At 65.3% G+C, this 45,567-nt stretch carries 35 protein-coding genes and 2 tRNA genes (1 of these 37 running past the window's edge); 21 read left to right on the top strand and 16 right to left on the bottom strand.

Annotated features, from left to right (window positions below; translation table 11 throughout):
• The 18 genes from AC07NT_RS18105 to AC07NT_RS18020 all read left to right on the top strand — a co-directional run.
• On the top strand, nt 1–77 hold a 77-nt coding region (locus tag AC07NT_RS18105; protein ID WP_493035514.1), incomplete at its 5' end, for an EF-Tu C-terminal domain-related protein.
• A gap of 9 nt (nt 78–86) precedes the next feature.
• Nucleotides 87–162: transfer RNA gene (locus AC07NT_RS18100), tRNA-Trp, on the top strand.
• A 112-nt stretch (nt 163–274) separates the two neighbouring features.
• Nucleotides 275–658, top strand: coding sequence for a preprotein translocase subunit SecE (gene secE / locus AC07NT_RS18095; RefSeq protein WP_498600346.1), 384 nt, complete (start codon nt 275–277; stop codon nt 656–658).
• Nucleotides 658–1,242, top strand: coding sequence for a transcription termination/antitermination protein NusG (nusG, locus tag AC07NT_RS18090; protein ID WP_498600345.1), 585 nt, complete (start codon nt 658–660; stop codon nt 1,240–1,242). Before secE ends, nusG begins: the two co-directional genes overlap by 1 nt.
• Nucleotides 1,243–1,365: 123 nt before the next feature.
• Nucleotides 1,366–1,797, top strand: coding sequence for a 50S ribosomal protein L11 (rplK, locus tag AC07NT_RS18085; RefSeq protein ID WP_498600343.1), 432 nt, complete (start codon nt 1,366–1,368; stop codon nt 1,795–1,797).
• A complete protein-coding gene (gene rplA, locus AC07NT_RS18080; protein ID WP_498600342.1) occupies nt 1,798–2,487 on the top strand; it encodes a 50S ribosomal protein L1 in 690 nt (229 codons plus the stop codon).
• A 237-nt stretch (nt 2,488–2,724) separates the two neighbouring features.
• The gene (rplJ, locus tag AC07NT_RS18075) at nt 2,725–3,231 is read left to right on the top strand and encodes a 50S ribosomal protein L10 (RefSeq protein WP_498600340.1); all 507 of its coding nucleotides are present in this window, start codon (nt 2,725–2,727) and stop codon (nt 3,229–3,231) included.
• 42 nt (nt 3,232–3,273) lie between these two features.
• Nucleotides 3,274–3,651 (top strand): 50S ribosomal protein L7/L12, encoded by a 378-nt coding sequence (rplL, locus tag AC07NT_RS18070; protein ID WP_498600338.1) that lies wholly within the window; start codon nt 3,274–3,276, stop codon nt 3,649–3,651.
• A gap of 249 nt (nt 3,652–3,900) precedes the next feature.
• Nucleotides 3,901–8,013, top strand: a complete 4,113-nt coding sequence (gene rpoB, locus AC07NT_RS18065) for a DNA-directed RNA polymerase subunit beta (protein ID WP_498600336.1) — start codon at nt 3,901–3,903, stop codon at nt 8,011–8,013.
• A gap of 20 nt (nt 8,014–8,033) precedes the next feature.
• Entirely contained in the window at nt 8,034–12,236 is a 4,203-nt protein-coding gene (gene rpoC / locus AC07NT_RS18060) for a DNA-directed RNA polymerase subunit beta' (RefSeq protein ID WP_498600335.1), read from the top strand.
• Nucleotides 12,237–12,334: 98 nt separating this feature from the next.
• Nucleotides 12,335–13,660, top strand: a complete 1,326-nt coding sequence (gene rsmB, locus AC07NT_RS18055) for a 16S rRNA (cytosine(967)-C(5))-methyltransferase RsmB (protein ID WP_498600334.1) — start codon at nt 12,335–12,337, stop codon at nt 13,658–13,660.
• Between the two features lie 13 nt (nt 13,661–13,673).
• Nucleotides 13,674–14,255, top strand: coding sequence for a DUF4390 domain-containing protein (locus AC07NT_RS18050; protein WP_498600349.1), 582 nt, complete (start codon nt 13,674–13,676; stop codon nt 14,253–14,255).
• Entirely contained in the window at nt 14,252–16,540 is a 2,289-nt protein-coding gene (locus AC07NT_RS18045) for an ATP-binding protein (protein ID WP_498600332.1), read from the top strand. Before AC07NT_RS18050 ends, AC07NT_RS18045 begins: the two co-directional genes overlap by 4 nt.
• Before the next feature lie 37 nt (nt 16,541–16,577).
• The gene (locus AC07NT_RS18040) at nt 16,578–17,255 is read left to right on the top strand and encodes a response regulator (protein WP_498600331.1); all 678 of its coding nucleotides are present in this window, start codon (nt 16,578–16,580) and stop codon (nt 17,253–17,255) included.
• Between the two features lie 46 nt (nt 17,256–17,301).
• Nucleotides 17,302–17,377 (top strand) — tRNA-Phe (locus AC07NT_RS18035).
• 260 nt (nt 17,378–17,637) lie between these two features.
• Complete coding sequence (locus AC07NT_RS18030) at nt 17,638–18,039, top strand: hypothetical protein (RefSeq protein ID WP_498600330.1); 402 nt, start codon at nt 17,638–17,640, stop codon at nt 18,037–18,039.
• Nucleotides 18,040–18,162: 123 nt separating this feature from the next.
• Nucleotides 18,163–19,497: an MATE family efflux transporter gene (locus tag AC07NT_RS18025; RefSeq protein WP_498600329.1), complete on the top strand. Its 1,335-nt coding sequence runs from the start codon at nt 18,163–18,165 to the stop codon at nt 19,495–19,497.
• A gap of 59 nt (nt 19,498–19,556) precedes the next feature.
• Nucleotides 19,557–19,955: a carboxymuconolactone decarboxylase family protein gene (locus tag AC07NT_RS18020; protein ID WP_498600327.1), complete on the top strand. Its 399-nt coding sequence runs from the start codon at nt 19,557–19,559 to the stop codon at nt 19,953–19,955.
• 7 nt (nt 19,956–19,962) lie between these two features.
• Here the strand turns inward: AC07NT_RS18020 and AC07NT_RS18015 are convergent, their stop codons facing one another.
• From AC07NT_RS18015 to AC07NT_RS18005, 3 genes are all read right to left on the bottom strand, one after another.
• Complete coding sequence (locus AC07NT_RS18015) at nt 19,963–21,876, bottom strand: FTR1 family protein (protein ID WP_498600325.1); 1,914 nt, start codon at nt 21,874–21,876, stop codon at nt 19,963–19,965.
• A gap of 102 nt (nt 21,877–21,978) precedes the next feature.
• Entirely contained in the window at nt 21,979–23,088 is a 1,110-nt protein-coding gene (locus AC07NT_RS18010; RefSeq protein ID WP_498600324.1) for a phospholipase A, read from the bottom strand.
• The gene (locus tag AC07NT_RS18005) at nt 23,085–25,208 is read right to left on the bottom strand and encodes an ATP-dependent helicase (protein ID WP_498600323.1); all 2,124 of its coding nucleotides are present in this window, start codon (nt 25,206–25,208) and stop codon (nt 23,085–23,087) included. Before AC07NT_RS18005 ends, AC07NT_RS18010 begins: the two co-directional genes overlap by 4 nt.
• Before the next feature lie 70 nt (nt 25,209–25,278).
• On the opposite strand from AC07NT_RS18005, the gene AC07NT_RS18000 reads away from it, so the two are divergent.
• Complete coding sequence (locus AC07NT_RS18000) at nt 25,279–26,244, top strand: AEC family transporter (RefSeq protein WP_498600322.1); 966 nt, start codon at nt 25,279–25,281, stop codon at nt 26,242–26,244.
• Between the two features lie 11 nt (nt 26,245–26,255).
• On the opposite strand, the gene AC07NT_RS17995 is transcribed toward AC07NT_RS18000, so the two are convergent.
• From AC07NT_RS17995 to AC07NT_RS17970, 6 genes are all read right to left on the bottom strand, one after another.
• A complete protein-coding gene (locus tag AC07NT_RS17995; RefSeq protein ID WP_498600321.1) occupies nt 26,256–27,152 on the bottom strand; it encodes a LysR family transcriptional regulator in 897 nt (298 codons plus the stop codon).
• A gap of 44 nt (nt 27,153–27,196) precedes the next feature.
• The gene (locus AC07NT_RS17990) at nt 27,197–28,834 is read right to left on the bottom strand and encodes an AMP-binding protein (RefSeq protein ID WP_498600320.1); all 1,638 of its coding nucleotides are present in this window, start codon (nt 28,832–28,834) and stop codon (nt 27,197–27,199) included.
• Nucleotides 28,835–28,895: 61 nt separating this feature from the next.
• Nucleotides 28,896–30,032 (bottom strand): ABC transporter substrate-binding protein, encoded by a 1,137-nt coding sequence (locus tag AC07NT_RS17985; RefSeq protein WP_498600319.1) that lies wholly within the window; start codon nt 30,030–30,032, stop codon nt 28,896–28,898.
• A gap of 110 nt (nt 30,033–30,142) precedes the next feature.
• Entirely contained in the window at nt 30,143–32,110 is a 1,968-nt protein-coding gene (locus AC07NT_RS17980) for an alkyl/aryl-sulfatase (RefSeq protein ID WP_498600317.1), read from the bottom strand.
• Nucleotides 32,111–32,142: 32 nt separating this feature from the next.
• Nucleotides 32,143–33,747, bottom strand: a complete 1,605-nt coding sequence (locus AC07NT_RS17975) for a GMC family oxidoreductase (RefSeq protein ID WP_498600347.1) — start codon at nt 33,745–33,747, stop codon at nt 32,143–32,145.
• Entirely contained in the window at nt 33,734–35,206 is a 1,473-nt protein-coding gene (locus AC07NT_RS17970) for a coniferyl aldehyde dehydrogenase (protein ID WP_498600315.1), read from the bottom strand. The genes AC07NT_RS17975 and AC07NT_RS17970 overlap by 14 nt, the downstream gene beginning before the upstream one ends.
• A gap of 365 nt (nt 35,207–35,571) precedes the next feature.
• Between AC07NT_RS17970 and katG the strand changes: the two genes are divergently transcribed.
• Complete coding sequence (gene katG, locus AC07NT_RS17965; protein ID WP_498600314.1) at nt 35,572–37,731, top strand: catalase/peroxidase HPI; 2,160 nt, start codon at nt 35,572–35,574, stop codon at nt 37,729–37,731.
• Between the two features lie 126 nt (nt 37,732–37,857).
• The gene (locus AC07NT_RS17960) at nt 37,858–38,598 is read left to right on the top strand and encodes a hypothetical protein (protein ID WP_498600313.1); all 741 of its coding nucleotides are present in this window, start codon (nt 37,858–37,860) and stop codon (nt 38,596–38,598) included.
• A gap of 12 nt (nt 38,599–38,610) precedes the next feature.
• Here AC07NT_RS17960 and priA read toward each other — a convergent pair whose 3' ends face one another.
• The 7 genes from priA to AC07NT_RS17925 all read right to left on the bottom strand — a co-directional run.
• Nucleotides 38,611–40,683: a replication restart helicase PriA gene (gene priA, locus AC07NT_RS17955; RefSeq protein WP_498600312.1), complete on the bottom strand. Its 2,073-nt coding sequence runs from the start codon at nt 40,681–40,683 to the stop codon at nt 38,611–38,613.
• 387 nt (nt 40,684–41,070) lie between these two features.
• Nucleotides 41,071–42,171, bottom strand: a complete 1,101-nt coding sequence (gene hemE, locus AC07NT_RS17950) for a uroporphyrinogen decarboxylase (RefSeq protein ID WP_498600310.1) — start codon at nt 42,169–42,171, stop codon at nt 41,071–41,073.
• A gap of 43 nt (nt 42,172–42,214) precedes the next feature.
• Nucleotides 42,215–42,583: a hypothetical protein gene (locus tag AC07NT_RS17945; protein WP_498600308.1), complete on the bottom strand. Its 369-nt coding sequence runs from the start codon at nt 42,581–42,583 to the stop codon at nt 42,215–42,217.
• Nucleotides 42,576–42,995 (bottom strand): CoA-binding protein, encoded by a 420-nt coding sequence (locus AC07NT_RS17940; protein ID WP_498600307.1) that lies wholly within the window; start codon nt 42,993–42,995, stop codon nt 42,576–42,578. Before AC07NT_RS17940 ends, AC07NT_RS17945 begins: the two co-directional genes overlap by 8 nt.
• A complete protein-coding gene (locus AC07NT_RS17935; protein WP_498600305.1) occupies nt 42,995–43,609 on the bottom strand; it encodes a redoxin domain-containing protein in 615 nt (204 codons plus the stop codon). The genes AC07NT_RS17940 and AC07NT_RS17935 overlap by 1 nt, the downstream gene beginning before the upstream one ends.
• Nucleotides 43,610–43,619: 10 nt before the next feature.
• Nucleotides 43,620–44,225, bottom strand: a complete 606-nt coding sequence (locus AC07NT_RS17930) for a thioredoxin family protein (RefSeq protein ID WP_498600303.1) — start codon at nt 44,223–44,225, stop codon at nt 43,620–43,622.
• A 22-nt stretch (nt 44,226–44,247) separates the two neighbouring features.
• Nucleotides 44,248–45,567, bottom strand: the 3' portion of a protein-coding gene (locus AC07NT_RS17925; protein ID WP_498600302.1) for a protein-disulfide reductase DsbD family protein. Its footprint extends 828 nt past the window's final position; the window shows 1,320 of its 2,148 coding nt (coding positions 829–2,148); its start codon lies beyond the right edge, outside the window — the gene reads right to left on this strand; it ends in the stop codon at nt 44,248–44,250.

The following is a 45,567-nucleotide window of genomic DNA, read 5'->3' as shown; positions in this document are numbered from 1 at the left end:
AAGAAGGCCTGCGCTTCGCCATCCGCGAAGGCGGCAAGACCGTGGGCGCCGGCGTGGTGGCCAAGATCCTTGCGTAAAGGTTTAGTAGGGGTATAGCTCAATTGGCAGAGCGTCGGTCTCCAAAACCGAAGGTTGTAGGTTCGATTCCTACTGCCCCTGCCACCTGATCTGCCGAGGCAGGTTGGTGCACAAAAAGCCCGCCACCCCCGTGGCGGGCTTCAGCGTCTCAAGAGATGCAGTGGTTTTGATACAGGCGCTAAGCGGAATTTAGAAAATGGCAACGTCACAAGTGGAAACGGTCGGTAGCGGGGCGAACAAGCTCAAGCTGGTTGCGGCAGTGCTGCTGCTGCTGGCTGGCCTGGTGGCCTTCTACTGGTTCGGCAAGCAGGGTGCCCTGGTGCAATGGGCTGCCTTGCTGGCTGGCGTGGCTGCGGCTGTCATTGTTTTCTTCACGGCCCAGACTGGGCGTGACCTGCTGGCTTTCGGTCGCGATGCCTGGCGCGAAGTCGGCAAGGTGGTCTGGCCGGAGCGCAAGGAAGCGATCCAGATGACGGCCTACGTCTTCGCCTTCGTGGTGGTGATGGCCCTGTTTTTGTGGCTGACCGACAAGACCCTCGAGTGGGCGATTTTTGACCTGATTCTGGGCTGGAGGAAGTAATGACTGACGTGGTAGATGCTTCGTCCGCACCGGCGGCCAAGCCGGCCAATCCGGATCTGCGCTGGTATGTCGTGCACGCCTACTCCGGCATGGAGAAGGCGGTCGAGCGCAACATCATCGAGCGCATCAACCGCGCCGGCATGCAAGACAAGTTCGGCCGCATCATGGTGCCGATGGAAGAGGTGGTCGAGGTCAAGAACGGCCAGAAGCGCACCACCGAACGCAAGTTCTTCCCCGGCTACGTGTTGGTGGAAATGGTGATGGGTGACGACACCTGGCACTTGGTGAAGCACACCAACAAGGTGACCGGTTTCGTGGGTGGTGCCAAGAACCGCCCGGCCCCGATCTCCGAAGAAGAGGTCATGAAAATCGTCAACCAGATGCAGGAAGGCTCCGACAAGCCGCGGCACAAGGTTGAGTTCGAGGTGGGTGAATACGTGCGCGTCAAGGACGGCCCCTTCACCGACTTCAACGGCACGGTCGAGGAAGTCAACTACGAGAAGAACAAGGTGCGCGTGGCGGTGACCATTTTCGGCCGCTCGACGCCGGTGGAGCTGGAGTTCTCCCAGGTCGAGAAGACCTGAGAGGTCCGGCAAGAATTTTCAGTTCGCGCTTTTCGACTCGGCGCGGATGTTGTCTCGATGAGTCGTTAACCCCGGGGAGCCCAGGCAGATTGCCCAGGCGCTATCACCCGTAAGGAGAAAAGCATGGCGAAAAAAATCGTCGGTTTTATCAAGCTGCAAGTGCCGGCTGGTAAGGCCAATCCCTCGCCGCCGATTGGTCCCGCTCTGGGCCAGCGCGGTCTGAACATCATGGAGTTCTGCAAGGCGTTCAACGCCCAGACCCAGGGCGTCGAGCCCGGTCTGCCGCTGCCGGTGGTGATCACCGCTTTCGCGGACAAGAGCTTCACCTTCATCATCAAGACGCCCCCGGCGACCGTGATGATCAAGAAGGCCATCAAGCTGGACAAGGGTTCGGCCCGTCCGCACACGGACAAGGTCGGCAAGATCACCCGTGCCCAGCTCGAGGAAATCGCCAAGACCAAGATGAAGGACATGACGGCCGCCGACCTGGACGCCGCCGTTCGCACCATCGCTGGTTCTGCCCGTTCCATGGGCGTGAATGTGGAGGGCGTGTAAATGACCACCAAGAAACAAAAAGCCCTGCAAGGCAAGGTCGACAGCAACAAGCTTTACCCGCTGGCCGATGCGCTGAAGATCGTGCAAGAGTGCGCCACCGCCAAGTTCGATGAGTCCATCGACGTGGCCGTGCAGCTCGGCATCGATGCCAAGAAGTCGGACCAGGTGGTGCGTGGCGCCGTCGTGCTGCCCAACGGCACCGGCAAGACCAAGCGCGTGGCCGTGTTCGCCCAAGGCGCCAAGGCTGAAGAAGCCAAGGCCGCCGGCGCCGACGTGGTCGGCATGGACGACCTGGCTGCTCGCGTGAAGGCTGGCGACATGCCCTTCGACGTGGTGATCGCTGCTCCTGACGCGATGCGCGTCGTGGGTACCCTGGGTCAGATCCTGGGTCCCCGTGGCCTGATGCCCAACCCCAAGGTCGGCACCGTCACCCCCGACGTGGCCACGGCCGTGAAGAACGCCAAGGCCGGTCAGGTGCAGTTCCGTGTGGACAAGGCCGGTATCGTGCACACCACGATCGGTCGCCGTTCCTTCGACGCCGCCAAGCTCCAGGGCAACCTGGCTGCGCTGATCGAAGCGCTGAACAAGGCCAAGCCGGCTTCGAGCAAGGGTGTGTTTTTGCGTAAGGTTGCAGTTTCGTCGACCATGGGTGTGGGTGTCCGCGTGGACACGCAAACCATCTCGGCGTAATCGCAAGAAATTTGGGCGGCTGGAAACGGCTGCCTAGAGTGGTGGGTCGTTTTGCTCACAAGCAAGACGAGCCATCCAAGACCGTTGGCGCACAGTTCTGCTGTGCTTAATCAGTGAAAGCCAGCGTAGATGGCGATCCCGCTGCAGATGGATTGAGTTCCGTAAACAGTTGGTCGCTGCAAGCAAGGCGTGTCTGCAGGCGCAAGTCGTCAGACACATTTTTGAAGGAGTTAGACCTTGAGTCTGAATCGCAGTGAGAAAGAAGCGGTCATCAATGACGTGACCGGCCTCGCCGCTAAAGCTCAAACGCTCGTGATGGCGGAATACCGCGGCATCACGGTCGCTGACATGACCAAACTGCGCGCCACCGCCCGCAGCCAGGGTGTGAGCCTGAGTGTTCTGAAGAACACCCTGGCCCGCCGTGCTGTGGCTGGTAGCCAGTTTGAAGTCGCGGCCGAGAAGATGACCGGTCCGCTGATCTATGGCTTCTCCGTCGATGCCGTGGCCGCCGCTCGCGTGGTGGCCGATTTCGCGAAAACCAACGACAAGCTGGTGATTCGCGGCGGCGCATACGGCGGCAAGGCCCTGGACGTCAACGGCGTTAAGCAGCTGGCAAGCATTCCCTCCAAGGAAGTGCTGCTGGCACAGCTGTGTGGCTTGCTGATGTCGCCGATCTCCCGCACCGCCGTGGTGCTGGGTGCCCTGGCGGCGAAAAAAGGCGAAGGCGAAGTTGCCGCTGCTTGAAGCACGGCAACCCTGTTAAACCCAATTGTTAGGAAATTAAAAATGGCATTCGATAAAGACGCATTTCTGACCGCGCTGGACAGCATGACGGTCATGGACCTCAACGACCTGGTGAAAGCCATCGAAGAGAAGTTTGGTGTGAGCGCTGCCGCCATGGCCGCTCCCGCTGCTGCTGGCGGTGGCGCTGGCGCCGCTGCTGCCGAAGAGAAGACCGAATTCAACGTGATGCTGCTGGAAGCTGGCGCCAACAAGGTGTCGGTCATCAAGGCCGTGCGCGAAATCACCGGTCTGGGCCTCAAGGAAGCCAAGGACCTGGTCGACGGCGCCCCCAAGGCCGTCAAGGAAGCCATGCCCAAGGCCGACGCCGAAGCTGCTGTGAAGAAGCTGGTGGAAGCCGGCGCCAAGGCCGAGCTGAAGTAATTCAGTCCTGCTCGAAGGCTGGAGTGTCTGAAAAGGCCTCCAGCCTTTGGCGCTTACAGAGCGCACTCAAAAGCCCCCTCGCCAAGGATGTTTTTGAGTGACTTCTGACCCGACTGCAGAAGACGCCTTGGTTCGGGCCGCGTGCAATGCGCGGCCGTCCGCCATTGGTTGGTAGCGGCCAACCACCAAGCCTGCTGGGTGTGATGCCCGGCGCGCCAGTCGCCAAAGACCTCATAGCCCGGAGATCTCATGGCCTATACCTATACCGAACGCAAGCGGATCCGCAAGAGTTTCGGCAGCCGCGACAGCGTGCTTGAAATCCCCTACCTGTTGCAGATGCAAAAGGACGCCTACACGGCCTTCCTGCAAGCAGAAAACCTGCCCACCAAACGCACCCCCGAGGGCTTGCAGGCCGCTTTCGAAGCCGCCTTCCCCATCGTCTCGCACAACGGTTTTGTGGAGATGAAGTTTCTCGAATACAACCTGGCCAAGCCCGCCTTCGATGTGCGCGAATGCCAGACCCGCGGCCTGACCTTTGCGTCCGCCGTGCGCGCGCGCGTGCAGCTGATCATCTATGACCGCGAGTCCTCGACTCCGCAGAACAAGGTGGTCAAGGAAGTGAAGGAACAAGAGGTCTACATGGGTGAAGTGCCGCTCATGACGACCAAGGGTTCGTTCATCATCAACGGTACCGAGCGCGTCATCGTGTCGCAGCTGCACCGTTCGCCTGGTGTGTTCTTCGAGCACGACAAGGGCAAGACCCACAGCTCGGGCAAGCTGTTGTTCTCGGCTCGCATCATCCCCTACCGTGGTTCCTGGCTGGACTTCGAGTTCGACCCCAAGGACGTGCTGTATTTCCGTGTCGACCGCCGTCGCAAGATGCCTGTCACCATCCTGCTCAAGGCCATCGGCCTGAATCCCGAGTCCATCCTGGCGAACTTCTTCGTCAATGACAACTTCCGCCTGATGGACAGCGGTGCGCAGATGGAATTCGTGGCCGAGCGCCTGCGTGGTGAAGTCGCCCGATTCGACATCACCGACAAGAGCGGCAAGGTCGTTGTTGCCAAGGACAAGCGCATCACCGCGCGTCACACGCGCGATCTGGAGCAGTCCGCCACCACGCACATCAGCGTGCCGGAAGACTTCCTGGTCGGCCGTGTCGTGGCCCGCAACATCGTGGATCCGGACACCGGCGAGATCATCGCCAAGGCCAACGACGAATTGACCGACGCCCTGCTCAAGAAGCTGCGCACCGCCGGTGTGCAGGACCTGCAGTGCATCTACACCAATGAACTCGACCAGGGTGCGTACATCTCGCAGACCCTGCGCATCGACGAAACGACCGACGAGTTCGCCGCCCGCGTGGCCATCTACCGCATGATGCGCCCCGGCGAGCCGCCGACCGAAGACGCCGTGCAGGCCCTGTTCCAGCGTCTGTTCTACAACCCGGACACCTACGACCTGTCGCGAGTGGGCCGCATGAAGTTCAACGCCAAGATGGGCCGTAACGACCCGAATGGCCCCATGGTCCTGACCAACGAGGACATCCTCGCCGTGGTCAAGATCCTGGTGGACCTGCGCAATGGTCGCGGTGAAGTGGACGACATCGACCACCTGGGCAACCGCCGCGTGCGTTGCGTCGGCGAGCTGGCTGAGAACCAGTACCGCGCCGGCCTGGCACGTATCGAGAAGGCCGTGAAGGAGCGTCTGGGCCAGGCTGAGCAAGAGCCCCTGATGCCGCACGACCTGATCAACTCCAAGCCAATTTCCGCGGCCCTCAAGGAGTTCTTCGGTGCCTCCCAGCTCTCGCAGTTCATGGACCAGACCAACCCCCTGTCCGAGATCACGCACAAGCGTCGCGTCTCGGCCCTGGGCCCGGGCGGCCTGACCCGCGAGCGCGCCGGCTTCGAAGTGCGTGACGTGCACGTCACCCACTACGGCCGTGTCTGCCCGATCGAGACCCCCGAAGGTCCGAACATCGGCCTGATCAACTCCCTGGCCCTGTACGCCCGCCTCAACGAGTACGGTTTCATCGAAACCCCCTACCGTCGTGTGGTGGATGGTAAGGTGACCAACCAGATCGATTACCTGTCCGCCATCGAGGAAGGCAAGTACGTCATCGCCCAGGCCAATGCCACCCTGGACAAGGACGGCAAGCTGACCGGCGAGCTGGTCTCGGCCCGGGAAAAGGGTGAATCCATCCTCTGCGGTGCCGAACGCATCCAGTACATGGATGTGTCGCCCGCACAGATCGTGTCGGTGGCCGCTTCGCTGGTGCCCTTCCTGGAGCACGACGACGCCAACCGCGCGCTGATGGGCGCCAACATGCAGCGCCAGGCCGTGCCTGTGCTGCGTCCCGAGAAGGCCTTTGTCGGTACCGGTATCGAGCGCGTTTCCGCGGTCGACTCCGGCACCGTGGTCACCGCCAACCGCGGCGGCGTGGTCGACTACGTCGACGCCACCCGCATCGTGATCCGCGTGAACGACAACGAAGCCCTGGCCGGTGAAGTGGGTGTGGACATCTACAACCTCATCAAGTACCAGCGTTCCAACCAGAACACCAACATCCACCAGCGTCCCATCGTCAAGAAGGGCGACAAGCTGGCCAAGGGTGACGTGATCGCCGACGGCGCATCGACCGACCTGGGTGAACTGGCCCTGGGCCAGAACATGCTGGTGGCCTTCATGCCCTGGAACGGCTACAACTTCGAAGACTCGATCCTGATCTCCGAACGCGTGGTAGCCGAAGACCGCTACACCTCGATCCACATCGAGGAGCTGGTGGTCATGGCGCGCGACACCAAGCTTGGCGCCGAGGAAATCACCCGCGACATTCCCAACCTGTCCGAGCAGCAGCTCAACCGTCTGGACGAGTCCGGCATCATCTACGTGGGCGCCGAAGTCATGCCGGGCGACACGCTGGTGGGCAAGGTCACCCCGAAGGGCGAGACCACGCTGACGCCGGAAGAGAAGCTGCTGCGTGCCATCTTTGGCGAGAAGGCCTCCGACGTGAAGGACACCTCGCTGCGTGTGGACCAGGGTTCGCAGGGTACCGTGATCGATGTACAGGTCTTCACCCGTGAAGGCATCACGCGCGACAAGCGCGCCCAGCAGATCATCGACGACGAGCTCAAGCGCTACCGCCTGGACCTGAACGACCAGCTGCGCATCGTGGAAGCCGACGCCTTCGACCGAATCGAGAAGCTGCTCAACGGCAAGGTCGCCAATGGCGGCCCGCAGAAGCTCGCCAAGGGCACGAAGATCGACAAGGCCTACCTGGCCGGCGTCGAGAAGTTCCACTGGTTCGACATCCGCCCGGCCGACGACGAAGTCGCCAGCCAGCTGGAAAGCATCAAGAACTCGCTGGAGCAGACCCGCCACAGCTTCGACCTGGCTTTCGAAGAGAAGCGCAAGAAGCTCACCCAGGGCGACGAGCTGCCCGCGGGCGTGCTCAAGATGGTCAAGGTCTACCTGGCCGTCAAGCGCCGCCTGCAGCCGGGTGACAAGATGGCCGGCCGCCACGGCAACAAGGGCGTGGTGTCCAAGATCGTTCCGGTCGAAGACATGCCCTACATGGCTGACGGCACCCCGTGCGACATCGTGCTCAACCCCCTGGGCGTGCCTTCGCGGATGAACGTGGGCCAGGTGCTGGAAGTGCACCTGGGCTGGGCCGGCAAGGGTATCGGCCAGCGCATCGGCGACATGCTGCAGGCCGAAGCCAAGGCGGCCGAGCTGCGCAAGTTCCTCGAGACGCTGTACAACACGTCCGGCCGCAAGGAAGACCTGAGCAAGCTGAGCGACGCGCAAGTGGTGGAGATGGCCGGCAACCTGTCGACCGGTGTCACCTTTGCCACGCCGGTGTTTGACGGCGCCTCGGAAGAGGAAATCCGCAACATGCTCAAGCTGGCCTATCCGGAAGAGGTTACCAAGGCCAAGGGCCTGACCGACGCCCGTACGCAGGCCCGCCTGTTCGACGGCCGTACCGGCGAGCAGTTCGAGCGTCCGACGACCATCGGCTACATGCACGTGCTCAAGCTGCACCACCTGGTGGACGACAAGATGCACGCCCGTTCGACCGGCCCCTACAGCCTGGTTACCCAGCAGCCGCTGGGCGGCAAGGCCCAGTTCGGCGGCCAGCGTTTCGGCGAAATGGAAGTGTGGGCACTGGAAGCCTACGGCGCGGCCTACACGCTGCAGGAAATGCTCACCGTCAAGTCGGACGACGTGCAGGGCCGTACCAAGGTCTACGAGAACATCGTCAAGGGCGAGCATGCCATCGAAGCTGGCATGCCCGAGTCGTTCAACGTGCTGGTCAAGGAAATCCGTTCCCTGGGCCTGGACATCGAGCTCGAGCGCTCCTAATTCGCAAAGGATAGAGTCATATGAAATCCCTACTCGACCTGTTCAAGCAGTTCACGCCGGATGAGCATTTCGATGCCATCAAGATCGGCCTGGCCTCGCCCGAGAAGATCCGTTCCTGGTCTTTCGGTGAGGTGAAGAAGCCCGAGACCATCAACTACCGTACCTTCAAGCCCGAGCGTGACGGCCTGTTCTGCGCCAAGATCTTCGGCCCCATCAAGGACTACGAGTGCCTGTGCGGCAAGTACAAGCGCCTCAAGCACCGCGGTGTGATCTGCGAGAAGTGCGGCGTTGAAGTCACGCAGACCAAGGTGCGCCGTGAGCGCATGGGTCACATCGACCTGGCCGCGCCCTGCGCCCACATCTGGTTCCTGAAGTCCCTGCCTTCGCGCCTGGGCCTGGTGCTGGACATGACGCTGCGCGACATCGAACGCGTTCTGTACTTCGAAGCCTATGTGGTGACCGACCCCGGCATGACCCCGCTGAAGAAATTCGGCATCATGTCCGAGGACGACTACGACGCCAAGATCAAGGAATACGGTGACGAGTTCACCGCCAAGATGGGCGCAGAAGGTATCAAGGACCTGCTGCAAGGCATCGAGATCGACACCGAGATCGAGCGCCTGCGCGGTGACCTGACCGGTTCCGAGATGAAGGTCAAGAAGAACGCCAAGCGCCTCAAGGTGCTGGAAGCGTTCAAGAAGTCCGGCATCAAGCCCGAGTGGATGGTGCTGGAAGTGCTGCCCGTGCTGCCGCCGGACCTGCGTCCGCTGGTGCCGCTGGACGGCGGCCGCTTCGCGACCTCCGACCTGAACGACCTCTACCGTCGCGTCATCAACCGCAACAGCCGTCTGCGCCGCCTGCTGGAGCTCAAGGCCCCGGAAATCATCGCACGCAACGAAAAGCGCATGCTGCAGGAAGCTGTGGACTCGCTGCTGGACAACGGCCGTCGCGGCAAGGCCATGACGGGCGCCAACAAACGCGCCCTCAAATCCCTGGCCGACATGATCAAGGGCAAGAGCGGCCGTTTCCGCCAGAATCTGCTGGGCAAACGCGTCGACTACTCGGGCCGTTCCGTCATCACCGTGGGCCCGACCCTCAAGCTGCACCAGTGCGGCCTGCCCAAGCTGATGGCCCTGGAACTGTTCAAGCCTTTCATCTTCTCGCGCCTGGAAGCCATGGGCATCGCCACCACCATCAAGGCGGCGAAGAAGGAAGTCGAAACCGGCACGCCGGTGGTCTGGGACATCCTGGAAGAGGTGATCAAGGAGCACCCGGTTCTGCTGAACCGCGCCCCGACGCTGCACCGCCTGGGCATCCAGGCCTTTGAGCCCATCCTGATCGAAGGCAAGGCCATCCAGCTGCACCCGCTGGTCTGCGCCGCCTTCAACGCCGACTTCGACGGCGACCAGATGGCCGTGCACATCCCGCTGTCGGTGGAAGCCCAGATGGAAGCCCGCACCCTGATGCTGGCCTCCAACAACGTGCTCTTCCCCGCCAACGGCGAACCCTCCATCGTTCCTTCGCAGGACGTGGTGCTGGGCCTGTATTACACGACCCGTGAGCGTACCAACGGCAAGGGCGAGGGCATGATCTTCGCCGACACGACCGAAGTCCAGCGTGCGCTGGACAACAACCAGGTCGAGCTGACCGCCCGCGTCAATGTGCGCCTGACCGAATGGACCAAGGACAAGGACACCGGTGAGTTCGTGCCGGAGACCAAGCTCGTGGAAACCACGGTCGGTCGCGCCTTGCTGTCGGAAATCCTGCCCAAGGGCCTGCCTTTCTCCAACATCAACAAGGCGTTGAAGAAGAAGGAAATTTCCAAGCTGATCAACGTGTCCTTCCGCAAGTGCGGCCTGAAGGAAACCGTGGTGTTCGCAGACAAGCTGCTGCAAAACGGTTTCCGTCTGGCGACCAAGGCCGGCATCTCGATCTGCATCGACGACATGCTGGTGCCCAAGGAAAAGCACGAGATCATCGAGTCCGCCGAGAAGGAAGTGAAGGACATCGAGCAGCAGTACACCTCGGGTCTGGTCACCTCCGGTGAGCGCTACAACAAGGTGGTGGACATCTGGGGCAAGGCCGGCGACAAGGTCTCCAAGGTCATGATGGACCAGCTGCGTACCGAGAAGACCATCGACCGCCACGGCAAGACGGTGGACCAGGAGTCCTTCAACTCCATCTACATGATGGCCGACTCCGGCGCGCGCGGTTCCGCCGCGCAGATCCGTCAGCTGGCCGGCATGCGCGGCCTGATGGCCAAACCCGACGGCTCCATCATCGAGACGCCCATCACGGCCAACTTCCGTGAAGGCCTGAACGTGTTGCAGTACTTCATCTCTACGCACGGCGCCCGTAAGGGTCTGGCCGACACGGCGCTGAAGACCGCCAACTCGGGTTACCTGACCCGTCGTCTGGTGGACGTGACGCAGGACCTGGTGGTGACGCAGGACGACTGCGGCACCAGCGAAGGTTCGCTGATGCGCGCCATCGTCGAGGGCGGCGAGGTGATTGAGTCGCTGCGCGACCGTGTGCTGGGCCGTACCGCAGCCGAGGACGTGCTGCACCCGGAATCCCGTGCCGTGCTCGTGCCCTCCGGCAGCATGCTGGACGAGGACGTCATCGAGGAGCTGGAAGCCGCCGGTGTCGACGAGGTCAAGGTCCGCACTGCGCTGACCTGTGCCACGCGCTTCGGCCTGTGCGCCAAGTGCTACGGCCGCGATCTGGGCCGTGGTGGTCTGGTCAACATGGGCGAGGCGGTCGGTGTGATCGCTGCCCAGTCGATCGGCGAGCCGGGTACCCAGCTGACCATGCGCACCTTCCACATCGGTGGTGCCGCTTCGCGCGCTGCCATCGCCTCCAGCGTGGAAGCCAAGTCCAACGGCATCATCGGCTTCAATGCCACGATGCGCTATGTGACCAACAGCAAGAAGGAACTGGTGGTGATCGCCCGTTCCGGCGAGATCGTCATCCATGACGAGCATGGCCGCGAGCGCGAACGCCACAAGGTGCCTTACGGCGCCACGCTGACGGTCAAGGCCGACCAGACGATCAAGGCTGGCACCATCCTGGCCAACTGGGATCCGCTGACCCGCCCGATCATCACCGAGTTCGCCGGCAAGGCGCATTTCGAGAACGTCGAAGAGGGTCTGACCGTGGCCAAGCAGGTGGACGAAGTCACCGGCCTGTCCACCCTGGTCGTGATCGATCCCAAGCGCCGTGGTTCCGCCAAGGTCGTACGTCCGCAGGTGAAGCTGATCGACGCCTCGGGCAACGAGGTCAAGATCCCCGGTACCGATCACTCGGTGACCATCGGCTTCCAGGTCGGCGCCCTGATCCAGGTGCGTGACGGCCAGGATGTGGGCCCCGGCGAAGTGCTGGCCCGTATCCCGATCGAAGGCCAGAAGACCCGCGATATCACCGGCGGTCTGCCGCGTGTGGCCGAGCTGTTCGAAGCCCGCTCCCCCAAGGACAAGGGCATCCTGGCCGAGGTCACGGGTACCGTGTCCTTCGGCAAGGAGACCAAGGGCAAGGTTCGCCTGCAGATCACCGATCCGGAAGGCAAGGTCTGGGAAGAACTCGTGCCCAAGGAAAAGAACATCGTGGTGCACGAAGGCCAGGTGGTCAACAAGGGCGAGAGCATCGTCGACGGTCCGGCCGACCCGCAGGACATCCTGCGCCTGCTGGGCATGGAAGAGCTGGCACGCTACATCGTGGATGAGGTGCAGGACGTCTATCGCCTGCAGGGTGTGAAGATCAACGACAAGCACATCGAGGTGATCGTGCGCCAGATGCTGCGTCGTGTCGTGGTCGAGGCCCCCGGCGATTCCGGCTACATCGGCGGCGAGCAGGTGGAGCGTTCCGAGATGCTCAATACCAACGACGCGCTGCGCAAGGATGGCAAGGTGCCCTCGACCTACACCAACCTGCTGCTGGGTATCACCAAGGCCTCGCTGTCCACGGACTCGTTCATCTCCGCGGCTTCCTTCCAGGAAACCACCCGCGTGTTGACCGAAGCCGCCATCATGGGCAAACGCGACGAGCTGCGCGGGCTGAAGGAAAACGTCATCGTCGGCCGCCTGATCCCCGCAGGTACCGGCATGGCCTACCACGACGCGCGCAAGATCCGCGAGGGTATGGACGAGGCCGAGCGCCGCGCCATCGCCGAAGCGGAGTCGGCTGAACTGGCTGCCCAGACCAGCGAAGGCGCCGCTACCGAGTAAAACCGGTAACGCTCGCGCAAAATGCCCCAGGTGCTGCTGCACTTGGGGCATTTTTTTGAGCGCGATGAAACCCGAACCACCGCACGAGGACGCCATGCATGAGTGAGACCGGACTAGCCCCCGCCCTGTGGCGCCAGCTGCAGGCCGGTGCGGTCGCGCTGGCGGCCATCCGTGCCGGCACCTCCGGCACGCAGGCCATCGAGGCTGTGCCCACCCTGCTGCGCCCCGGCGTGCAGGCCCTGGTCTACGCCGCGCTGCGCCAGCTCGGCCGCGCCGAGGCCCTGCGCAGGTTGCTGGCCCCACGCAAGCCGCCGCCTGCGGCCGATGCCCTGCTGTGTCTGGCCCTGGCCCTGGCCTGGCGTGACGAGGGTGCGCCCTACGAGGTCCATACCCTGGTCAATCAGGCGGTGGAGGCGGCCAAACGGACCGAAGCCACCCACGCCCAGGCCAACTTCATCAACGCCTGTCTGCGCCGTTTCCTGCGCGAGCGCGAGGCCCTGGTCACCCAGACCGACGCCGACCCGGTGGCGCGCTGGAACCACCCCGCCTGGTGGATCACCCGCCTGCAGCGCGAGGTGCCACAGCACTGGCAGACCATCCTGCAGGCCAACAACAGCCAGGCGCCCATGACGCTGCGCGTGAACCTGCGCCAGGGCAGTGTGGACGACTACCTGGCCACGTTGTCGGCCGCCGGCATCGGCGCCCGGCGCAACGGGGCCCAGGGGTTGACGCTGGCCGCGCCCCTGCCGGTGCAGCAGATCCCGGGTTTTGCCCAGGGTCGGGTGTCGGTGCAGGACGCGGCCGCCCAGCAGGCAGCACCCCTGCTGCTGCAGGGCCTGGAGGGGCGATCCGGCCTGCGCGTGCTGGACGCCTGTGCCGCGCCCGGCGGCAAGACGGCGCATCTGCTGGAACTGGCGGACGCCCAGGTCATCGCGCTGGACATTGCTCCCGAGCGCTGCCAGCGCATCGCAGACACCCTGCAACGTCTGGGCCTGCAGGCGAAGGTACTGGCCGCCGATGCCGGGGTGCCCGAGCGCTGGTGGGACGGACAGGCTTTTGACGCCATCCTGCTCGATGCCCCCTGTACCGCCTCGGGCATCGTACGCCGCCATCCGGATGTGCGCTGGCTGCGCCGGGAAAACGATGTGGCCCAGCTGGCGCAGCAGCAGGCGCGCCTGCTCAAGACCCTCTGGCCCCTGTTGAAGCCGGGCGGGCGATTGGTGTACTGCACCTGCTCGGTGTTCCGGGCCGAGGGCGAGGATCAGGTGCAGGCGTTTCTTGCGCACAACAAAGAGGCCCGTTTGCTGCCTTCCCCCGGCCATTTATGGCCCTCCACGTCGCTGGAAGGCGACGGGGTCACGGACAATCAGAACAGTGACCACGATGGCTTTTATTACGCACTGCTGGAGAAGGGCGCGGGCTGACCTGTCCGTGCTGATGGTGGCCTGCGCCCTCTTTGCGCTGTGCCTGCCGGTGGCCCTGCATGCCCAGCCGGCCGTGGCTGAAATCACCCAGATGGACCTGAGCCGCAGCGGCGACGGCGTCGAACTGGCGGCCAACGTCAAGTTCCAGCTGCCGCCCGCCGTGCAGGATGCGCTCTACAAAGGCCTGCCGGTGATCTTCGTCGAAGAGGCCGAGATCTACCGGGAACGCTGGTACTGGCTGGACAAGCGCGTGGGCGGCGCCCAGCGCCACATGCGCCTGGTTTTCCAGCCTCTGAGCCGGCGTTGGCGGTTATCCGTGGGCACGGGCCCGTCCAGCGGCAGCGATGCCGGCGTGGCCTTGGCACAGACCTTCGACACGCTGGACGAGGCCCTGGGCGTGATCCGGCGTGTCTCAAGCTGGCGCATCGCCGATTTTGCCGAACTCGAGACCGGCTCGCGCCACCGCCTCGACTTGCGTTTCCGTCTCGACATCGGGCAGCTGCCGCGTCCTCTGCAGATCGGTGCCCTCGGTGAAAGCGACTGGGTACTGGCCGTCAGTGCCAGCAAGCGCCTGCAGCCGGAGAGTCTGAAGTGAGCACCCAGGCTACGGGCAGCGACAAGCGCCTGTATCCGAAGCAATCCAAGGCCCTGCGCTGGACCCTCGGTGTGGTCGTGGCCATCGTGGTGGCCATCGGCCTGGTGCTGCTCTTCCTCCTGACCCAGGCTACCGACAACCGGCAGATGTACGAGCGCAATTACGCGCGCCTTTTCACGCTCAACGTGGTGGTCGCCGTCGCCCTGCTGGGGATCATCGGCTGGGTCGCCTGGCGCCTTCTCAAACGCCTGCGCCAGGGTCGTTTCGGCAGTCGCCTGCTGGTCAAGCTGGCGGCGGTGTTCGCCCTGGCCGGTTTTGTGCCCGGCCTGCTGATCTATGTCGTCTCCTACCAGTTCGTCTCGCGCTCCATCGAAAGCTGGTTCGACGTGCAGGTCGAAGGCGCGCTGGAAGCCGGCCTGGGTCTGGGGCGTGCCACCCTGGAAACCCTGTCCAACGACCTTGCGGGCAAAACGCGCGCAGCTTCCACGCAGCTGCAGGACACACCCGATGTAGTGGCCGGCCTGATGCTGGAGCGCCTGCGCGAGCAGCTTGAGGTGCGTGACGCCATCCTTTGGGGCGCCAATGGCCAGCTGCTGGCCAGTGCGGGGGATTCACGCTTCCAGCTCAACCCCGAAAAACCGGTGCCCTCGCAGTTGCGCAAGGCACGCAGCCAGCGCGCCGTGACCTGGATCGAAGGCCTGGAAGAGGGCAGCGCCATGGCGCCGGCCCAGGCCCGCATCAAGGCCTTGGTGCTGGTGCCGCGCACCGGGCTGGACATGCTGGACGAGCCGAGGTTTCTCATGGTGACCCAGGCCCTGCCCGAGACCCTGGTGGCGAATGCCCTGGCCGTGACCGAGGCGCACCGCGAATACCAGGAGCGCGCGCTGGCGCGCCAGGGCCTGCGGCGCATGTACATCGGCACGCTCACGCTCAGCCTGTTCCTGGCCGTCTTTGGCGCCGTGCTGCTGGCCGTGGTACTGGGCAATCAGATCACGCGGCCTCTGCTGCTGCTGGCCGACGGTGTGCGCCAGGTGGCCGCCGGTGACCTGACACCCAAGGCCGCGCTGCAGGGGCGCGACGAACTCGGCGGCCTGACCCGGTCCTTTGCCGACATGACCCAGCAGTTGGCCGATGCGCGCCGCGCCGTGGAAAACAGCATGGAGCAGGTCAATGCTGCGCGCGAGAACCTGCAGACCATCCTGGACAACCTGACCGGTGGTGTCATGGTGCTGGACGGGCAAGGGGTGATCCAGTCCGTCAACCCTGGTGCCACGCGCATCCTGCGTGTGCCCATGGCCGCTTGGGAGGGCCGGCGCCTGGCCGACATCGAGGGGCTGGAGGATTTCGCCAAGAATGTGCAGCAGCAGTTCGACCGCTTTGTCGAGGAGCGTGCCGAGCATGCGCTGGACCACTGGCAGCAGTCCTTCGAGCTTGGCCCTCCATCGGGCTCGCCGGCGGCCAGCGCGAGCGGGGAAGGCACCCTGACCCTGGTGGCGCGCGGCGCCGAGTTGCCAGGCAAGGCCTGGCTGCTGGTGTTCGACGACATCTCCGAAATCGTCTCGGCCCAGCGTTCCCAGGCCTGGGGCGAGGTGGCGCGCCGATTGGCCCACGAGATCAAGAACCCGCTCACGCCCATCCAGCTCTCGGCCGAGCGGTTGGAGAAAAAACTGGCCGGCAAGGTGGAGCCCGCGGAGCAGGCCGTGGTGACCAAATCGGTCAAGACCATCGTCGACCAGGTCGATGCCATGAAGCGTCTGGTCAATGAATTCCGCGACTACGCGCGTCTGCCCGCAGCCGAGCTCAAGCCCCTGGACATCAATGCCCTGGTGGGCGAAGTGCTGCACCTCTACGGCGGTGACGGTGCGCGCGTGCCCGTGCGCACCGATCTGGACGAGCGTTGCCCCCGAGTCATGGGCGACGCCCAGCAGTTGCGCCAGGTGCTGCACAACCTGCTGCAGAACGCCCAGGACGCCACCGAGACCGCCGGGCGCAGCGGGCCGGAATTCCCGGTCACCGTGCGCACCCAGTGGGTCGAGGCCAGCGGTCGTGTGCGTCTGAGCGTGCAAGACTGGGGGGTGGGCTTCCCCGAGGCCATCCTCAAGCGGGCCTTCGAGCCCTATGTCACCACCAAGGCCAAGGGCACCGGCCTGGGCCTGGCCGTGGTGAAGAAAATCGCCGACGAACACGGGGCCCGGATCGACCTGGCCAACCGTCTGGCCGAGGAGCAGGTGGTGGGGGCTCAAGTATCGTTATCATTCGCAGTGGAGAAACCGGCACAGGCCTGAATCCCGCCCGTACTACGAGAGACCCAGCGTTCACATCATGGCAAACATACTGGTAGTCGATGACGAACTCGGCATACGCGATCTGCTGTGGGAAATCCTGAACGACGAGGGGCACAGTGTCGAGGTGGCCGAGAACGCCGCGCAGGCGCGTGCCGCCCGCCAGCGTGAACGCCCCGACCTGGTCCTGCTCGACATCTGGATGCCCGACACCGATGGCGTCACCCTGCTCAAGGAATGGTCCACCGGCGGCCTGCTGACCATGCCCGTCATCATGATGAGCGGCCACGCCACCATCGACACCGCCGTAGCGGCCACCAAGATCGGGGCGCAGGCCTTTCTGGAAAAACCTATCACCCTGCAGAAACTGCTCAAGGCGGTGGAGCAGGGCCTGACGCGCAATACCCCGCAGCCGGCGGCGCCGGCGCACGTAGGTCTGCAGCCTGCCTCTGGTGGCGATGTGCATGTGGGCCTGGCCCAGCCCCTGATGGCGAGCGTAGACGCGGGCCCGCAGGCGCAACAGAACTTTCAGCTCGACAAGCCGCTGCGCGAGGCGCGCGACGAGTTCGAAAAGGCCTATTTCGAATACCACCTGGCGCGCGAGAGCGGCTCCATGACCCGCGTGGCTGAGAAGACCGGCCTGGAGCGCACCCACCTCTACCGCAAGCTCAAGCAGCTCGGCGTGGACCTCAGCCGAGGCAAGCGCAACGGCAGCTGAGCCCGGCCGGAAGGCCGCCCGAGTGCTGCTATAATTCCATCTCTCTGGCCCGGTAGCTCAGTTGGTAGAGCAGCGGATTGAAAATCCGCGTGTCGGTGGTTCGATTCCGCCCCAGGCCACCAGATTTCTCCGAAAGCCATCCTCTCAGGGGTGGCTTTTTATTTTCCTGCATCGACCCCCGCCGGCACCGTGAGGACAGTCCGGCCGCGTTGCAGCCCAGCCCCGAGCTTCTCCTGGCGCCGATTCCTCCGTGGAGGCGGCGCCGAACCACCGTGGTGGCCAGTCGGCCGGCCATGTTTCCAGCGTCTGCCCGTCGACCTGCAAGGCGACGGCCCTCAGGCGCACTTCGGGCCCACGCTCGTCACCTCACCAGGAGTCTTCCATGACCACTGAAAATTCTGTGCACGAGCACTCCGCCCAGCTTGCCCAAGTGATGAACGCCATTTGCACCCGCACGCTGAACCACTTCGCCGAAGAAGCCAAGCTCAACGGTGAGAGCCTGAAAGACGCCTTCGAACGCTACGAGATCGACTACGCCTGGCACGTCCTGGGCTCGGACCGCCTGCGTGACGCCACCCTGGCCTGTCTGGCCCAGCGGCACAGCCATATCGCGACCGACGCGCAGAAGGCCAGCCTGGTTGGCATCCTGAAGTCGGCAGCCGAAGCCCAGGCGCCCGAGCTGCTGATGAGCTTTGACAACGAGGTGCCCGAACAACTGGCGGACTCGCTGTGCGCTGCATGGACGGGCCGGCCGCTGAGCCCAAGCGGCGCGCAAGTCGCTTGAACAAAAGGCCCCGCAAGGGGCCTTTTGTTTTCTGCTGCCCGTGTCGCCGAAGCGCACAGCAGAAAACCGGGAACCCTGCCATCATGGGTTCAGCGGGCCGCTGGTGGCCCTTCTCAGGATTTCATGGCTGCATCACCCTCTCTGACCACGGCCCCCATCCTCCCAACCATCTGGCGGATGAGCCTGCCCAATATGTTCGCCATGGTGGCCACGGCCCTGGTCAGCGTGGCCGAGACGGTCTATGTAGGGCAGCTGGGCACGGCACCACTAGCGGGCATGGCCCTGGTGTTTCCGCTCATCATGCTGCAGCAGATGCTCTCGGCAGGCTCCATGGGCGGGGGCATTGCCTCGGCCATCAGCCGCGCGCTGGGTGCGGGGCAGCCCGCGCGGGCCGATGCGCTGGTGCTGCACGCCGTGATCATCAGCGCGGTGCTGGGCCTGTTCTTCAGCGCACTGGTGCTGATCTGGGGGCGGCCCCTGATCGCCTTGATCGGCGGGCGCGAGGCTGCGCTGGAAGAAGCCCTGGCTTATGCCGGTGTGGCTTTTGCCGGCGCGATGGCGATCTGGTTGCTCAACGCCTTTGCCTCGTCACTGCGTGGCGCGGGCGATATGAAGACACCGTCGGTCACGCTGCTGCTGGTGGCGGTGGGACAGATTGCGCTGGGCGGTTTGCTGGGGCTGGGCTGGGGGCCCGTGCCGCGCCTGGGCATGACGGGTATTGCCCTGGGGCAGGTGCTCGCCTTCACCCTGGGCGCACTCTATCTGTTCCGTCATCTGCGTTCAGGCCGCGCCCGTGTGCGGCTGCTGTTCACGGCGCGTCTGCAGCGCGAGAACTTCAAGGACATCCTCAAGGTCGGCGCAGTATCGAGCCTGTCGGCCCTGCAGACCGTGCTGACCATCCTCATCGTCACGCGCATCGTGGCCGGTTTCGGTACCGAGGCACTGGCGGGCTACGGCATCGGCGCGCGACTCGAATTTCTGCTCATCCCCATCACCTTCGCCATCGGTGTCGCCTGCCTGCCCCTGGTGGGCATGGCGCTGGGCGCGGGCCTGGTGCCGCGTGCGCGGCGCGTGGCCTGGACGGGCGCCGGACTGGCGGCCGCCATCGTTGGCGGCGTCGGCCTGCTGGTGGCGGTTTTCCCCGATGCGTGGTCGGGTCTGTTCACGGACCAGCCGCAGGTGATGGCGTACGCGCGCAGCTACTTCCGCTGGGTTGCGCCGGCCTATGCCTTCTTCGCATTCGGCCTGTGCCTGTACTTTGCGGCCCAGGGTGCGGGCAAGCTGCTGGGGCCGGTGCTGGCCGGCACGCTGCGCCTGCTGCTGGTGGCCGTGGGTGGGTGGCTGCTGGTGCGGTATGGCGCACCGGTGGGGAGCATGTTCGCGCTCATCAGCGCGGCCATGCTGCTCTACGGGGTGGCCACGGCGCTTACGGTGTACTACGTACGCTGGGGGGACTGAGCGGGCGGGCTGCCCGGGCCCTGTACAGTGGCTGGCACATCAGCACCTACGGAGACACCATGGACGAGAACCCTAGATTCAAGGCCGGCCTGGCCGTGCGCAAGGCTGTGCTGGGCGACGAGTATGTCAACCAGTCGCTGGCCAACGCCAGCACCGACGAGTTCATGGCAACGATCCAGCAGTTCATCACCGAGAACGCCTGGGGCGCGGTCTGGACCCGTGAGGGCCTGGACCGCAAGACGCGCAGCATGCTCAACCTGGCCATGCTCACGGCGCTGAACCGTCCCAACGAACTCAAGCTGCACATCAAGGGCGCGCTCAACAACGGCGTGAGCAAGGAAGAGATGCGCGAGATCTTCCTGCAGGCGGCTGTCTACTGCGGCGCGCCTGCAGGGCTGGACTCCTTCAAGATCGCGCAGCAGGTTTTCAAGGACGAGGCCTCCAAGGCCAAGTCCTGAGCCCTGTTCAGACCTTCTGCGTGCGCGCGGCGCGGCGCAGCGCGACCACGCTGAGCCCAACCATCACGGCCTGGGCCAGCAGGGTCTGCACGGTGGGGTAGATGCCCAGCAGCGGCACACGGACGAAGTCCACCGCGGTCGCGGTGATGGCACCGGCTTCCTGCAGGGCCACCACACCCTGGCCTGTGAAGACCACGGCCAGCACTACGAGCAGCAGGCCTGAGACCGAAAAGAACAGACCCAGAGGCAGCTTCACGCTGGCACGCAGGATGAGCCAGGCTGCGCCCAGCAGAAGCACCGCACCTACCGCCAGCCCGCCCAGCAGGGCGCCGTGCCCTTCGGGGCCGGCCTGGGTGGACAGGGCCTGCAGGAACAGCACGGTCTCGAAGGCCTCACGGTAGACCGCCAGGAAGGACACCACGGCCAGCGACTTCAGGGTGCCGCCCTCGGCCAGCGAGCCGCTGACCTGGCCGCCTATGAACTTCTGCCAGGCCTTGCTGTTGGCCTTGCTGTGCATCCAGTAGCCGATGTACAGCAGCATGGCTGCGGCGATCAGGGCGGTGATGCCTTCGGTCATCTCGCGGTCGGCGCCCGATATCGCGACGAGGTAGTTCGAGACCATCCAGGTCACGCCGCCCAGCAACAGGGCCAGCACCCAGCCGCCGTGCACCCAGCGCCCGGCGTCGGCACGCCCGGCGCGGCGCGTGAAGGCCAGGATGGCGGCCACCACCAGCAGGGCTTCCACGCCCTCGCGCAGCAGGATCAGCAGCGCGCTCACGAAGGTGCTGGTGTGCGAGATCTGCGTGTCTTCTAGCTTGCCGCGGGCCTGTTCCAGCAGGGCGATCACGGCGGCGGTCTGTGCCTCCACCTGTGTGAGGGGCGCGCCGCTTTGCACGGACTGGCGCAGCGCCATCATCTCGCGCTCGGTGCGCAGCATGAGTTCGGGGTCGACGTTGTGCAGCTGGGCTTCGGTCAGCTCGAAGCCTTCCAGGTAGGCCTGGACGGCCAGTTGCGATGCCTGGGTGCGTTGGCCCCGGCGGTACAGGTCCAGGCTTTGCTGCAGGGTCAACACGGCGAAGACCAGAGGAGAGGGCTTGCCAGCGGCCAGCGCCTGCGGGGCGCTGCGCAGATAGGTCTGCAGGGCCACGCCTTCGGCGCCATGGCGTGCCTGTGTTTCCGTCTCGGACAGCGAGACCACATTGACCAGATCGGGGAATTGCGCGCGGCCCTGGCCAGCCTGCCAGAGCGCACGGCCCTGTTCGATCCGGGCCTGGTCGTTGGCGAAGTTGGACACGAACAGGGCCAGGGCCCAGCGCTCCTGCTCGTTGAGCTGGGTGTGGGAGCTCATGGCCGTGCCCTTCACGCCCAGCGTGATGGTGTTGTACAGGCCGTAGACGCTGCGCTGTGCCATGCGCTCGCGGTCGTGAAAATCCGAGGGCGCGGGCTCCAGGCCGCGGGCGGCGGGCCCGTCACCGTGGCCGAGCGGGCCATGGCAGCTGGCGCACTGCGTGGCATACAGGGGTGCGGCGCGCTGCAGATCGGGCGCGGTCTTGGGGGCGACCGCTACCTGGTAGCCCGCGATCAGTGACCAGCGCAGCGCCTGGGCCTGTTCCCGTACGGTGTCGGCCGAGGCCCGCCCGGCGACGCTGCGCACCAGGGTATGCGCCTGCGCCAGCAGGCCGGGCTGCGCGGGGTTGGCCGGCAGGGCCTGGATCAGGGCCTGGGCCTGTTGCGCGAACTCGCGCATTTCGGCGTACTCATCGGCGCTCTTGATCTGTCCGTTTTGCACGGCATTGCCGTAGTCCACGGCAACGTAATCCAGCAGATGCAAGGCCGTGCGCGCCGTGTCGCCGGACTGTGCCTGGACGGGATGGCCCAGCAGGACCAGGGGGAGGATCAGGAAGGCAAAGAGGCGGTGCATGCGCGTGTCGGCAAGGCTGCTGCGGGCAGGGCTTGTGAGGTGACTATGACAGGCGCAATTATAGTTTTAAATGAGAATCAATTTCATCTGCGAGGATGAGCTTTACCAATCCACCAGGCTCAGGCCGATGCTGAGCACGGTGCGCCCGCGGTTGTAATCCACCAGCGAATCACCGTAGCCGTTGAACAACTGCACATGCAGGCGCAGGCCGCTGGGGGTGCCGTTGCGATTGGATTCACCCAGGGTCTGCAGCCATTCCAGCCGGTAAGAGCCGTTGGCGGGGCTGCTCATGGAGTGGCGCAGCGTCATCATCAGGGTGTTGTCCTTGTTGACCTGCCAGCTGCCGGTGACTTCGCCCCGGCCGACAAGGTTGTCGATGTCCGGGTTGTCGTCGGTCTCGTCGCCGTCGGGGATGCGGTTCCACAGGCGGCCGGTGAGGGTGAAACGATCCCCCTTCTCCATGCCGGCCATCAGGATGGCGCGGTTCCAGCTGCGCGACAGCGGCAGGCTCTGGCCGTTGGACTGATGGTTGAAGCTCAGCCCGCTGTAACGCAGGCGCCAGCCCCCCGGCAGATCGGCCGGCGTGGGCACGATGTACATGACCTCGGGCTCGTGGTCCGTGTTGCGGAAGGGGCGCGAGATGCTGGACGTGAACAGCTGCCAGTAGGACTGCTGGGTGTAGCCGAACCAGAGCGAATCGCGTCCGCCGAAGTTGCTCACTGGCAGGAAACCCTGGCCGATCTTGGTGCGCACCGAGAGCTGCAGGCGCCCCTCGTTGATCAGGTAGGGCGTTTCGCTGGTGGCGGTGTGTCCTGCGGTCGGTGAGCTCGGCGCGCGGTTGACGGTATCCGACTGAATGTAGGACAGGCTGATGGGGCGGTAGCCACGGATGTTGAAGCGCCCGCAGTCCGTGCCGTCTTCCAGTTCCCAGTAGCGCGACAGCGCCGAATACCGGGGGCTGCGGCAATCGGACACCGGTTCCGGTGGCGCCGTAGGGGGCTGGGCCGCCTGGGTGGGGGCCGGGCTGTTGATGGCGCCTTCTTGCACCCAGCGGTCATAACAGGCCAGGCGCGCGGTGGCGTCCTGCGTCTGCTGCGCACAGAGCTGCCAGCCGCTTGCGGCCGGCGCATCCGCGTTCACTGCCGGGGTCTGGGCCCAGATCCCGCTGCAGGCCAGCGCGCCCAGCAGCCCGAGGCGTTGGCGTAGTTTCATGCAGCACCTCCTGCCAGGGCCTGCGCTGCCGCCGTGTCCTGTGCCTTCTTGGCGAACTCGGCACGCAGGGCGCGCAGTTTCTCGCGCGGGTCTTCCTTGGTGGTCGCCTGGTTCAGCGCCATCTCGGCAATGAAACGGCTGGGCTGCACGCTGACCATGTCGCGGCCCTTTTTGCGCCGTTTGGGCCAGCTCACCGCCAGCGAGCGCTGTGCGCGCGTGATACCCACGTACATCAGCCGTCGCTCTTCCTGCAGGCGCTGGGCAATGTTCTCGTTCACGGCCTCGTGCTCGCGTGTGGAGCCGCCCAGGGAATCCGCGCCGTCGTCCAGCTTGAAAGGCAGCATGCCCTCGCTCACGCCCACCATCATCACGTGGGGCCACTCCAGGCCCTTGGCGGCGTGCAGGGTGGACAGCGTCACCACGTTCTGGTCCTTCTCGCGTTCGCTGATGGTGGAGAGCAGGGAGACGGTCTGCGCCACTTCGAGCAGCGACTTCTTCTCGCTGGCCAGGGTTACGCCGGCCGTGTCGTCGATCTCGCCGCCGCAACGCTTGGCCATCCAGTCGCAAAACTCCATGACGTTGATCCAGCGCGAAGCCGCCAGCCGCTCGTTGTCTTCGCTGTCGTAGAGGTGTTTTTCGTAGCCTATGTCCTTGAGCCACTCGGCCATGAAGGCGCGCGAGTCCTCGGCGCCGGTCGTGTGGCGGGCGCGGTATTCGAGGTCGTTCACATACCGGCCGAACTCGTGCAGGCTGCCCACGGCGCGCGCGTTGAGCACCGAACCCAGGGAGCTGGAGAACAGGCCCTCGAACAGGCTCACCCGGTACTTGCTGGCGAAGGTGCCCAGGGCCTGCAGGGTCTGGTGGCCGATGCCGCGCTTCGGGGTGGTGACGGCGCGCAGGAAAGCCGGGTCGTCGTCGTTGTTGACCCACAGGCGGAACCAGGCGCAGAGGTCGCGGATCTCGGCGCGGTCGAAGAAGCTGGTGCCACCCGAGACCTTGTAGGGGATCTGCGCCTTGCGCAGGGCCTGCTCGAAAACCTTGGCCTGGTGATTGGCGCGGTAGAGCACAGCGAAGTCCTTGAACTCCTTGTGCTGAGATTCTGCGCGCAGGCTCTGGATGCGCGCGACCATGCGTTCGGCCTCGTGCTCCTCGTTGTCGGCGTCCACCACGCGCACCGGTTCACCCGGCCCCAGATCGCTCCAGAGCGTCTTGGGGAACAGCTTGGGGTTGGGGCCGATCACATTGTTGGCGGCTTGCAGGATGGCGCCGGTGGAGCGGTAGTTCTGCTCGAGCTTGATGACCTTGAGCGTGGGGAAATCGAGCGGCAGCTTCTTCAGGTTGTCCAGCGTGGCACCGCGCCAGCCGTAGATGGACTGGTCGTCGTCGCCCACGGCGGTGAAGCGCGCGTCCCTCGGGTCTGGCGGCACCAGCAGCTTGAGCAGGTCGTACTGCGTGGCGTTGGTGTCCTGGTACTCGTCCACCAGGATGTGGCCCATGATCTTCTGCCACTTGGTGCGCACCTCGGCGTGGTCACGCAGCAGCTTGAGCGGCAGGCCGATAAGGTCGTCGAAGTCCACGCTCTGGTAGGCGGCCAGGCGCTCCTCGTAGCGCGCCATGATGCGCGCCGTGATGCGTTCGTTATCGTCCTTGGCCTGGGCCTCGGCCTGCGCTGCGTTCAGGCCCATGTTCTTCCACAGGCTGATGGTCCATTGCCACTGGCGTGCGGTGGCGGCGTCCGTGCTGCCGCCCGCATCCTTGAGGATGCCGGTGACGTCGTCGCTGTCGAGGATGGAGAACTTCGGCTTGAGCCCGACGGCCTCGCCGTCTTCACGCAGCAGATGCACGCCCAGGGCGTGGAAGGTGCAGATGCGCACCTCTTTGGCGGCCTTGCCGATCAGGCCTTTGGCACGCTCGCGCATCTCGGCCGCGGCCTTGTTGGTGAAGGTGATGGCGGCAATGCGCTTGGGTTCCAGCCCGGCCTGTATCAGGCGGCCGATCTTGTGCGTGATGACCCGCGTCTTGCCGGAGCCGGCGCCGGCCAGCACCAGGCAGGGGCCTTGCAGGAAATTGACGGCGTCCTGCTGCGCGAGATTGAGACCGTGGGAAAAGGAAGTCGACATGCGTGATGGATAGCTCTTGCGGACTGATCATACCGAGAGACCATTTCACACTGCGGCGACAATACACACCGTGTTGCAAATCTTCTCGGTCACTTTCCCCTTCTTTGCACTGGTTCTGTGCGGCTACCTGGCCGCGCGGCGGCGCATGCTGCCGCTGGAGGCCATCCCGGGTCTGAACGGCTTCGTACTCTTCTTCGCCCTGCCCTGCATGCTCTACCGTTTCGGCGCCAGCACGCCGATCGCCCAGCTGCTGGATTTCGCGGTGTTCGGCGTCTGGTTGCTGTGCGCGCTGGTCATGGTGGGTTTCACCCTGGCGGTGTCCTTGAACCAGCGCATCCGCTGGAATGACGCCTCTTTCGGCGCCCTCGTCGCCGCCTTCCCCAACACCGGTTTCATGGGCGTGCCCCTGCTCGTGGCCCTGCTGGGGCCGCTGGCGGCTGCGCCCATCATCGTGGGCATGCTGGTGGACATGGTAGTCACCACCTCGCTGTGCATCGCGCTCTCGCGCCTGGATGGGGCCGACAAACACGGCACTACCGTGGCGCTGAAAAATGCGCTCAAGGGCATGCTGACCAACCCCATGCCCTGGGCCATCCTGCTCGGTGGCGTGGCCTCCTATATTCAGCTGGAGCTGCCGGGCCCGGTGGGCAAGACCGTGGGCCTGCTGGCCGATGCGGCCAGCCCCGTGGCCTTGTTCACCATCGGCGCCGTGCTGGCGCGTTCGCAGATCCTCACCATCGAAAGCAAACACCCGCCCATCCCGCTGCGCGACTACGTGCCTGTGGCCGTCTTCAAGCTGCTGCTGCACCCCTTGCTGGTGCTGCTGGTAGGCGTGGGTGCCGTGCAGATGGGGGTGCCGCTCACGCGTTTCGCGCTCACCGTCATGGTGCTGGCCGCGGCCCTGCCTAGCGCCAGCAATGTCTCGCTGCTGGCCGAGCGTTTCGGCGCCGACAACGGGCGCATCGCCCGCATCATCCTGGTCTCCACGGCCGTGGCCTTCCTGAGTTTTTCGGGCGCTGTCGGTTTGATGACCTGAGGCGCGCTTGCTCAGGTCGGCTTGGTGGCCAGCCGGGTGAGCTGCTCGATGGCAAACAGCGCCATAGGGGAATGGCTGCGCCCCTTGAGCGACACCACACCCATGTCGGCGAACAGGGGCGGCAGGTCGGCGATGTCCAGGCGCACCAGGATTTGCGCGGCTTCGCTACCGGGTTCCGAGCAGGGGTAGCCGATGACCGTGTCGGTGGTTTCGGCCAGGGACCGGATCACTGCCAGGCTGTCGCACTCCACGGCCAGGGAGAAGGTGGTGTCGGGCCCCAGCAGCTGCGCCAGGACGGCTTGCACGGCCTGCGGGATGCGCACGCTGGCCAGGCCGTAGGGCAGCAGGTCGGCCAGCTTCAGCGCAGAGCGTGCCAGCAGCGGATGCCCCGCACGCACATAGAAGGCCGCGTGCTGACGGCCGATGGCCTGCAGAGTGAAATCCGGCGCGGCCACCACCTGGCGCAGGTCCGCCACGTAGAAATCCAGTTCCTCGGCCCGCAGATGGGCCGACAGTGTTTCCGTGTTGTTGACCGTGACGCGCGAGCGCACGCCCGGGAACTGCTGGCGCAGCTGCGTCAGCAGGGGTGGCAACAGGGTGCCTGCCACATAGGGGCCGACGCCGAAAGCGAGATCGCCGATCAGGCGTTCGCGGTACAGATCGACGTCTCTTTCGAGACAGCGGCTGTCGAACAGCAGCTTGCGGGCGCGTTCGACGATGAAGGCGCCGGCGTCGGTGCAGGTCACTTCGAGATGGCCGCGGTCGAAGAGCTGCAGGCCGTATTCTTCCTCGGCAGCCTGGATGCTGCGACTGAAGGCGGGCTGGCTCAGATGGCAGAGCTCAGCCGCGCGCCCGAAGTTGCGGGCGTCGGCCAGGGTCACCAGGTGTTTGAGGCGTCGCAGGTCCATGGCTTGTCTTGCCTTGTGATTATCTGCTGCCGCCCCGAGCGGCCTCAGGCTGGCGTGCGCAGTTCGCGCCGCAGGATCTTGCCCACGGTGGACTTGGGCAGGGCGTCGATGAAACGCACGGTCCTGGGCACCTTGTAGGAGGTCAAGTCCTTGCGGCAGTGCGCGATCAGCGCCTCTTCCGTGAGGGTGGCGTCCTTGGCCTTCACCGCGTACAGCACCACGGCCTCGCCGGTCTTGTCGTCGGGTGCGGATACACAGGCGCATTCGGCCACACCGACGCAGGCGCTGGCCACGGCTTCGATCTCGTTGGGGTAGACGTTGAAACCCGAGACCAGGATCATGTCCTTCTTGCGGTCCACGATCTTGAGGAAACCCTGGGTGTCGAACACGCCCACATCGCCGGTGCGGAAATAGCCGTCAGCGGTGAAGGCCTGGGCATTGGCTTCGGGCTTCTCCCAGTAGCCGCTCATGACCTGCGGTCCTTTCACGCAGATCTCGCCGGACTCGCCGATGCCCACCTCACGGTCCTGCTCGTCCAGCAGCTTGATGTCGGTGGAGGGGAAGGGCAGGCCCGTCGTGCCCGTGAACGCCTGCACCGACGCCGGGTTGAAAGAGACGATGGGGCTGGTCTCCGACAGACCGTAGCCTTCGCGGATGAAGGTGCCGGTGATGGCTTTCCAGCGCTGCGAAACGGCGCCGATGATGGCCGCGCCACCGCCAGCGGCCAAGCGCAGGCGCGACCAGTCCACCTCGCCGATGCGCGGGTGCAGGGTCAGACCCGCGAAGAGCGTGTTCACGCCGGGCAGCACGGTGGGGCGGGATTGCTTGAGCGTTTCGACAAAACTGTCCATGTCACGCGGATTGGCCACCAGCCAGTTCTCGGCGCCGACCGCGAAGTAGGCGATGAAGTTCACCATCAGCGCGAAGATGTGGTACAGCGGAATGGCCGTGACCACCACCTCCTGGCCCGGGCGCATGATCTCGGGCATGAAAGCGCCGAACTGCGCGCAGTTGGCCAGCAGGTTGCGATGCGTGAGGGCCGCGCCCTTGGATAGGCCGGTGGTGCCGCCGGTGTACTGGAGGAAGATCAGGTCATCGTGCCCCAGGGGCACGGGCGTGTAAGGCAGGCCGGCGCCGGTGGCCAGTGCGTAGATGAAGGCGACCGTGTCCGTCAGTCGCGCATCCACCGGGGGCGCCGGCAGTTTGCCTTCGGCGCCGACGGTGAGGCCGGCCGTGATGACGTGTTGCACACCGGTCTTGCCAATGATCTCGGCCAGCACCGGGGTGGAGCCGCTGAAGATCACCAGGGTGCGCACGCCGGCATCGTTGAGCTGGTGCTCCAGTTCACGCGGCGTGTACAGCGGGTTGACGTTGACCTGCACCGCGCCCGCGCGCAGGATGCCCAGCGTGGCCACCGGGAAGGCCAGCACATTGGGCAGCATCACGGCAACACGGTCGCCCTGACGCACGCCCTGGCCCTGCAGGTAGGCAGCAAAGTCGCGCGACAGGCGGTCCATGTCGGCATAAGTCAGTGTCTGGCCGACGGAGCGAAAGGCCGGAAGTGTGGCGTACTGCCGCATGGCTTCTTCCATCATCTGTGTGATGGATCCGTGTTTCAGCGGCGCAATCTCGGCGGGGATCTGGTTGGCCTCATAGGTCTTGAGCCAGGGTTGGATGGTCATGGAAGCTCCTCGTTCTAGAGTGGTTTCAGGTTGCAAAGGGGTGGCTGTATGCCGCGCCGGTCTAGCGCACGTAGCGGCCATCGTGGCCCACCATGGTCAGTTCCACAAAGTTGGAACCATGGTGGTTGGTCTTGCTGTAGTTCAGGCGGTAGCCGCCCAGATCCACGTCGTTCATGCTTTCCATGGCACTGACGATGCCGCCCGGTGTCACGGTTTTGCTGCTGCGGCGCAGGGCTTCGGCCAGGATCATCACGTTGAGATAACCCCACATGCGCTCATAACTCAGGGGCAGGCTGGCGGCTTTCATGGCCAGGGTGAACTGGCGGGTCAGCGCCGAGGTGGTCCGCCAGGGGTAGGGCAGCACCTGAGCCAGAGCCAGTCCGCGTGAGGCGGGGCCCAGGGCCTTGAGCATGGTTTCCGAGCCGCCGATGGACAGGCCGTAGATCGGGACCTTGATCACCTCCACCGCGGTTTTCATGAACGCCACCTGGGCCGCACCGGTGAAGGTGAACAGCACCGCCTGGTTGTCCTGCGCACCGATGTCCCTGGCTGCCGCAGCTGCATTGCTGCCGTCCACGGCCAGCGCGGCGGAGGCAATGACCTTGACACCCAGGGGGTGGGCGATGGCCTCCGTGGCCTTGAGCAGGCTGCGCCCGATGTCGTGGTCCGCATGCACCAGGCTGATCCGGGTGACGCTTTGCATGGCCAGGGTGCGGAGGAGTTGCGTCAGTTCGGCGGTCCAGCTGGCCGTTGTGGTGAACAGATAGGGGTGGGGCTTGGCGCGCAACTGGTCGGCACCGTTATAGATGCCGATCAGCGGGATCTTGCGCTGCAGCAGTTCGGGGAGCAGCGCGGCGATGCCGCCCCCTGTGACGTAGCCGAAGAGGCAGTGCACGTCGTTCCCGTCCATCAGCTCCCGGCTGCACTCCAGCGTGCGTTTCGGGTCGAAGCCATCGTCCAGCGTGGTGATCTCCATGCGCAAGCCACCGGCCAGGCCCTTGGCGTGGACCTCGGCCAGGGCCGCTTTCTGTCCTTCCACCAGGGGCGTCACGGTGGCGGCCAGGGGGCCGCTCAGCGGCAGTACCTGGCCGATGCGCGCGATGCCTTCCGAGGCCGCGGCTTGCGGCCAGACCGAGGCGCCCAGTGCGGCGGCGCCCAGCTGGGTGAGGACCTGGCGACGATGGGGCGAGTGGTTCATGGGAACTCCTGCGGACGGGGTGGAAGGGGTGTGACTGGCGGTCCGGCGCCAGCAAGACGCAGGACAAGGCGGCCCCCACCCTGTGGCGGGGCGCGGGGCTCGATGCGGGGTCAGCGCGTGACGATGGGGAAGGTGCCTGGTGCTTTGTCGATCAGGGACAGGAAACGCGCCAGATCAATCTTGCTGCCGCCGATCTTCACGTCGTCGCTGAGCAGCAGGTCCTTGGCACCGGCGGTGCCGGCCATCATCCTGACGAAGAAGTCCTTGGTCAGCGTCAGCGTGGCGTGGGCCTTGGCGTCAGGTGCATCCTTCTTGAAGTGCAGCACGGCGTTTTCGATCCACAGCACATAGGATTCCCGGGTGTCGGTCAGCACCAGGTTGATCCTGTAGTCCTTGCCCTCGGCGGAGGGGCCGTTCAGGCCGGCAGCCATGGCTTCGAGGAAACGCTCCACCGGCGTCTGCTTGAGCATCTCGACGAAGTAGGCGCGGTCGATGCCCTTCTTGGGCGGGCCGTTGCGCAGCTCGGCCGCGGCGGTCAGGTAGCTGTTGCGCCAGGTGCTGGCTTCGGCCACGTAACCCAGCTGGTCATAGGTGCGGGCCAGCAACTCCTTGGCGTTCTGGTTGCCAGGTGCGCCGAACACCACCTTGTTCAGCAGCTCGGCGGCCCAGCGGTACTCGCCCTTGTCGAAGGCGGTCTGGGCGGCGGTCACGGCCTTGTCGGCCCCGCCGATCAACTCCAGCATGCGGCGTGCCGATTCTTGCGGGGGCAGTGGGTCCAGGTTGGCCGGGTTGCCGTCGTAGGCGCCCAGGTAGAACTGGTAGACCGCCTTCACGTTGTGGCGCAGGTCACCGTAGTAGCCACGCACGCCGAAATGTTTCTGCAGCGAGGCTGGCAGCTTGACCTGTTCGGCAATCTCATAGGGCGTGAGGCCGGCGTTGATCAGGCGCACGGTCTGATCGTGGGTGTACTTGTGGACGTCGCGGTGCTTGGTGATGAACTCGGCGATGCGGGCGTTGCCCCAGATGGGCCAGTTGTGCTGGCCAAAATAGACCTCGGAGTTGCCCAGCTGTTCCAGCGCCAGCTGCATGTAGTTGGCCCAGCGCAGGGCGTCGCGCACCTTGGCGCCGCGCACCGGCAGCAGGTTGTGCATGGTCTGGGCCAGGTTCTCGGCGCCGCCGTAGGCCTTGCGATCGGGGATGGAGAAGGTCAGCTCGGCAGGGGCTTCGGCGCCCGGTACGTTGTGGAACACGAAGCGCACACCATCCAGCACCATCTCCTGCGTGGGCTGTGTGATCAGACGAGTGGGCTGCACGATGCCGAAGTTGCCGTAGGCTACGGCCTTGCCCAGACCGGTGTCCACCAAGCCCTTGGGCGAGCGTTCGAGGTCACGGCCGAACTGATAGATCGAGCGGCGGCCCATGGCTGTGCCCACCATCACGTTCTCGCTGGTGGACTCCTCCATGAAACCTTCGGAGGCGATCACGGGGATCTTGCGCTGGGCCAGCTCCGCGGCGCTGACCACCCCCAGCACGCCACCGAAGTGGTCGATGTGGCTGTGGGTGAAGACGATGGCCGTCACCGGCCTGTTGCCCAGGTGCTGGCGCGCAAAGGCCATGGCGATGGCGGCGCTCTCGCGTGCGGTGAGCGTGTCCACCACGATCCAGCCGGTCTTGCCTTCCACCAGGGTGATGTTGGCCATGTCGAAGCCGCGCAGCTGGTAGATGCCCTCGGTCACCTTGTACAGGCCGATCTCGGCATTGAGCCGCGCATGACGCCACAGGCTGGGGTTGACCGTGGGCGGCGCCTTGCCGTCCACGAACTTGAAGTCGTCGAAGTCGATCAGCACCTTGCCGTCGGCCGTCTTGATCTGGCCGCTGGGGCGTGCGATCAGTCCGCGGCGTGCGTCTTCGAAACCCTGCGGGTCGTCGAGCTGGAGTTCCTTGGCCACCTGTTCATTGGCGGCCAGGGTGGTGGGGCTGGCATCACTGGCGCTGCCGCCGATGCCGCTGTTCTTGCCGCAACCGGTCAGGACCAGCAGAAGGGCGACCAGGGTGGAGAGTCGTGCTTGTGTGTTCATGAGGTGTTCCTCGGTTCAGGTCGTGGAATGTTTCAGTGGTGCTGGTCCGCGCGGATCATGTCGACGACCTTCTCGCCGATCATGATGCTCGGAGCATTGGTGTTCCCGCCGATGAGGGTGGGCATGATGGAGGCGTCGGCCACGCGCAGGCCGCGCAGGCCGTGCACGCGCAGGCGTTCGTCCACCACGGCCATGGGGTCGCGGCCCGGGCCCATCTTGCAGGTGCCCACAGGGTGGTACTGGGTGTCGGCGCGCTCGCGGATGTCTCGGGCGATGCCGACCGGGTCGTCGACACGGGTGGGGTAGAGCATCTTGCCGCGCACCGCGTCGAAGGCGCTCGATTCCATGATGCGTTGCTGCATCTGCGCGCCCTTGACCAGGGTGTGCAGATCGCGCTCGTCGGAGAGGAAGCGCGGGTCGATCAGGGGCGCATCGCGCGGGTCGTTGCTCTGCAGGCCCACCCGGCCGCGGCTGTGGGGGCGCAGCACGTCGACGTGGCAGGAGATGCCGTGGCCCAGGTGCATCTTGCGCGCATGGTCGTCCACGATGGCGATCACGTAGACCAGCTGCAAATCGGGGGCCGGCAGATTTGGGTTGGAGCGCATGAAGGCGCCGGCCGTGGCGTAGGGGGTGGTGATGAGGCCTGTGCGCTTGCGCCTCCACTCCAGCATCGCGCTCGCCATCCTCACCATACCGCGCAGGGAGAGGCCTACGGATTCCGTGTGGCTGGGGACACGCCAGGTCTGCACATAGTCGATGTGGTCCTGCAGGTTCTCGCCCACACCCGGCAGGTTGTGCGCGACCTCGATGCCTTGTGCCTGCAGCTCGCGCGCTGAGCCTATGCCCGAGAGTTGCAGCAGCTGGGGCGAGCCAAAGGCGCCCGAGGACAGGATCACCTCGCGCTGCGCGCGCACCTGTTGCAGCGTGTTGCCCTGGTAATAGGCCACACCCTCGGCGCGGCCGTCCTTCACGAGGATCTTGGCCGTGACGGCGTGCGTGATGACCTTGAGGTTTGGGCGCGACAGGTTGGGCGTGAGGTAGCCCTTGGCGGCACTGCAGCGTTCGCCGTTCCTGTGCGTCACCTGGTAGAGGAAGGCCCCGTCCTGGCGCTCACCGTTGTAGTCCGGGTTGGTGGTCAGGCCCTGCTGCGCGGCGGCGTCCAGGAACATCTGGCTCAGTGGGCTGCTGTGGCGCGGGTAGGTCACGTTCAGGGGGCCGCCCTGGCCATGAAAGTCGTTGTGGATTTCCTCGTTGTGCTCGGAGCGGCGGAAGTAGGGCAGCACCTCCTGGTAGCCCCAGCCGCTGTTGCCCAGCGAGGCCCAGTGGTCGTAATCCCAGCGGTTACCGCGCACATAGAGCATGGCGTTGATGGAACTGGAGCCGCCCAGGGTCTTGCCGCGGGGCTGGTAACCGCGCCGGTTGTTGAGACCGGGCTGCGGCACCGTCTGGTAGCCGTAGTTGTTGATCCTGGTCGGCACCATGGCGACCACACCGGCCGGCGCGTGGATCAGCACACTCTTGTCCGGGCCACCCGCTTCGAGCAGACAGACCGTCACCTTGGGGTCTTCGCTCAGGCGCGCAGCGACGACGCAGCCGGCCGAGCCGGCACCGACGACCACATAGTCAAACTCTTGCATGTTCATGGCTGACCTTGATTTCGGGGATGAGAGAGGGGTCGGGACGACCGAGGAAGAAGCGCAGCGCGAGCCGCTGCACGAGATTGCCGTAAGGCGGGTAGAACAGGTCGATCGGGTAGAAGCGGTGCCGCTTGAACACGGTCTTGGCGTGCGAGAGCTCGCGGAAGCCTTCGACGCCGTGGTAGCCGCCCATGCCGGAATTGCCGACACCGCCAAAGGGCGCGTCGTGGTTCATCACATGCCAGCCCCAGTCGTTGACCGTGACGCCGCCCGAATGCGTGCGGCGCAGCAGCTCGTCGCGCCGGGCTGCGTCATGGCTGAAGCAGTACAGGGCCAGCGGGCGTTCACCAGCCTGGATGTGCCGGATCACCTCGTTCAGGCTTTCATAGGCCAGCACCGGCAGGATGGGCCCGAACAGTTCCTCCTGCATTACCCGCATGTCGGGGCGGCAGTCGAGCACGATGTACAGGGGCATCTGGCGCTGCGCCGTGTCCGACATGTCCTGGCCACAGCTGATTACGCGCGCACCCTTGGCACGTGCGTCCGCCAGCAGCGCCTGGAGGCGCTCGTGGTGACGCTCGTTCACGATGGCGGTGTAGTCGTGGTGTCCGGCGACTTGCGCGCCGTAGAACTCGCGGAGAGTGTCCTGTACCGCTTGCACGAAGTCTTCTATCCGATCCCGGGGCACCAGCGCGTAATCGGGCGATACGCAGATCTGCCCGGCGTTGACGGTCTTGCCGTGTGCGATCCGCCGTGCAGCGTCGGCCACGGGATAGTCGCGCAGCACCACGGCCGGTGATTTGCCGCCCAGTTCCAGCGTGACGGGCGTGAGGTTCTGCGCGGCCGTGCGCATCACGATCTTGCCCACAGCCGGCGAACCGGTGAACACGATGTGATTGAAGGGCAGCGAGGTGAAGGCGTTGGGGTCGACCAACTCCTCGCCCACCACGGCCACTTCGTTCTCGGGGAAGATTTCGCCCAGCAGGCGCGTCAGCACCGCGTTGGTGGCGGGCGTGATCTCGGACATCTTGATCATCACCCGGTTGCCGGCGGCCAGGGCTGCCACCAGCGGGCCCAGGGCCAGGTAGATGGGGAAGTTCCAGGGCACGATGACACCGACCACCCCCTTGGGCTGGTAACGGACCTGCAGGCTGTTGCTGAGGAAGAGCAGCTCGGCGGCGCGCCGGCTCGGTTTCATCCAGCGGCGCAGGTGGCTGATGGCGTGGTTGACTTCGAGCATGGAGCCCATCAGGTCCAGCATCTTGGATTCGGCCGGGGCGCGGAAGCCGAAATCGCGGCTCATGGCCGCGGCGAGCACATCCTGGTAACGGCTGATCTGCTGCCTGAGGGCCTTCAGCTTGGCCTGGCGTTCACTTGTGGTCGGGTAGGGCTGGGCCCGAAAGGCCGCCTGTTGCGCCGTGAACAGCCGCGCCATGCGTTCGCTGGCAGGGGTTGTCATGTGGGGTCTCCTTGTTGGGGCTGGGCGGACGGTCGCTCAACTTATGCAAGAAGGCATTGTTCGAGGGGGGCTGCGTTGCGTCCAATGCATTTACGCCGGGATATCGATGCGTCAAACGCATTGATTCGGGTAAACCAGAGCAAAAAATGCATAGCAATCCATAGCGCGAGGCTAATTAATAGATATGTGAAATCAAATTCAAAAATAAATAGTTAAAAACTAAACTGACCTGGCCTTCAAAACACAGGAAACCCAGATGACAACTCCCCGCACCCCGAGCCCGGCCTGGCTGGAATGCCTTGCCGCCCTGGCCCAGGCCAGCTAAGTTTCCCTTCCGCTCACCCACAAACACACAGGAGAACCCCATGTCCAGCGAAGCCAAATGCCCCTTCCACCACGCTGCCGGCGGCGGCACCACGAACTCCGACTGGTGGCCGAACCAGTTGCGCGTTGATCTGCTGAACCAGCACGGCAACAAGTCCGACCCATTGGGCGCCAAGTTCAGCTACGCTGAGGAATTCAAGAAGCTCGACTACAAGGCGCTCAAGGCCGACCTGGTGAAGCTCATGACCGACAGCCAGGACTGGTGGCCCGCCGACTTCGGCCACTACGGCCCGCAGATGGTCCGCATGGCCTGGCACGCGGCGGGCACCTACCGCACGCTCGACGGGCGCGGCGGTGGCGGCCGCGGGCAGCAGCGTTTCGCCCCGCTCAACTCCTGGCCCGACAACGTCAACATCGACAAGTCGCGCCGCCTGCTCTGGCCCATCAAGCAGAAGTACGGCCAGAAGATCTCCTGGGCCGACCTCTTCATCCTCGCGGGCAACGTGGCGCTGGAGTCCATGGGTTTCCGTACCTTCGGTTTCGCCGGTGGCCGTGAAGACGTGTGGGAACCCGATCAGGACATCAACTGGGGCGCCGAGACCCAATGGCTGGCCGCCGACAAGCGTTTCAGCGGCGGCGGTGACCGCAACAAGGGCGAAGGCGAACTGAACCAGAACCTGGCCGCCACCCACATGGGCCTGATCTATGTGAACCCCGAAGGCCCCAACGCCAGCGGCGACTACATGGCTGCGGCCAAAGACATCCGCACCACCTTCTATCGCATGGCCATGGACGACGAGGAGATCGTCGCCCTGATCGCCGGCGGCCACACCTTCGGCAAGGCCCACGGCGCGGCGCCTGAATCGCACAAGGGTCCCGAGCCCGAGGGCGCGGGCATCGAGGCGCAAGGTCTGGGCTGGATGAGCAGCCACGGCAGCGGCCACGGCAAGGACACCATCTCTTCCGGCCTGGAGGTGACCTGGACCAAGACCCCCGCGCTGTGGAGCAACAACTTCTTCGAGAACCTGTTCAAGTACGAGTGGGAACTCACCAAGTCGCCCGCCGGTGCCAAGCAGTGGGTCGCCAAGAACGCCGAGGACATCATTCCCGACGCGCATGTGAAGGGCAAGTTCCACAAGCCCACCATGCTGACCACCGACCTGACGCTGCGCTACGACCCGGCCTTCGGCAAGATCTCCAAGCGCTTCCTCGACGACCCGCAAGCCTTTGCCGAAGCCTTTGCCCGCGCTTGGTTCAAGCTGACCCACCGCGACATGGGCCCCAAGGCCCGTTACCTCGGCCCCGAAGTGCCGAAGGAAGACCTGATCTGGCAAGACCCACTGCCCGCGGCCACGCTCAAGCCCACGGCCGCCGATATCGCCGATGCCAAGGCCAAGATCGCCGCCTCCGGCCTCTCGGTGGGCGAGCTGGTGTCCGTGGCCTGGGCTTCGGCCTTCACCTTCCGCAGCGGCGACAAACGCGGTGGCGCCAACGGTGCGCGCCTGGCCCTGGCCCCCCAGAAGGACTGGGCGGTCAACAAGGGTGTGGCCAAGACGGTGGCCAAGCTGCAGGGCGTCACCGGCAAGCTCTCGCTGGCTGATGTGATCGTGCTGGCCGGCAGCGTAGGTGTGGAGCAGGCCGCCAAGGCCGCCGGTGTGGCGGTGGAGGTACCCTTTGCACCGGGCCGTGTGGACGCCACCCAGGCACAGACCGACGTCGAATCCTTCGCCGTGCTCGAACCCCAGGCCGACGGCTTCCGCAACTACCGCAAAGGCCCGATCGGCGCCGCCACCGAAGCCCTGCTGGTCGACAAGGCCCAGCTGCTGGGCCTGACCGCGCCCGAGATGACCGCGCTGGTCGGCGGCCTGCGTGTGCTGGGCACCAATGCCGACGGCAGCCAGCACGGTGTGTTCACCAACAAGGTGGGCGCTCTGAGCACCGACTTCTTCGTGAACCTGCTCGACATGGGCACGGAGTGGAAGGCGACCGACGCCACGGCGGAAGTGTTCGAAGGCCGGGACCGCAAGAGCGGCAAGGTCAAGTACACCGGCACCCGCAACGACCTGATCTTCGGCTCCAACTCGGTGCTGCGTGCTTATGCCGAGGTCTATGCCAGTGCGGACGGCAAGCAGAAGTTTGCGCAGGACTTCGTTGCGGCCTGGGTCAAGGTGATGAACGCGGACCGGTTCGATCTGGCTTGATCTGACGGTTTGAGGGGTGAGCGGTCGTCGGGGTGTGAGCCTCAGCGGCCGCTTTTTTATGCCGGTGGCAGCTGATGCGGAAGGTCTGGCATCATCTGCATCGCACCGAATTCAGGGAGAAAAATCATGCGTCGTGCTGTCCGATTTGCCGTTCTGTTGCTGTCGTCCTTGGCGATCAGCGTTTCCGCTGCGGAGGGTGAGCTCGCTGCTCCGCAGGCCACCTCGCCTCAGCCGCAGATCTCGTCTAGGGTGATTGCCCTCGCGCCGGTTCTGGAGCCCGCCAAGTTTTCCCTCGAAAACAGGGGCAGCGCCCTGACCCTGGTTCCGGGCGGTGCGTGGGGCCAAAAGGGCATCGACGCAGGCCGTAGGGCGGAATTCGTGGGGGTGCTCCAGGCGCAGAAGCTGGATTTCGCTGCCGAAATGACAGCGGCGCTCAAGGCCGCCTTGACGGAAAACGGTGTGCAGGTCGTGAGCTTGGACGAGATCAAGTACGTCAAGGATGACCCCCGCACGCTGGAATACAAGCAGCTCAAGAGCAGCACAAACCTGGTGCTGGCTATCAACATCGACGAGGTCGGCCTGTACTCGGGGCGCTTCACGAGCACGTATCTGCCGCGATTCAACGTCTCGTTCGCGCTGGTGGATTCGCGCACGGAAGACGCGCTTTACGAACCCACCATCTACTACGGTGTGGACGCGCGAAAGAACTCGGAAGATCAGATCCTGGCTGATCCGCAATTCACGTTTGCGTCCTACGAGCAAGCCATTGAGCGGCGTGAAGACCTGGCCACTGTGTTCCGAGAGGGCATTCGCAAAATTGCTGCGCTCGCGGCACGGCAGGTGCGCGACCTCAAGATCAAGCCCTGAGACGCAGCGGTTTCAAATCGTCAACGGATCCACATCCACCGCCCAGCGGATCAGCCCCTTGCCCTCGGGGCCCTGCCGCACCTGGTGCAGCACCTCATGCCAGCCCGCCAGAAAACGCTGCAGCGCGGCGCGTGAAGGGCTTTCGATCAGCATCTGCGCCCGCTCCACATTGGCCACGCGCTGCACGCTCATGGGCACGGCCGGGTAGAGCGTGACGTTGAGCGAGGCCGCCGCTTCGGTGCCCAAGGTGCTCGCCGCGTTCAGGAAAGCCTGCGCCGTTTCCTGTGTGCGTGCTTCAGCCCGCACCAGAGCCTGAAAGCTGTAAGGCGGCAGGCCGGCCTGTTCGCGGTCCTTGAGCTGCTGCGCGGCGAAACCCGGGTAGTCGTGTTTCTTGAGGTTCTCGTAGAGCGGGTGGGTGGGGTGGTGGGTCTGCACCCACATCTCGCTCTGCGCGCTGATGCCGGCGTCGCGCCCCGCGCGGCCCGCGGCCTGCATGAGCAGGCTGAAGAGGCGCTCGGGCGCGCGGAAGTCGCTGGAGAACAGCGCGCTGTCGGGGTTGGCCGCAGCCACCAGGGTGATGCGGCGGAAGTCGTGGCCCTTGGCGATCATCTGGGTGCCGACCAGCACGTCCACCTCGCCGCTGTGCACCTGGGCCAGTTGCGCTTCGAGTTCGCCCTTGAGTTTGGTGGTGTCGGCGTCGATGCGCACGATGCGTACCGGCGCGCCATCGGGCCGTTGCACATCGGCCAGCAGCTCGGCCAGATGCTCTTCGAGTTTCTCGGTGCCGCGGCCCATGGGGCGGATGTCGGGGCTGCCACAGCTGGGGCAGGCGCGCGGCACGCGCTCGGTGAAGCCGCAGTGGTGGCAGCGCAGGGTGCGGTCCAACTTGTGGAAGACGCGGTAGGCGCTGCAGTGCGGGCACTCGCTTTTCCAGTCGCAGTCATTGCAATGCAGCACCGGGGCGTAACCACGCCGGTTCAAAAAGACCATGCTCTGCTCACCCTTGGCGATGCGGCCCTTGAGCGCTTCCAGCAGGGGGGGCGAGAACACCGCGTTCTTGGGTTGGTGGTTCATGTCCACGCGGCGCACCAATGGGAGTGCACCACCGTCGCCGACGCGGCTGGGCATGAGCAGGCGCACGTAGCGCCCGCCCTCGGCGACCGGGCGGCTGTGATGCCAGCTTTCCAGCGAAGGCGTGGCCGAACCCAGCATGACCTTGGCGTTTTCCTGTCGGCCGCGGTAGATAGCCAGGTCACGCGCTGAATAACGCGCGCCTTCCTGCTGTTTGTAGCTGGGATCGTGCTCCTCGTCGACGACGATCAGCTTCAGCCTGGGCATGGAGGCGAAGACGGCCATGCGTGTGCCCAGCACGATGCGCGCCGCACCGCTGTGTGCGGCCAGCCAGCTCTTGAGGCGCTGCGGGTTGGTCATGCCGCTGTGCAGCGAGACGACGACCTCGGCACCGAAGCGGGCCGCAAAACGTGCCTCCAGTTGGGGCGTGAGGTTGATCTCGGGCACCATGACCAGGGCCTGGGCCTCGGGGTCGCGTTCCAGCAGGGCCTGCACGCTGCGCAGATAGACCTCGGTCTTGCCGCTGCCGGTGGCGCCGAAGAGCAGGAAGGGGCCGGCCTGGGCTTCGATCTGCGCCAGCACCGTCTGCTGCTCGGTGGTGAGTGTGGGTGCCCGCTCTGTCGTTGAGGGCGCGGTCTCGACGGTCTTGCGCTTGAGGCGACGTGCCAGCTGCTCGCTGCTGAGTTCACGCAGCTGTGGCGGCAGCGCGGCCAGGGCGATCTCGCCAGCCGCGCGCTGGTAGTAGCTGGCGGCAAAGTCCACCAGCTGGCGCCAGGCCGGGGTCAGCGGAGCCAGCGCGGTGAGTGCAGTGGCGATGGGCCGCAGGCGGCTGTTTTCCACCTCGGCCTGGTCCTGCGATGCAGCATCCCAGACGATGCCCAGGGTCTCGCGTTTGCCCAGCGGCACGCGCACCAGCGTGCCGGGAGGAAGTGCCTGCTCGCTCAGGTACGTCAGCGTGCCTGCCACCTGGCTGTGGGCCGGCGTCTGGACCAGGATGGGGAGCGGGGCGGTCATGCGGAGGCTGTGCTTGGGGACTGTTCTTCAAGCCGACTGGTGAAAGTCGCGCTAAGTACTTGATCTGGAATGACTTTGCGAATGATTCAACAATTCTGTGGATAACTTTGTTGATACCTTGTCACGAGACTGTCCTAAGCCTTGATTTTCAAGGCTTTGCTCAAAATGCCCTTAAAAAAAGCAACGAGCAAATTTATTATGAATCAACAACTTACGTGCGCTATTGGTTTTGTAGCAACAGTCACACCCCGGGGGGCACTATGGCGCACCGCAGCACGTCTTTTGTGCATAAGTGAGTCTGCACTGAGCTTTTTTGGGGCTGTCCAAGACAAGGCCGGAATTAGGGAAATCCATGAGAAAGCGTGCCAGCCCTGCCCTTGACAGGGCTCAGGCCCGCATCCGGCGCGAATGCGCGTGGACGGCCTGAACCAGGGCGGTGACGTGTTCGGGCGGGGTGTACTGGCTGATGCCGTGGCCCAGGTTGAAGATGTGGGTGGGGCCGTTGGCCTTGGGGTCGCGGTGCGGGGCGCCAAAGCTTTCCAGCACCTTGATCACTTCGGCCTCGATGGCCGCGGGCGGGGCGAACAGTACATTGGGGTCGATATTGCCTTGCAGGGCCTTGCTGCCGCCGACCAGGGCGCGGGCCTTGCCCAGGTTCATGGTCCAGTCCAGGCCCAGCACCTCGCAGTCGAGCCGGCCCATCTGTTCCAGCCACAGGCCGCCGCCCTTGGTGAAGACGATGCGCGGCACAACCTGTCCGTCCGCGCCCGTGCGCTTGAGGCCGGCGAGCACGCGCGCGGTATAGGCCAGGCTGAATTCCTGGAAGGCGCCGTCGGCCAGCACGCCGCCCCAGCTGTCGAAGACCATCACGGCCTGGGCGCCGGCGTCGATCTGCGCGTTCAGATAGGCGGCCACGGCGTCGGCATTGACCCGCAGGATCTGGTGCATCAGGTCCGGGCGGCCGTAGAGCATGCTCTTGACCAGGCGGTAGTCGTCCGAGCCCGCGCCTTCGACCATGTAGCAGGCGAGGGTCCAAGGGCTGCCCGAGAAGCCGATCAGGGGCACACGGCCGTTCAGGGCCTTGCGGATGGAGGTGACGGCGTCGAAGACGTAGCGCAGCTTGTCGAGGTCCGGCACTCGGAGTTTCGCCACGGCGGCCTCGTCACGCACAGGCGTGGCAAAACGCGGGCCTTCACCCTGCGCAAAAGACAGACCCAGGCCCATGGCATCGGGCACGGTGAGGATGTCGGAAAAGAGGATGGCCGCGTCCAGCGGGTAACGCGCCAGGGGCTGCAGTGTGACCTCGGTCGCGTAGTCCACGTTGGTGGCCAGGCCCATGAAGCTGCCGGCCTGGGCGCGCGTGGCGCAGTACTCGGGCAGATAGCGCCCGGCCTGGCGCATCAACCAGACGGGGGTGTGATCGGTGGCCTGGCGCAGGCAGGCGCGCAGGAAGGTGTCGTTTTGCAGGGGGGCGAAGCTGGAACTCATCCCCCGATTGTCGCAGGCCGGCCAGGTACCGGCCCCTGCCGGCTTACTGTGCCAGCCGCACTTCCAGGATCTCGAAGTCGATGGCTTCGCGGTAGATGCGGATATCGTGCGTGGCCATGTAGAGCAGGATCTTGGGGGCCTGGTGCGCCACCACACGGTGGGCGCCCACGCCGAACAGCACCAGGCCCAGGCCCAGCCAGGGGTAGCCGAAATAGGCCATGCCGATGCCGGTGCCGATGATGGGCAGGATCAGCGCGGTCAGCATCAGGCGGTGCTTGACGTATTTGCGTGCGCGTTCCGGGTTGACGATAAGGCGAAAGCGCCCGGCCGGCAGGCCGGTGCGGAATTCCTCGTAGGGCACGTAGATGGGCTCGGGGCCATCGACGATGCCGGTGTTGGTGGTCTCACTCATGGTTCTGGTTCTGGGCGTGGTCGATCTTGAGACAGCGATTCTGCACCACGCGCAGACCGGCCTGGCGGGCTCGGGCGACGGCGTCCGCGTGTTCCACACCCAGCTGCATCCAGACTGCTTGCGCGCCGATGGCGATGGCCTCGTCGACGATGGGCGCAATCTCCTCGCTACGGCGGAAGCAGTCCACGAGTTCGATGCGCGCGTGGCGCGCGGCTTCAGTGAGGCTGGGGTACACCTGCTCTCCCAGGATCTCGCCGCTGGCCATGGGGTTGACCGGCACAATGCGCCAGCCCTGGGCCTGCATGTAACGCGCCACGCGGTGGCTGTCGCGCTCGGGTCGTGGCGAAAGGCCCACCACGGCCACCGTGCGGCAGTGGCCCAGGATCCAGGTGATGTCCGCGGCTTGCTGCATCAGCGGTAGGTGATGGGGCAGCCGTAGGGCCGGTTGCTGACCACGCTCAGTGGCTTGCCGGCCAGCGCCTCGTCCAGGCCCTGGCGCACGTAGTTGGTGGCGACGGGGATGTCTTCGGCCTTGGCCGAGGGGATGCTGTCGATGGCGCCGGCATAGATGAGCTCGCCGCGCGGGTTGAGGATGAAGAAGTGCAGCGAGTTGCGCGCACCCATGGCACGGCCCAGTTCGCCGCTTTCGTCCATCACCGTCGCCGTGGGCGCGGCCTTCTGCTCGGTCATCCAGCGTGCCATCTGTTGCGGCGTGAGGAAGTCGGCGCTGCCGTCGGCAGTGGAGTTGACCGTGAGCCAGACCACGCCCTTGCCACGGGCCTCGGCCTGCAGGGCCTGGATGTTGCCGCTGCGGTAATGCTTGCGCACAAAGGGGCAGCCCGGGTTGGTCCATTCCAGCACCACATGGCGACCGCGGTAGTCGCTCAGGCGCAGGGGCTTGCCATCGATGTCCTGCAGGTTGATGTCGGGTGCGCGCTGGCCGATGGCGAGAGCGGCCTGGGCCAGGCGCGGTAACAGCAGGGAACCTAGGGCGAGTGCGCCCAGTTGGCGACGGGAACAGGACATGGGGTGGGTCTCAGCGGTACTTGATCGAGCAGCCGTAAGGCCGGGTGCTGGCCTGGCTGATGGGCTTGCCGGCCAGGGCCTCGGCCAGGCCGGTGCGCACGTAGTTGGTGGCGGTCTTGATGTCGTCGGTGCGGGCCGAGGGGATGCTGTCGATGCCGCCGGCATAGATCAGCCTGCCCTGCGGGTCGACGATGTACATGTGCGGTGTGGTCCGCGCGCCGTAGGCCCGACCCACCTTGCCCTCCTCGTCCATCAGGGTGGCACCGGGGGCGGCCTGCTGCTCCTGCATCCAGCGGCCCAGCTGGGCCGGGCTCAGGTAGTCGCCGTGTCCGGTCTCGGTGGAGTTGATGGCCAGCCAGACGACGTTCTTCGCCGCCGCCTCTTTCTGCAAGGCCTGCATATTGCCGCTGCGGTAGTGCTTGAGCACAAAGGGGCAGCCCGGGTTGTTCCATTCAAGCACCACATGGCGGCCGCGGTAGTCGCTGAGTTTCACCGTCTTGCCGCTGACATCCTGGAGCGTGAAGTCCGGTGCGCTCTGGCCCACCGTGATGGCTTGCGCGTTACCCAGCAGGGCGGCCCACAGAAGGAAAACTGAAACAAACAGGCGTTGCGGCATGGTGATCTCCCAGATGGCGAGACTAGAGCGTATCCAGGGCCTGGCGGACTTCGTTCACGGTCAGCACCTCCGACAGCAGCAAAGGCGCGCGCCCCTGGCGGTAGAAGACGTAGACCGGCACGCCGTTGCGACCCAGCTGGGCCAGGGCAGCGGTGATGGCCGGGTCGCGCCGGGTCCAGTCGGCGCGCAGCATGACGACCTGCCTGGTATCGAAGCCGGCCAGCAATTCGGCGTCGGCCAGTGTGGTCTGCTTGTTGTACTGGCAGGTCACGCACCAGGCGGCGGTGTAGTCCACGAAGACGGTCTTGCCCTCGGCCAGCAGGGCCTGCTGGCGCTCGGGACTCCAGGGCGACCAGCGCTCGCCGCTGGCCTGCAGGGTGGCAGCGCCTTCTTCCTGGAACATGTAGGGACCGAGCGCCCAGGCCCCCCAGCCCCCCAGAGCGATGAGCAGTCCCGCCAGCACCGTGCGCAGGCGACCGGAGAGCGTGAACGCCCAGATCACCGCGCTGAGCGCGACCAGCAGGACCAGCAGGGTCGCGGCACCGTTCATGCCGCTCTGGTGGCCCATGACCCAGACCAGCCAGACCACGGTGAGCAGCATGGGGAAGGCGAAGAACTTGCGCAGCGCATCCATCCACGCGCCCGGCCTGGGCAGCAGGCGCGCGAAGGCCGGCACGAAGCTGGCCGCCAGATAGGGCAGGGCCAGACCCAGGCCCAACGTGGCAAAGATCAACAGGGCCTGCGCGGCCGGCAACGTGACGGCCAGGCCCAGCGAGGCCCCCATGAAGGGGGCGCTGCAAGGCGAGGCCACGGCCACTGCGAGCACGCCGGTGAGGAAGGCATCCACGACCGGATGGCGCGCCTGGAAGGCCGCCAGCGAGCTCGGGGCGAACTGGCCGAACTCGAACACGCCGGCCAGGTTGAGCGCGATGATGGTGAACAGGGCCGCGAGCGCCGCCACCACGGCCGGGTTCTGCAGCTGGAAGCCCCAGCCCAGGCTCTGGCCCGCGGCGCGCAGGCCCAGCAGCAGCAGGCCCAGGCCTACGAAGCTGACGATGACCCCGGCGGTGTAGGCCAGGCCGCTGAGGCGGTGGCCGCGGTGGTCATCGGCATGGCGCGTGAAGCTCAGCACCTTGATGGCCAGCACAGGGAACACGCAGGGCATGAGGTTGAGGATGAGGCCGCCCAGCAGCGCGCCCAGTAGCGCGGCGTAGAAACCCAATGGTGCGGCCGGTGCAACGCTCGCGGCATTGGCGGCCAGTGCGGCTTGCAGGGCCGGGGAAATGGGGGTCGGCGCGGCGCCGGCCGGCCATTTGCCCTGGACCGGCAGCTCGACGCGCCA

Source organism: Hylemonella sp. GW821-FHT10B10, from assembly GCF_059415585.1.
Note: the sequence above shows the minus strand (reverse complement) of the source record. Positions and strands in the feature narration are given on the sequence as shown.

Excerpts from the sequence above, each read along its gene's own strand:
- nusG (WP_498600345.1), top strand. The coding sequence starts at position 658 with ATGACTGACGTGGTAGATGCTTCGTCCGCACCGGCGGCCAAGCCGGCC.
- AC07NT_RS18050 (WP_498600349.1), top strand. The coding sequence starts at position 13,674 with ATGGTGGCCTGCGCCCTCTTTGCGCTGTGCCTGCCGGTGGCCCTGCAT.
- AC07NT_RS17935 (WP_498600305.1), bottom strand. The coding sequence starts at position 43,609 with ATGTCCTGTTCCCGTCGCCAACTGGGCGCACTCGCCCTAGGTTCCCTG.
- rpoB (WP_498600336.1), top strand. The coding sequence starts at position 3,901 with ATGGCCTATACCTATACCGAACGCAAGCGGATCCGCAAGAGTTTCGGC.
- AC07NT_RS17970 (WP_498600315.1), bottom strand. The coding sequence starts at position 35,206 with ATGACAACCCCTGCCAGCGAACGCATGGCGCGGCTGTTCACGGCGCAA.
- AC07NT_RS17980 (WP_498600317.1), bottom strand. The coding sequence starts at position 32,110 with ATGAACACACAAGCACGACTCTCCACCCTGGTCGCCCTTCTGCTGGTC.
- hemE (WP_498600310.1), bottom strand. The coding sequence starts at position 42,171 with ATGAGTTCCAGCTTCGCCCCCCTGCAAAACGACACCTTCCTGCGCGCC.
- AC07NT_RS17995 (WP_498600321.1), bottom strand. The coding sequence starts at position 27,152 with ATGGACCTGCGACGCCTCAAACACCTGGTGACCCTGGCCGACGCCCGC.
- rplA (WP_498600342.1), top strand. The coding sequence starts at position 1,798 with ATGACCACCAAGAAACAAAAAGCCCTGCAAGGCAAGGTCGACAGCAAC.
- AC07NT_RS18005 (WP_498600323.1), bottom strand. The coding sequence starts at position 25,208 with ATGTCGACTTCCTTTTCCCACGGTCTCAATCTCGCGCAGCAGGACGCC.
- rsmB (WP_498600334.1), top strand. The coding sequence starts at position 12,335 with ATGAGTGAGACCGGACTAGCCCCCGCCCTGTGGCGCCAGCTGCAGGCC.
- AC07NT_RS17985 (WP_498600319.1), bottom strand. The coding sequence starts at position 30,032 with ATGAACCACTCGCCCCATCGTCGCCAGGTCCTCACCCAGCTGGGCGCC.
- AC07NT_RS17990 (WP_498600320.1), bottom strand. The coding sequence starts at position 28,834 with ATGACCATCCAACCCTGGCTCAAGACCTATGAGGCCAACCAGATCCCC.
- AC07NT_RS17940 (WP_498600307.1), bottom strand. The coding sequence starts at position 42,995 with ATGCAGCAAGCCGCGGACATCACCTGGATCCTGGGCCACTGCCGCACG.
- secE (WP_498600346.1), top strand. The coding sequence starts at position 275 with ATGGCAACGTCACAAGTGGAAACGGTCGGTAGCGGGGCGAACAAGCTC.
- AC07NT_RS17930 (WP_498600303.1), bottom strand. The coding sequence starts at position 44,225 with ATGCCGCAACGCCTGTTTGTTTCAGTTTTCCTTCTGTGGGCCGCCCTG.
- AC07NT_RS17960 (WP_498600313.1), top strand. The coding sequence starts at position 37,858 with ATGCGTCGTGCTGTCCGATTTGCCGTTCTGTTGCTGTCGTCCTTGGCG.
- AC07NT_RS18015 (WP_498600325.1), bottom strand. The coding sequence starts at position 21,876 with ATGCACCGCCTCTTTGCCTTCCTGATCCTCCCCCTGGTCCTGCTGGGC.
- AC07NT_RS18010 (WP_498600324.1), bottom strand. The coding sequence starts at position 23,088 with ATGAAACTACGCCAACGCCTCGGGCTGCTGGGCGCGCTGGCCTGCAGC.
- katG (WP_498600314.1), top strand. The coding sequence starts at position 35,572 with ATGTCCAGCGAAGCCAAATGCCCCTTCCACCACGCTGCCGGCGGCGGC.
- rplL (WP_498600338.1), top strand. The coding sequence starts at position 3,274 with ATGGCATTCGATAAAGACGCATTTCTGACCGCGCTGGACAGCATGACG.
- AC07NT_RS18030 (WP_498600330.1), top strand. The coding sequence starts at position 17,638 with ATGACCACTGAAAATTCTGTGCACGAGCACTCCGCCCAGCTTGCCCAA.
- AC07NT_RS17975 (WP_498600347.1), bottom strand. The coding sequence starts at position 33,747 with ATGCAAGAGTTTGACTATGTGGTCGTCGGTGCCGGCTCGGCCGGCTGC.
- AC07NT_RS18040 (WP_498600331.1), top strand. The coding sequence starts at position 16,578 with ATGGCAAACATACTGGTAGTCGATGACGAACTCGGCATACGCGATCTG.
- rplK (WP_498600343.1), top strand. The coding sequence starts at position 1,366 with ATGGCGAAAAAAATCGTCGGTTTTATCAAGCTGCAAGTGCCGGCTGGT.
- AC07NT_RS17945 (WP_498600308.1), bottom strand. The coding sequence starts at position 42,583 with ATGAGTGAGACCACCAACACCGGCATCGTCGATGGCCCCGAGCCCATC.
- rpoC (WP_498600335.1), top strand. The coding sequence starts at position 8,034 with ATGAAATCCCTACTCGACCTGTTCAAGCAGTTCACGCCGGATGAGCAT.
- AC07NT_RS18020 (WP_498600327.1), top strand. The coding sequence starts at position 19,557 with ATGGACGAGAACCCTAGATTCAAGGCCGGCCTGGCCGTGCGCAAGGCT.
- AC07NT_RS18025 (WP_498600329.1), top strand. The coding sequence starts at position 18,163 with ATGGCTGCATCACCCTCTCTGACCACGGCCCCCATCCTCCCAACCATC.
- priA (WP_498600312.1), bottom strand. The coding sequence starts at position 40,683 with ATGACCGCCCCGCTCCCCATCCTGGTCCAGACGCCGGCCCACAGCCAG.